At 40.5% G+C, this 57,671-nt stretch carries 56 protein-coding genes (2 of these 56 running past the window's edge); 36 read left to right on the top strand and 20 right to left on the bottom strand.

The features are described from left to right. On the bottom strand, positions 1–19 hold the 5' portion of the coding sequence (locus tag BM380_RS09845) for an efflux RND transporter periplasmic adaptor subunit (protein ID WP_008465994.1). 1,034 nt of this gene lie to the left of the window's left edge; 19 of the gene's 1,053 nt are visible here — the first part of the coding sequence; the start codon lies at positions 17–19; its stop codon lies beyond the left edge, outside the window. 247 nt (positions 20–266) lie between these two features. Here BM380_RS09845 and BM380_RS09840 point away from each other — a divergent pair, with 247 nt between their 5' ends. From BM380_RS09840 to BM380_RS09815, 6 genes are all read left to right on the top strand, one after another. Further along, entirely contained in the window at positions 267–971 is a 705-nt protein-coding gene (locus BM380_RS09840; protein WP_033104044.1) for a DUF2982 domain-containing protein, read from the top strand. A gap of 35 nt (positions 972–1,006) precedes the next feature. After that, a complete protein-coding gene (locus BM380_RS09835; protein WP_013464320.1) occupies positions 1,007–1,339 on the top strand; it encodes a hypothetical protein in 333 nt (110 codons plus the stop codon). 66 nt (positions 1,340–1,405) lie between these two features. Beyond that, entirely contained in the window at positions 1,406–3,052 is a 1,647-nt protein-coding gene (locus BM380_RS09830) for an Lcl C-terminal domain-containing protein (RefSeq protein ID WP_090494170.1), read from the top strand. Positions 3,053–3,062: 10 nt separating this feature from the next. Then, positions 3,063–3,578 carry an Lcl C-terminal domain-containing protein gene (locus BM380_RS09825; RefSeq protein WP_016899354.1) on the top strand — a complete coding sequence of 172 codons (516 nt, stop codon included), beginning with the start codon at positions 3,063–3,065 and terminating at the stop codon, positions 3,576–3,578. Positions 3,579–3,731: 153 nt separating this feature from the next. Then, positions 3,732–4,649: an ExeA family protein gene (locus BM380_RS09820; RefSeq protein ID WP_090494168.1), complete on the top strand. Its 918-nt coding sequence runs from the start codon at positions 3,732–3,734 to the stop codon at positions 4,647–4,649. Between the two features lie 11 nt (positions 4,650–4,660). Then, entirely contained in the window at positions 4,661–5,668 is a 1,008-nt protein-coding gene (locus tag BM380_RS09815) for a general secretion pathway protein GspB (RefSeq protein ID WP_090494166.1), read from the top strand. Between the two features lie 7 nt (positions 5,669–5,675). Here BM380_RS09815 and BM380_RS09810 read toward each other — a convergent pair whose 3' ends face one another. Together BM380_RS09810 and putA are read right to left on the bottom strand one after the other, a co-directional pair. Then, a complete protein-coding gene (locus tag BM380_RS09810; RefSeq protein WP_090494164.1) occupies positions 5,676–6,872 on the bottom strand; it encodes a cyclic di-GMP phosphodiesterase in 1,197 nt (398 codons plus the stop codon). Between the two features lie 110 nt (positions 6,873–6,982). Then, positions 6,983–10,786 (bottom strand): bifunctional proline dehydrogenase/L-glutamate gamma-semialdehyde dehydrogenase PutA, encoded by a 3,804-nt coding sequence (gene putA / locus BM380_RS09805; RefSeq protein ID WP_013464326.1) that lies wholly within the window; start codon positions 10,784–10,786, stop codon positions 6,983–6,985. A gap of 169 nt (positions 10,787–10,955) precedes the next feature. On the opposite strand from putA, the gene BM380_RS09800 reads away from it, so the two are divergent. Further along, positions 10,956–11,438, top strand: a complete 483-nt coding sequence (locus tag BM380_RS09800) for a winged helix-turn-helix transcriptional regulator (RefSeq protein ID WP_090494162.1) — start codon at positions 10,956–10,958, stop codon at positions 11,436–11,438. Between the two features lie 91 nt (positions 11,439–11,529). Here BM380_RS09800 and BM380_RS09795 read toward each other — a convergent pair whose 3' ends face one another. Next, positions 11,530–12,135, bottom strand: coding sequence for a TIGR04211 family SH3 domain-containing protein (locus BM380_RS09795; protein ID WP_013464329.1), 606 nt, complete (start codon positions 12,133–12,135; stop codon positions 11,530–11,532). A gap of 212 nt (positions 12,136–12,347) precedes the next feature. Between BM380_RS09795 and BM380_RS09790 the strand changes: the two genes are divergently transcribed. Both BM380_RS09790 and BM380_RS09785 read left to right on the top strand, forming a co-directional pair. Next, positions 12,348–13,868 carry a CYTH and CHAD domain-containing protein gene (locus BM380_RS09790; RefSeq protein WP_033104048.1) on the top strand — a complete coding sequence of 507 codons (1,521 nt, stop codon included), beginning with the start codon at positions 12,348–12,350 and terminating at the stop codon, positions 13,866–13,868. Further along, on the top strand, positions 13,868–14,545 hold the full coding sequence (locus BM380_RS09785; RefSeq protein WP_090494160.1) for an START domain-containing protein: 678 nt from the start codon (positions 13,868–13,870) through the stop codon (positions 14,543–14,545). Before BM380_RS09790 ends, BM380_RS09785 begins: the two co-directional genes overlap by 1 nt. Before the next feature lie 70 nt (positions 14,546–14,615). On the opposite strand, the gene BM380_RS09780 is transcribed toward BM380_RS09785, so the two are convergent. Then, positions 14,616–16,133 (bottom strand): S10 family peptidase, encoded by a 1,518-nt coding sequence (locus BM380_RS09780; protein WP_090494157.1) that lies wholly within the window; start codon positions 16,131–16,133, stop codon positions 14,616–14,618. 304 nt (positions 16,134–16,437) lie between these two features. Between BM380_RS09780 and BM380_RS09775 the strand changes: the two genes are divergently transcribed. From BM380_RS09775 to mrcB, 4 genes are all read left to right on the top strand, one after another. After that, positions 16,438–17,220 (top strand): response regulator, encoded by a 783-nt coding sequence (locus BM380_RS09775; RefSeq protein ID WP_090494155.1) that lies wholly within the window; start codon positions 16,438–16,440, stop codon positions 17,218–17,220. Positions 17,221–17,475: 255 nt separating this feature from the next. Beyond that, a complete protein-coding gene (locus tag BM380_RS09770) occupies positions 17,476–17,814 on the top strand; it encodes a P-II family nitrogen regulator (protein ID WP_010391070.1) in 339 nt (112 codons plus the stop codon). A gap of 9 nt (positions 17,815–17,823) precedes the next feature. Next, complete coding sequence (locus tag BM380_RS09765; RefSeq protein ID WP_016899363.1) at positions 17,824–19,053, top strand: ammonium transporter; 1,230 nt, start codon at positions 17,824–17,826, stop codon at positions 19,051–19,053. Positions 19,054–19,191: 138 nt separating this feature from the next. After that, entirely contained in the window at positions 19,192–21,525 is a 2,334-nt protein-coding gene (mrcB, locus tag BM380_RS09760; RefSeq protein WP_090494153.1) for a penicillin-binding protein 1B, read from the top strand. A gap of 65 nt (positions 21,526–21,590) precedes the next feature. On the opposite strand, the gene hemL is transcribed toward mrcB, so the two are convergent. From hemL to BM380_RS09740, 4 genes are all read right to left on the bottom strand, one after another. Further along, entirely contained in the window at positions 21,591–22,871 is a 1,281-nt protein-coding gene (hemL, locus tag BM380_RS09755) for a glutamate-1-semialdehyde 2,1-aminomutase (protein ID WP_090494151.1), read from the bottom strand. Positions 22,872–22,908: 37 nt separating this feature from the next. Next, positions 22,909–23,925, bottom strand: coding sequence for an aspartate carbamoyltransferase (locus BM380_RS09750; protein WP_013464336.1), 1,017 nt, complete (start codon positions 23,923–23,925; stop codon positions 22,909–22,911). A 111-nt stretch (positions 23,926–24,036) separates the two neighbouring features. Then, positions 24,037–24,471, bottom strand: a complete 435-nt coding sequence (locus BM380_RS09745) for a CopD family protein (protein ID WP_010391077.1) — start codon at positions 24,469–24,471, stop codon at positions 24,037–24,039. A gap of 16 nt (positions 24,472–24,487) precedes the next feature. After that, positions 24,488–26,170 (bottom strand): chloride channel protein, encoded by a 1,683-nt coding sequence (locus BM380_RS09740; protein WP_016899367.1) that lies wholly within the window; start codon positions 26,168–26,170, stop codon positions 24,488–24,490. Positions 26,171–26,408: 238 nt separating this feature from the next. On the opposite strand from BM380_RS09740, the gene erpA reads away from it, so the two are divergent. Continuing rightward, entirely contained in the window at positions 26,409–26,747 is a 339-nt protein-coding gene (gene erpA / locus BM380_RS09735) for an iron-sulfur cluster insertion protein ErpA (protein ID WP_002958911.1), read from the top strand. A 57-nt stretch (positions 26,748–26,804) separates the two neighbouring features. On the opposite strand, the gene BM380_RS09730 is transcribed toward erpA, so the two are convergent. Then, positions 26,805–26,993 carry a hypothetical protein gene (locus BM380_RS09730; RefSeq protein ID WP_013464338.1) on the bottom strand — a complete coding sequence of 63 codons (189 nt, stop codon included), beginning with the start codon at positions 26,991–26,993 and terminating at the stop codon, positions 26,805–26,807. A 361-nt stretch (positions 26,994–27,354) separates the two neighbouring features. Here BM380_RS09730 and BM380_RS09725 point away from each other — a divergent pair, with 361 nt between their 5' ends. Further along, entirely contained in the window at positions 27,355–27,594 is a 240-nt protein-coding gene (locus BM380_RS09725) for a helix-turn-helix domain-containing protein (protein WP_008111877.1), read from the top strand. Positions 27,595–27,662: 68 nt separating this feature from the next. Here the strand turns inward: BM380_RS09725 and BM380_RS09720 are convergent, their stop codons facing one another. The 4 genes from BM380_RS09720 to BM380_RS09705 are packed head-to-tail and all read right to left on the bottom strand — an operon-like array spanning position 27,663 to position 31,428. Beyond that, on the bottom strand, positions 27,663–29,042 hold the full coding sequence (locus BM380_RS09720) for an AmpG family muropeptide MFS transporter (protein ID WP_016899368.1): 1,380 nt from the start codon (positions 29,040–29,042) through the stop codon (positions 27,663–27,665). A 53-nt stretch (positions 29,043–29,095) separates the two neighbouring features. Further along, positions 29,096–29,716, bottom strand: coding sequence for a peptidylprolyl isomerase (locus BM380_RS09715; RefSeq protein WP_013464341.1), 621 nt, complete (start codon positions 29,714–29,716; stop codon positions 29,096–29,098). A 2-nt stretch (positions 29,717–29,718) separates the two neighbouring features. Next, positions 29,719–30,279 carry a YajG family lipoprotein gene (locus tag BM380_RS09710; RefSeq protein ID WP_013464342.1) on the bottom strand — a complete coding sequence of 187 codons (561 nt, stop codon included), beginning with the start codon at positions 30,277–30,279 and terminating at the stop codon, positions 29,719–29,721. Beyond that, complete coding sequence (locus BM380_RS09705; protein ID WP_090494149.1) at positions 30,280–31,428, bottom strand: methyltransferase; 1,149 nt, start codon at positions 31,426–31,428, stop codon at positions 30,280–30,282. Positions 31,429–31,471: 43 nt separating this feature from the next. Here BM380_RS09705 and BM380_RS09700 point away from each other — a divergent pair, with 43 nt between their 5' ends. The 17 genes from BM380_RS09700 to cyoE all read left to right on the top strand — a co-directional run bounded on the left by BM380_RS09700 (position 31,472) and on the right by cyoE (position 47,276). Next, the gene (locus BM380_RS09700; protein ID WP_013464344.1) at positions 31,472–32,071 is read left to right on the top strand and encodes an alpha-ketoglutarate-dependent dioxygenase AlkB family protein; all 600 of its coding nucleotides are present in this window, start codon (positions 31,472–31,474) and stop codon (positions 32,069–32,071) included. A 69-nt stretch (positions 32,072–32,140) separates the two neighbouring features. Further along, the gene (locus BM380_RS09695; protein WP_013464345.1) at positions 32,141–32,452 is read left to right on the top strand and encodes a BolA family protein; all 312 of its coding nucleotides are present in this window, start codon (positions 32,141–32,143) and stop codon (positions 32,450–32,452) included. Between the two features lie 109 nt (positions 32,453–32,561). Beyond that, on the top strand, positions 32,562–33,755 hold the full coding sequence (gene fabV / locus BM380_RS09690) for an enoyl-ACP reductase FabV (protein WP_064663391.1): 1,194 nt from the start codon (positions 32,562–32,564) through the stop codon (positions 33,753–33,755). A 355-nt stretch (positions 33,756–34,110) separates the two neighbouring features. Continuing rightward, the gene (locus BM380_RS09685; RefSeq protein WP_013464348.1) at positions 34,111–35,454 is read left to right on the top strand and encodes a Na(+)-translocating NADH-quinone reductase subunit A; all 1,344 of its coding nucleotides are present in this window, start codon (positions 34,111–34,113) and stop codon (positions 35,452–35,454) included. A 1-nt stretch (position 35,455) separates the two neighbouring features. Then, complete coding sequence (locus tag BM380_RS09680) at positions 35,456–36,661, top strand: NADH:ubiquinone reductase (Na(+)-transporting) subunit B (RefSeq protein ID WP_008111893.1); 1,206 nt, start codon at positions 35,456–35,458, stop codon at positions 36,659–36,661. Beyond that, positions 36,654–37,403, top strand: a complete 750-nt coding sequence (locus BM380_RS09675) for a Na(+)-translocating NADH-quinone reductase subunit C (RefSeq protein WP_024601889.1) — start codon at positions 36,654–36,656, stop codon at positions 37,401–37,403. Before BM380_RS09680 ends, BM380_RS09675 begins: the two co-directional genes overlap by 8 nt. Then, a complete protein-coding gene (locus BM380_RS09670) occupies positions 37,403–38,035 on the top strand; it encodes an NADH:ubiquinone reductase (Na(+)-transporting) subunit D (protein ID WP_006791491.1) in 633 nt (210 codons plus the stop codon). Before BM380_RS09675 ends, BM380_RS09670 begins: the two co-directional genes overlap by 1 nt. A gap of 10 nt (positions 38,036–38,045) precedes the next feature. Further along, on the top strand, positions 38,046–38,654 hold the full coding sequence (gene nqrE / locus BM380_RS09665) for an NADH:ubiquinone reductase (Na(+)-transporting) subunit E (protein ID WP_006791490.1): 609 nt from the start codon (positions 38,046–38,048) through the stop codon (positions 38,652–38,654). A gap of 17 nt (positions 38,655–38,671) precedes the next feature. Then, on the top strand, positions 38,672–39,895 hold the full coding sequence (gene nqrF, locus BM380_RS09660) for an NADH:ubiquinone reductase (Na(+)-transporting) subunit F (protein ID WP_013464349.1): 1,224 nt from the start codon (positions 38,672–38,674) through the stop codon (positions 39,893–39,895). Positions 39,896–40,035: 140 nt separating this feature from the next. Then, entirely contained in the window at positions 40,036–41,061 is a 1,026-nt protein-coding gene (locus BM380_RS09655) for an FAD:protein FMN transferase (RefSeq protein WP_036956789.1), read from the top strand. Positions 41,062–41,158: 97 nt separating this feature from the next. After that, complete coding sequence (gene nqrM / locus BM380_RS09650) at positions 41,159–41,371, top strand: (Na+)-NQR maturation NqrM (protein ID WP_010391098.1); 213 nt, start codon at positions 41,159–41,161, stop codon at positions 41,369–41,371. Between the two features lie 325 nt (positions 41,372–41,696). Further along, positions 41,697–42,125 carry a hypothetical protein gene (locus BM380_RS09645; protein WP_013464351.1) on the top strand — a complete coding sequence of 143 codons (429 nt, stop codon included), beginning with the start codon at positions 41,697–41,699 and terminating at the stop codon, positions 42,123–42,125. Positions 42,126–42,452: 327 nt separating this feature from the next. Continuing rightward, positions 42,453–43,406, top strand: a complete 954-nt coding sequence (cyoA, locus tag BM380_RS09640; RefSeq protein ID WP_024601892.1) for a ubiquinol oxidase subunit II — start codon at positions 42,453–42,455, stop codon at positions 43,404–43,406. Positions 43,407–43,408: 2 nt separating this feature from the next. Further along, the gene (gene cyoB / locus BM380_RS09635; protein ID WP_024601893.1) at positions 43,409–45,397 is read left to right on the top strand and encodes a cytochrome o ubiquinol oxidase subunit I; all 1,989 of its coding nucleotides are present in this window, start codon (positions 43,409–43,411) and stop codon (positions 45,395–45,397) included. After that, positions 45,394–46,026: a cytochrome o ubiquinol oxidase subunit III gene (gene cyoC / locus BM380_RS09630; RefSeq protein WP_090494147.1), complete on the top strand. Its 633-nt coding sequence runs from the start codon at positions 45,394–45,396 to the stop codon at positions 46,024–46,026. The genes cyoB and cyoC overlap by 4 nt, the downstream gene beginning before the upstream one ends. After that, positions 46,026–46,382, top strand: a complete 357-nt coding sequence (cyoD, locus tag BM380_RS09625) for a cytochrome o ubiquinol oxidase subunit IV (RefSeq protein ID WP_013464355.1) — start codon at positions 46,026–46,028, stop codon at positions 46,380–46,382. The genes cyoC and cyoD overlap by 1 nt, the downstream gene beginning before the upstream one ends. A gap of 9 nt (positions 46,383–46,391) precedes the next feature. Next, a complete protein-coding gene (gene cyoE / locus BM380_RS09620) occupies positions 46,392–47,276 on the top strand; it encodes a heme o synthase (protein WP_008111919.1) in 885 nt (294 codons plus the stop codon). A gap of 79 nt (positions 47,277–47,355) precedes the next feature. Here cyoE and BM380_RS09615 read toward each other — a convergent pair whose 3' ends face one another. Further along, complete coding sequence (locus BM380_RS09615) at positions 47,356–47,943, bottom strand: FMN-binding negative transcriptional regulator (protein ID WP_064663393.1); 588 nt, start codon at positions 47,941–47,943, stop codon at positions 47,356–47,358. Beyond that, positions 47,943–48,518, bottom strand: a complete 576-nt coding sequence (locus tag BM380_RS09610; protein ID WP_028835477.1) for a GNAT family N-acetyltransferase — start codon at positions 48,516–48,518, stop codon at positions 47,943–47,945. The genes BM380_RS09615 and BM380_RS09610 overlap by 1 nt, the downstream gene beginning before the upstream one ends. A gap of 105 nt (positions 48,519–48,623) precedes the next feature. Between BM380_RS09610 and BM380_RS09605 the strand changes: the two genes are divergently transcribed. Further along, positions 48,624–50,087 carry a MocR-like pyridoxine biosynthesis transcription factor PdxR gene (locus BM380_RS09605; protein WP_090494244.1) on the top strand — a complete coding sequence of 488 codons (1,464 nt, stop codon included), beginning with the start codon at positions 48,624–48,626 and terminating at the stop codon, positions 50,085–50,087. A gap of 3 nt (positions 50,088–50,090) precedes the next feature. Here BM380_RS09605 and BM380_RS09600 read toward each other — a convergent pair whose 3' ends face one another. From BM380_RS09600 to ettA, 4 genes are all read right to left on the bottom strand, one after another. After that, the gene (locus BM380_RS09600; RefSeq protein WP_090494145.1) at positions 50,091–50,768 is read right to left on the bottom strand and encodes a hypothetical protein; all 678 of its coding nucleotides are present in this window, start codon (positions 50,766–50,768) and stop codon (positions 50,091–50,093) included. A 56-nt stretch (positions 50,769–50,824) separates the two neighbouring features. Beyond that, a complete protein-coding gene (locus BM380_RS09595) occupies positions 50,825–51,733 on the bottom strand; it encodes a histone deacetylase family protein (RefSeq protein ID WP_028835474.1) in 909 nt (302 codons plus the stop codon). 57 nt (positions 51,734–51,790) lie between these two features. Then, positions 51,791–52,153, bottom strand: a complete 363-nt coding sequence (locus BM380_RS09590; protein ID WP_016899382.1) for a PilZ domain-containing protein — start codon at positions 52,151–52,153, stop codon at positions 51,791–51,793. 137 nt (positions 52,154–52,290) lie between these two features. Then, on the bottom strand, positions 52,291–53,964 hold the full coding sequence (gene ettA, locus BM380_RS09585) for an energy-dependent translational throttle protein EttA (protein ID WP_024601901.1): 1,674 nt from the start codon (positions 53,962–53,964) through the stop codon (positions 52,291–52,293). 224 nt (positions 53,965–54,188) lie between these two features. Here ettA and metA point away from each other — a divergent pair, with 224 nt between their 5' ends. The 3 genes in view from metA to metH are tightly spaced (at most 9 nt apart) and all read left to right on the top strand, a layout consistent with a single transcriptional unit that may run on beyond the window. After that, the gene (metA, locus tag BM380_RS09580) at positions 54,189–55,136 is read left to right on the top strand and encodes a homoserine O-succinyltransferase (protein ID WP_090494143.1); all 948 of its coding nucleotides are present in this window, start codon (positions 54,189–54,191) and stop codon (positions 55,134–55,136) included. After that, a complete protein-coding gene (locus tag BM380_RS09575) occupies positions 55,126–56,196 on the top strand; it encodes a homocysteine S-methyltransferase family protein (RefSeq protein WP_090494141.1) in 1,071 nt (356 codons plus the stop codon). Before metA ends, BM380_RS09575 begins: the two co-directional genes overlap by 11 nt. Positions 56,197–56,205: 9 nt before the next feature. Continuing rightward, a protein-coding gene (metH, locus tag BM380_RS09570; protein WP_090494139.1) for a methionine synthase crosses the window boundary here: on the top strand, positions 56,206–57,671 show its 5' portion. It continues 1,168 nt past the right edge of the window; 1,466 of the gene's 2,634 nt are visible here — the first part of the coding sequence; the start codon lies at positions 56,206–56,208; its stop codon lies off the right edge, out of view.

The raw sequence follows: 57,671 nt of genomic DNA, 5'->3' as shown, positions 1-57,671 counted from the left end.
CTGATTGTTTAGAGTGCATTGTTTTCATACCTGAAAATAGATTATAAGTATTGTACGAAATCAGGACAAAAAAAGGCGGTTATGTATCTCATTAATTTGTGCGTTAAGCGTAAAAATAACTGATACTTAGTCATTGCGCATATTTAACAGTAATAATGGGAGTTAATTGATGAGCTTTAAAACATCATGCAAACGCTGTTTAACGCTGAGAAAGTTAGTATTGTGGGCTATTATTATGTTTATATTTTATATGGCGTTTTTTCAGTATGGCTAATATAAATAAACAAATACTAAATTACCGAGCGCAAGGCGCTAAAAATGGAATTGAAATATTAATGGTAGGCAGCATTGGCTTGATTATTATCATGCTGTTTAATTTATTACGCCCAGGCGAAATAAGTATTATCGAAATTTTTTTAGTAAGTTTATGTATTGCTGCAATTTTAATTGGCTTTTTTAAAACACAAGAACCTTTTTATAGTATTATTTTAACTGAGCAGCAATTAATATATCAGCATAAGTATGGACAATGGCATTTACACCCAGAGAATTTGCACCATTGTGGTATACCTAAGGTTGATAATGGCATTGATTACCTTGAGCTTAATGCGATTGGTATTAAGTTAAATGATATAGATTCATTCTTGTCTGCTTTAGCTCCAAGAATTGCGGGTAAATTGTTGATAGAGCAGCGACATTTCTTTATGCAAGTTGTTCAAAAAAATTGCAAAAATGGGCATTGCCCATCAGAATGGTTAGTTGAAGATAATAAATATAGGTCAAAAAAAGGAATTGACTATAATGGGCTTATAGCAATGTTTGCTAATAGGGCTAAGCATCTTCAGCTTCTAACAGGGTATGACTTACTGTTACCAGCCAGTGTAATAGAAAGTGATATTTGGGAATTTAGCGCAAATTTAAATAAATGGAAGCGCGATCCCTCTCAGTTTATAAAGTCGCAGTGTGAATAATAATATAAGCACTCACTGCGGGATTAGGAATAACTATGAGCCAAGACAGATCTTTCATTAAAAGTGGTCGAAACACCATAATACATAAAGACAGAAAACTAGATTTAGTGATTGTTAATGGTGAGACTCACCCTAAAATTAAAGTAACAGGTAATGGTCTTGAGCCATTTAAAGAAGAACTGCCAAAAAACCGCCGAGATGCAAAAGAGCGTTACCTCGACGTTGTTTATATTACTAGTGCTGATGTATTTAGCGAAGAAAAACAATTGTTGTTTATTCAATCCTTAGATGGCCGCGAATATAAAGTAGATTACAGTAAAGTTGGCACTAAATTATTTGTTCGTATTCATCAAGATAGCTATTTATAATTTATAATGGCATTTTTTTTGCTTAATAGTTTTATTAGATAATTTTAAGACAAAAAGGTGCTGAGTATGAGAGCAATTTCGTTAATACCACTTATGTCATGCTTGCTTTTGGCTGCATGCGGAGGGGGAGGCGGTGCTGATAACAGTGATATAAAAACATCAGTATTTGCAGGTAACGATCTTCAAGTTGTAGAAAAATCAGAGTTTACTATTTCTGCAAAAGGCTCTCCTGCAGATGGTACATTTACTTGGCAGCGTGTAAGTGGCCCTATTATAGATGTGTTTCCGCTTGAAGGGGCTGAACAAACCATTACTGCACCAGATGTAAAGTCTGACAGTGAACTGGTATTAAGAGTTAGCTATCAAACCTCAGATGGCAGTTTAGTGAATGACGACTTGAGTGTTTTCATTGCCTCTAATAATCAGCTTCCTCTTGCTGTTGTTACTCAAGTTGCTCCTGCAAACTTGCCCTCAGTTTATAAGGATACTGTAACCCTAAGTGGTTTAACTTCCACAGACCCAGATGAAAATGGCGAAATTAGCAGTTATTTGTGGCAATTATTGTCAGGGCCGGATTTAACAATTGATAGCTATACCAATCCAACGCTTAGTTTTTCTCATCCATTATTAGAAAATAACACCAACTTAAAATGGCAGCTCACCGTAACGGATGATGAAGGCGGAGTATCTGCATCACAATTTGATATGATCCTTAATAAAACAGCTCAAGTGATTATTGCCGATGCAGGCGCTGATCTAACAGTAGAAGAGTTTGATAAGGTTATTTTAGATGCCACTGCAAGCGAAGCGGCAACTCAATCTTATCAATGTATGTGGCAACAACTTACCGGTAATGCAGAAACCCTGATTGAACCGAAGTCATGTACTGCCAGCTTTTTTGCCTCTGATATTGATTTAAATGCAACGCTTAGCTTTGAAGTACAAGTTATGGACTTAAAAGGGCGCACCGACACAGATACCGTATTTATTGATGTAACACCCAAAGCGCTTGGGTTAATAAATGATACAGGGGTAGGAGAGTGTTATAACAATACTCAGCGAATTAATTGTAATAATGATGAATTTCCAGCTCAAGATGCTGATCTTGGGCGCGATAGTTTTGCCAATCGTTTAGGTAAAGTGGGTAAAGGGAATCTGGCTTTTGATTACACCAAACTTAATGAGTTTGCCGATGAGCTTCTCGATGATGCGCAAAACTTTAGCTGTATTCGTGATAATACTACCGGCCTTGTTTGGGAAGTAAAAAGCCCTTATTCCGGGGTGTTACCAAATACCACTTTACGTGATGGGCAAAACCGTTACATTTGGCAAGGAACTGTCAATAGCGGCGATGTAGCGGGTAGTGATAATACCACGTGCCCGAGCAATACTGATTGCGGATTACAAACCTATATTGATGAAGTTAATGCGCTTGATTTTTGTGGTGGTAGTAACTGGCGTTTACCCACTTATACTGAACTTTTAGGTTTAATTGATTACGGTAAACAAGGGCAAAACGTATTGATAGATACTGCATTTTTTCCTAATACACCATCGACTAACACCGAAGGGCATTTACGCTATTGGACCTCACAGACCGCGGTTGATGGTGCTAGTTTATCTCAGGCTTACACTATCGATATGATGGATGGCAACGACTTAGCCTATCCAAAAGATAATGCCGCTTATGTGCGCTTAGTTAGAAATCGTTAAGGTGATTATTATGAAATTAATTAAAGTCTCTATGTTATTAGCCTTGGGATTATGCCAGTCACTTGCAGCGCAGCAGTGTTATGAAGAGGTAGCGACTAGCGATGATACCGACCGATTTGTGATTAATATTGATGGCACTGTGTCAGATACTAAAACAGGGCTAATGTGGCAGCGCTGTAACTATGGTCAAGTTTATAATAGCGAAACAACTAGCTGCGATGGCGATACTCAACCATTAAATTGGCAAGCTTCACTTAAAGGCGCACTTAATGACACCACGGCAAATTATAACGACTGGCAAGTGCCGAGTATTAAAGAGTTAGCTAGTATAGTAGATCACCGTTGTACCGATCCAAGTATTAATGCGGGTATTTTTTTAGCAACGCAGTCGCAAAATTATTGGTCTAATACCTCGGGTATTAGCAATATAAATTCGGCATGGGTTTATCAATTTTCCAGTGGTTTAAATAGCTTACATGCTAAAACAAGTAACGTATATTTACGCCTAGTACGCTATGAGAAGTAGTTAATTAATATATTAGCGAATCTAAAAATGCTCTTTTATTTACGGTTAGCCTTTTTATTTACACTATTTTAATAATAAAGCCTGGTTGTAGTTGTCACCCAGGCTATTTTTTTGCCATTATAGGCCGTGAATTAACGACCAAGGACTATAAAGGTGTATTTAAGCTATTTTGGTTTACAAGAAAAGCCATTCTCAATTTCGCCTAATCCCCACTACTTATTTTTAAGTGAACGCCATAAAGAAGCATTAGCGCACCTTACCTATGGACTAGGTGAAGACGGTGGCTTTGTGCTGTTAACAGGTGAAGTGGGTACAGGTAAAACCACCATAACACGTAGTATGTTAGAGCGACTGCCTGAAAATACCCAAGTAGCCATGATCCATAACCCTGCGTTATCAGAACTTGAACTGTTAGCCAGTATTTGCGATGAATTACAAATAACTTACGACGCCAAAAATGCCACGCTGAAGAGTCTAACGGATGTGATTAAAAAGCACCTTGAGTTTAATAATAAAGCGGGGGGGCATACTATTTTAATTATTGATGAAGCACAGTTGCTTGCCCCCGATGTGCTTGAACAACTTCGCTTATTAACCAATATCGAAACGGATCATAAAAAGTTATTACAAATAGTATTAGTAGGGCAGCCTGAGTTACAGGTACTTCTAAAGCGAAATGAGTTAAGACAGCTGGCACAGCGTATTACAGCCAGGTATCACTTGTTAGCGCTAACACCAGGGCAAACCATTGCTTATATTCAACATCGGCTACATATTGCAGGTTGTGACAAGAAAATATTTTCAATGGAAGCGATGCAAATGGTGCATCAGCTAACTGGCGGTGTGCCACGATTAATGAATCTGGTGTGTGAACGCGCATTAGTAGGGGCATTTTCCAAACAACAAGAAATTGTTGGCAGTGATATTGTTAAGCAAGCAGCGAGTGAATCTTTACCTATCGACTTTATTGCCACAAATAATAAGGTGAGTAAAACAGGTTCGATTTTGCCCTATAGCGCTGCTGCGTTAATGCTTTTTGGTGCAGGAATTGGCCTGTCATTTATTCTTTAGTTAGGTGATTCATGTCTTATTTATTAGATGCGTTAAAGCAGTCAAAGCACGATACCATGAGCGCAGAGCAATATGACTTGCAAGCGCAACAATTAAAACAACAACATCAGTTGATGGCCTATCGTCGAATTAGTTTTTTACTCGCCGGAAGTTTATTGGCGACGGGTATATTGACCAGTGGCTTTTTTGTCGGTAAGTGGCTGCAACAAGAAAATGTAGCCGTAAAAAATGAGGTTGTTCAAAATGACCTTAGTCAAAAAGACTCAGCAGTAGTAGAAAAACCAACAAGCCCAAAGGAAGTACAAAAAACGGTTGCTCAAGCAGTAACAACCCCTCAAGCGCCCCTTGTTACAACTGCGCCTAACAATTCTGTGCCACTGGCAGGGCAATTGGTTTATGTACAAACCCCAACGGGTGTACAGCAAATGTTGCTTACGCCACAAGGACAATATTTACCTATGAGCGTTAATCAAGCGTCTCAAGGGCAAACGCAAAATTTCTCGGCGCAGAATAACGTTTCATCTAGTTTTCAATCACCGAGCAGCCAACCGCAAAGTGTACCAACTCAGCCAACGAAAAGAACACTCAGTGCCGATGAGTTGAGTAAATACAAAGTGTTAGGTAAACCACTTAATCAAAATGTGTCTGCTCAGCCAGAATCAACCGCTGAACTAGATACGGTTCCCGACACGCTTAAAAATGCGTTTGCGCAAGCCGTTAATGACACAGAAACAACAGCCGACTACGAAGTAACTCAAGGCTCTCGTCATTCATCACGGGTACAACCCGTTGAGCTACTGCCTGATGGCCTACAAAGTATGTTGCCAAGCATTAAATATCAGGCACATATTTATTCGTCGACAGCAGATAAGCGCTGGATAAAACTCAATGGCAGAGAGCTATATGAAGGGGAGTCTATTGGTGCATTGAGGGTGCTAGAAATAGCACCGGATCAGAGCGTACTTGATTTTGATGGCTATGAGTTTAGCTTAAAAGCCCTGCAAGATTGGCCACAATAGTGGCCAATTAACTAAAGATAGAGTGCTTATAAAAGCCCTCTAAATCTATATTATATTCTTTGGGTTTCACTGCTGATTCAAGCGTGTCTTGTGTTCTTTTGCTTGATAAGTCAATATCTTGAACTTCAGTGTAACGCCCATGTTTGGCATTAAAAAACGTTTTTACGACTGGTTTTAATGGTGTTGCAGGGTTACTTTGGGTCACCAGCCCCACTTTTTGGCTGGAAAGTTTTACCAGCGTGCCCACAGGGTGAATACCAATACATTGAATAAATTTATTAAGTAGCACGCCATCAAAGCTATCTGGGCAACCTTGTTTTAATATTTTAAACGCCTTAATTGGCTCCATACCCGCTTTATAAACGCGTTCAGCGGTTAATGCATCATATACATCAACAATAGAGGCCATACGAACATATTGGCTTATTTCATCGCCTTTCTTACCAAAGGGGTAGCCTTTACCATCTAAGCGCTCATGGTGCATACCTGCGATATCAACAGCAATCCCCGTTAATCCTGCGTCTTCTAGTATTTCTTTGCTAAAGCGCGCATGATTTTGCATCACTTTAAATTCTTCGTCACTGTAGCGACCTGGTTTGTTGAGAATCGCGTCAGGTATTTTTATTTTTCCCATATCATGCAATAGGGCACCTGTTGCAAGTTCTTCAATGATTGGTTTTTCAATATTGAGATGTTTTGCAAAAATACTCATTAAAATAGATACATTTATCGAGTGCTCTAATAAATAGGCATCTTTTTGGCGCATTTGCGTAATGCACGCCAGCGCATCTTGATTTCTAAAGACGGAGTCAATAAACCCGCTAGCCAGCTCCCTAAAAGGAGCAACATCAATAGTGCGGCCAGATTCTATATCGCCAAATGCTTTGGTTTGTAAGTTTTTTGCTTCATCATAAAGCTTTTTAGCTTTACTCATTTCTTGCTCAGCGCTGTGGGTTATTAACCATGGATCGCGCTTTTTGATTTCGTGCTTAGTAGCAGGCGTTGGTTGTGTTTCAGATTCTTCAGAGGTGAGCATTTTATCAGGATCGATTTCAACCTCTAAAATGCCAGATTTTATTAATTTATCAATTCCACTTTGAGTTTTAACCCAGCCTTGGTTTTTTATTCTAATATTGCCAGTTTGCTTAACAACTTTTTGTACAAACATACCAGGTTTTAGCTGTGTAGTCGGAATGGTTTTCAAAGTGAACTCTAATTAACAAATATGATTAGAGAAAGTAACAAATAAATTCACATTTAGAAATAAAAAAAGGCATCAAATTGATGCCTTTTTAATTAAATGATGACTATTTTCTATTCATCATCTTCAACAAGCGTCATCAACGAGGTGTTACCGCCTGATGCCGTTGTATCGATACTGATTGTTTTTTCAGTAATTAAGCGCTTAATTAGCGTGTCGTAATACTCTGAGCTGATCACTGGCAGTATTGCGCCTTTACGTTGTGCAAGCTGTTGGCTGAAGTAGCCTAAGCGAGAAGAACGTGCAGCAACTACCGCACCCGCTAGGTGAGGGTGTGCCAATATAGCTTGTAACTGGTTTGGTTTAGCTACTTGGAAAACACCTTCAGCAACGCCGGTTGCAATAAACTTATCTCTAAAGGCAACCGCTTCGTCGTAAAATATTTCAGATGCAACAGTAATTACCGTATTACCAGCCGCTAGTGCGGTAATAATAGACAGTGCCCAAAAGTTAAATGAGGTGCTTTTATCTGCGTAACAAACCACACAACCCCGAGCTTCAAGGTGAAGTGTATTCGACTCACCTGTTGGCCCTGGCAATGTTGTATATTTACGCATGTGCTTTTCTAAGCGGTTTAACTGAGCGCGAGCATCGGCAAGTGTTAACGCTAAATCGTCCGCGAGGTCGTCAATAATTTCAACCGTCGCTACTTTCGCTAATAACTGACGTACCGCAGAAACACGATCATTCAGTGGCGTTGCACGCCAGATTTTTTCATCGCGCATAGAGTTAACCATCAGCTTTTCTACTTGCTCATTTGCGCCACTGTAGTGGTGTAAATCAAGCTCATCTGGCGTTAGGTTAGTCATTTGTACGTTATCTGGTGAAGCTTTTTCTTTTATTAGGCGTTGTAGGTAGTTTGGTCCACCGGCTTTAGGGCCAGTACCAGAGAGTCCACGGCCACCAAACGGTTGCACGCCAACAATGGCACCAATCATATTACGGTTGATGTATACGTTACCTGCACGCGACATTTTCGCTAAATGTTCACAACGTTCTTCAATGCGAGAATGAATACCCATTGTTAAGCCGTAACCCGTGTTGTTGATTTGGTCGACAACACTATCAAGCTCACTCGATTTAAAGCGGATAACATGCACACACGGGCCAAATACTTCACGTTTTAATACCGATAAGTCTTTAATTTCGTATAAACGTGGTGCAAAGAAAAATGCGCCATTTTCGCTGTTATCAGGAATTTTACACTCATAGTGAAGTGTTGCATTACCCTTGAGGTATTCAACATGGTCGTTGAGTGTTTTAAGCGCTTTTTCATCTATTACTGGGCCTACGTCTGTAGAGAGTAATGATGGGTCGCCAATATGCAACTCAGCAAGTGCGCCTTTAAGCATATCGATAATGCCATCAGCTACGTCTTCTTGAATAAAGAGTACGCGTAATGCTGAACAACGTTGACCTGCACTTTGGAAACCAGAACTGATAACATCATCAACAACTTGCTCAGGAAGCGCTGTTGAGTCAACAATCATACAGTTTTGGCCGCCAGTCTCTGCAATTAAAGGCACCTGAATATCGTTACGTGCTGCTAATGTTTGCGAGATAAGCGTGCCCGTTTCAGTTGAACCTGTAAACATAACAGCTTGAATACGCTCATCAGGAACAATGGTTTTACCTACTTCGCTACCGCGAGCAATGACAGGTTGTACAACGTGCTCAGGTAAACCAACTGATAGCATTAATTCAATGGCACGAAGTGCGATTAAGCTGGTTTGCTCTGCTGGTTTTGCAATAACCGTGTTACCGGTAACAATGGCCGCTGCAACTTGACCCAAGAAAATAGCGAGCGGGAAGTTCCATGGGCTAATACATAAAATAACACCACGGGCTTCAAAGCGCTCATCTTGCGCAAGCTCTTCTGCACGGGCTGCGTAGTAACGACAAAAATCAACGGCTTCACGTACTTCATCAATACCATCTTGTGCTACTTTACCTGCTTCTTTAATACAGATAGCAACAAGCTCATCGTGATGGCGCTCTAAAATATCAGCAACGCGACGTAATAAATTGGCGCGCTCTTTTACCGGTGTTTGTGACCATGATTCAAATGCGGTTTCAGCGTTGGCTAGCAACACTTTCATTTCATCGCTATTTTGTAATTTTATATGGCCAATAATTTCTTTATGGTTTGCAGGGTTTTTAACTGCCAGCGCGCCCTCTGGTACTTGGCTTTCATCAATTAAGTGCTCTTCAAACCAAGTGTCTAAATTTTCTTTAAACGGGGTGATCACGTTAATATCAGTTAAGTCCATACCTTTTGAATTGGCACGTTCTTCACCGTATAAATCAATTGGCATTTTTATCTGTGTGTTGTATTTATTACGTAAACCTTGCAGTGTTTCAACAGGATCTGGCAATAATGCTTCAACCGGTTGTGTGGTATCTACAATGGCATTTACAAATGACGAGTTAGCGCCGTTTTCTAGTAAACGACGCACAAGGTAAGCAAGTAGGTCTTCGTGTTGGCCGACCGGTGCGTATACGCGGCACTGAATTTTTTCTTCATCAACGATTTGGTCAAATAAAGATTCACCCATACCGTGAAGACGTTGGAATTCAAAACCTTGGTTATCACCTTTGGCCACTTCTAAAATAGTCGCTGCGGTGTAGGCGTTGTGTGTTGCAAATTGCGGGTAAAGTACATCACGTGCTTCAAGCATTTTAATCGCACACGCTTTATATGATACATCCGTGGTTGCTTTACGGGTAAACACCGGGAAGTAATCTAAACCATCTTGTTGTGTGGTTTTGATTTCTGTATCCCAGTATGCGCCTTTTACTAAACGCACCATCATTTTACGACCCACACGAGTTGCTAGGTCGGTTAGCCATTCAATAACAAAAATAGCGCGTTTTTGATAAGCCTGAACCGCTAAACCAAAACCTTGCCAATCGCCTAAATCGTCATCGCTAAATACTGCCTCAATAACATCAAGAGAAATATCTAAACGGTCAGCTTCTTCAGCATCAACAGTAAAGCCGATATCGTATTTTTTAGCGGCAAGGGCTAGTTCTTTTAGTTTTGGAACGATTTCTTCCATTACACGCTCTCTATGAGTGAACTCATATCGAGGGTGAATAGCCGATAACTTTACAGAAATACCTGGGCTTTTTATTGGACCACGGCCATTTGCGGCTTTACCGATAGCATGAATCGCATTCATGTAGCTATCAAAGTAACGCTTGGCGTCTTTCATTGTGCGAGCACCTTCGCCTAGCATATCGTAAGAATATACATAGCCTTTTTGCTCTTTTTCAGCAGCACGCTCAATCGCTTCGTTAATGGTACGACCCATTACGAACTGTTTGCCCATTATCTTCATAGCAAAGTTAACAGACTTACGTATAACTGGCTCGCCTAAACGACCAATGGTTTTTTTGAGTATGCCAAACTGTTGCTCTTTAGTCTTATCGTTATAGTTAACCATTTTACCGGTTACTAATAATCCCCAAGACGAGGCATTAACGAATAAAGAGTCACTACTACCTAAGTGAGAGCTCCAATCGCCGTTTGCTAATTTATCACGTATTAATGTTTCTTGAGTTGCTTTATCAGGAACACGAAGCAGCGCTTCGGCTAAACACATTAATACCACACCCTCTTCACTCGATAGTGAAAATTCATTTAATAGCGCATCAACACCGCTTTGACCGTCTTGGTCTTTACGAATGTTTAAAACTATTTGGCGAGCTCTTTCCCATGCACGGCTTCGTGCTTTAACACCGACTTCTGCAAGTGGTAAAATGTGATCAATAACCGCATTTTCATCTATACGGTAGAAGTCACGGATCTTTTGTCTGATCGGACAAGTCGTTGTTAAATCGCCATTGAATAACATAAGCAACCCTCAGGAGTGTTAAGACTTAGGGTAATTGTTAATTACCGCTAAATGTTGTTGGTGTAAAGCGTGCATTCTAATTAAAATCCAGCAGAATATGCTGGTTAATTTTGCCGTTTTACGATAATTTACAGGGCATATTATTAACTTATCCATATAAAATACTGATATGACTAATCCGAATAGATTACGCCTGCTTGATCGTATCGATATATCAATTTTAGACGTTTTGCAGCGCAATGGTAGAATTTCAAATGTTAACCTCGCAAAACAAGTGAATTTAAGTCCTAGTCCTTGTTTAGATAGAGTTAAACGTCTGGAGCAAGAAGGCTACATTGAGGGATATTTTGCAAAGTTAAGCGAGGAAAAGCTCAATCAAAGCTTATTGGCGCATGTGCAGGTATCGTTAGTCACCTCAAATACAGCGGTATTTAAAGTGTTTCGCGAACACATTCTTAAAATTAAGCAGGTTGTTGAATGTGACATGGTAGCGGGTGGTTACGACTATTTATTAAAAATTCGTGTCTCTAATATGGACGAATACAGAGAAGTATTAGGTGATTTGGTCGATATTCCGGGAGTGGGTACACACCACACTTACATGGTAATAGAAAAAATAAAACAAGATCCTGGACTGCGTTTAGATATGTAACCTTTGAGTACATTATTGCAGGTATAAAAAATTGTAGGCATAAAAAAAGCATCTTTTTGATGCTTTTTTATGCCTGCAATATAGGTGGCGCTTACGCCCAACCTTCATAGCGTTTTCTGCGCGATAACACAATAGTTAAAATAATTCCTAAGAACAAACCTAAAAATGCAATAGCACCACCATAAGTGAGTAGCTGACGCTTTTCTTTAGCACTGGTTGCTTGCTTTAATTGTTGTTCTTGAGCAAGCGAGTCTTGTAATTGACTTATTTGTGCTAACAGCTGAGCATTTTGTTCGGTTAGCTGTGAGTTTTGTTCTTGTAGTTCAGGTAATTCTACTTGCGCTTGGCGTAATTTATTTTGCATAGCGCTAATTTCGCTGTTAAGCGCTTGATACTGCTGCTTTAAACCAGCTGATTCGCTGATGAATTTAGCCTCTACCCAGCCTTCACGGTCTTTATCATCTTTAACTTTTATAAAACCGTTTTGTTCATCAGATAATAAAGTCAGTTGCGTGCCTGCATCTATAGAACCGAGTAAGCGATAGTCTTTACTGGCGCCTGAACGCATAAAAGTATACAAGTTATCGATTATATAAGCTGTTTTAGCATTAGTAGGCGGCGTTGATTGAGCTTCCTCTGCTTGGCTCATAAACGGGGCGGCTGTTAAAAGCAGCCATAGTAAACAGTGTTTTAGCATTTATCTACCTTGTTAATCTAGCAGTGTCCGTTGTGAACGTGATTTTTATTTCGCATAAGTATATAGATAGTATGGATTTAATAGTTTAATAGCAAGATAGATATTGTAACCAAAGCATTTTGCTTGCGTGTTTATGACTAAAAAATTTGCAATATAGGTCTGCTTTGTTTATTTTGAGCACTTATTAATTTTAAGGGTAATCCGCAAGCCTAATGGATACTGAGATAGAACTGAAGTTTTTGGTATCAGATGACGTCATTCCACTGATCCCCTCGTTAATTACTCAATTTGCAAAAACAGTCACAAACAAGCCTTCTAAAAGTTTGCAAAATGCTTATTTTGATACGCCAAGCAGAGAGCTGAGAGCACTCGATATTGGTTTTAGAACGCGTTGTACAGACGAGCGCTGTGAGCAAACAATTAAGCTTGCAGGAGACGTGGTGGGGGGATTACATCAACGTCCAGAATATAACCTTCCCATAGAAACACACCGACCTAATTTAATGGCGTTTGATTCATCAATTTGGCCACACGGCATGCAAATTGATGTTATATCACAAAACCTCTACCCTATATTTAGTACTAATTTTATCCGCCGTACGTGGTTAATTGAAACGCAAAATGGTGCCAAAATTGAAGTGGTATTAGATAAAGGTGAAGTGGCCGCCTCGGGTAAAGTGGAGATTATTAGCGAGCTTGAAATAGAGCTCGTCGAAGGTAGCCGGGATGAGCTATTTGCTTTAGCAGATAAATTAATAAGCCAAAACAGTGTGCGCTTGGGGCTTTATTCAAAAGCAGCAAGAGGCTACCGCCTAGCGGATAACACACCGTTACAACCGAGTAAATCTATCGGTTTTGTTAAACTTACTAAGCAAGCCACTCAAGAGCAAGCACTTATTGAAGCCATGGGCTTTGGTATTCGCTTTGTGCAAAAACATGAGCAATGCTATTTTGATAAGCCAAGTTTAAAAACATTAAAACGTGTGACCGACGGTATTAGTTTAATTCGTCATAACTTTTGGTTATTTGATGATATTGTCAGTAAAGACAGCACCGAGCACCTCAGAACGGAGTTAAAGTGGTTATTGAGTGAATTAGCATGGGTTGAAAATGCCATTCAGTTAAAAACTTACACTTCTAAGCGCCATGCTTTTTATAAAAAAATAAACAGTGCGCCCGCCTTAGCTCAAGTTATTAACGATTTAAAAGAGTTACAACCGAGTATTGATGATATTTTTGCGCTTTTTCATAGTGCGCGTTACAACCGTTTATTGCTGAGCTTAACAACGTGGCTGATAAATAAGCAGTGGCGTAAAGACTGGAGCCAAGCAGAGCTACAAAACGCTGAGCAGCCCGTTATTGATATTGCTCATCGTTTATTTGATAAAGATTGGAAAAATTTACACCGCTTATTGCCTAAAGAGCAAAGTTTAGCGGGCAATGATTATTTAAATTTTCGTACTCAGTTAGAAAATAGCTTACTCAGTGGTAACTGTTTAGGTGCACTGTTTAATAAAGATGAACGATTAGAATTTAGGCTTCCTTGGCTCGATATTTCTCATGGCATGTATGAGCTAAGCACGCTTGATTATTTAAAACAGCTGTGTGGCGGGCAAGAAGATGCTCAATTAGCAAAAATACAACTATGGTTGGAACAAAAGTCTGACTTTTTAGTCAGTGCCATGGAGCAAAGTCGACACGCTTCATTTGATACAGAACCGTATTGGCTTTGATGGCTAAGCACTTTTGCACGCTTAACTTGTTGCAAAAGTGCATTATTCTATCGCTTTTGTGTTTTGTTACAAATGTGTATTCACAGCCCTCTTGGCAGCTTTACGAGAGTAAACAGGGGGTGAGTGTTTATTTTCAGCGTTTGAGCGATGATACCTTGAAAATGAAAGCTGAAACGGTGGTTAAGAATACCACAGCAGAAGATTTAATCGCCTTACTCAGTGATACCGATGCTGCTCCCCGCTGGATAGAAAATATTGCTAAAGTAAAATTACTGAGATATTTAAGCCCCTCAGAAAACCTTGTTTACAGCTTTATTGACTCCCCTTGGCCCGTTGCAAATAGAGATTTAGTCACGTATTCGTGCTATACAAAACGCAGCGCGTTGCAAACTCAACTTAGTATTCATGCCCGTCCTGATTTTTTACCTCAAACTAAAGGGGTAGTAAGAATAAGCACATTAGATGCGACGTGGTTACTGACTCAGCAAGCGAATAACTTGCATATTGACTATCAGGTTTATGCGTTACCAGGCGGAAATATACCCAATTGGCTAAATAACCGAGTCGCTCTAAAAAGCACCTTTAACACGCTAATAAATCTAGCTGAAATACTCACGACAAAGCAGTACACAGCAAAGCCAACCGTCATTCGCACCGGTAATTGCACGCATAGCTAATGACCTCAGTTATATATAAAAAAAAGTGACCTGAGTGGTCACTTTTTTAATTGTTATAAGCGCATAATCATTAGTATTTAGCGGATTCACCGTCTTTAGGTATAGACTGTTTTATAAACTCGCGTAAATCGTTGTTAGAGCTTTCTAAATCTGCATGACGTAGGTACATCATGTGGCCACTGCGGTAGCCTTTAAAGCTTAATCTATTTTGCATTTTACCACTTGGATCTAGTTGCCACATTGTGTATTTAGCATCAAAGTAGTTTGTTGCACCATCAAAATAGCCAGCTTGAACCATCACATTTAAATACGGATTTTGAGCCATAGCTAAACGCAAGTTTTCACCAGTATTGTTTCCGCTTCTATCCCATGGGTGAACGTTACCAAATAAGTTATATTTGATGTCGGTTTTGTAATTAAGCTCTTCACGCAGGTAGTAGTTAATTGCAGGGGTAAAAGAGTGCAGCCACGATGTAAGCTCTGCCCAGTAATCTGGTGATTCACCGGCATCGCGCTTATCAATCCCTAAATAACGAGAATCCAGTCGACCAACCATTTGTCCGCGTTCACGTAATAGCTCTTTCCAAAAAAATTGTGTCGGGATGTCTAAGTTATTTTGGCTAACAAATGTTTCAGATAGACCTGCATATTTGGCCATTTTTTTAATAATACGACGTTTTTCATCTGGGGCAATAAATCCGCCTTTTGCAAGCGCGGGAATGAGCTCATTAACGGTAAACTGTTCCACTTCAGGTAATAGCTCGTCTAAGTCTTTAGCTTGTAAATCAGCGTTTAATGCCTTGTGGTACCACGCTGTAGCTGCAAAGTAAGGTAAGCGGTTAGCGGCTTTTACAGGACCGTCGCGCTTAATACCAATATCGGTAGGTGAAACGAGTACAACACCGTTAATGTACATCCATTGACTATTTTGTAGCTCATGCGCTAAGCCTGATACACGAGTGGTACCATAGCTTTCACCAATTAAAAATTTAGGAGAGCGCCAGCGTTCATTGCGAGATACAAAAGTATTAAGCCACTCTGCTAGATATTTTATATCGGCATTCACACCAAAAAATAACTCTTTTTGTTTATCCTTTGGTAGAAGGTTACCATCTTTATCTTCAACGACACGCGAATAACCCGTGTTTACAGGGTTTACGTAAACGATGTCGGCTACGTCTAAAACCGAATAAGGGTTATCTTTAACACCGTAAGGTTGAATAGGGTAGCCTTCGTCGTCAATTTTTAAAACGCGTGGGCCGGTGTATGCTAAATGCATCCAAACTGACGCTGAGCCTGGGCCACCATTAAATGAAATAAGTAATGGGCGCTTTGTTCTATCATCGACCTTATCGCGCGTGTAGTAAGTGTATTGAAGGGTTGCGATGGCGTCTCCCTTGTCATCCCATACCGGTTGTGTGCCAGTTGCTACTGTGTAAGAAAATCGTTCATTATTTATTTTTGCTTTGTGCTGGGTAACCACTTTACTGTCAATATCAATGCGACGTTGATTATCGGCAAACGAGGCGCTACTTAGGGTGAGCGCAATAGCGGCAATGGGTAAAAATAGACTTCGACTAAATTTCATAAGTGACCCTTTTTATTTTATGTACTGCAGTTATAGCGATATTTGAGTAAAAAACAAAAGTAATGAGACTAGCTGCCGATAATAATCGTTGAGTTTATGTAATTAAGATTAATCTGATCACAGCAAACAGGCGAAATATGCTTGATGTGTATACCGCACTGTAAGTTTAAGGCGATTTAAAAATTTAATTATTAATTAAGTTTCTTAAATCATTGGTCGCTTATTTGTTTCTATATGGATGATTGAAAGTGATTTCTTTTTAGGTTTATAACCTTAAAGAGTGGGCGCAAATAAAAGGGAGTTTATGCAACGCGTTTTAATTGTTGAAGATAACATTAGAGTACAGCAGATATTTAAGCACATTGCTGCTCAATATCTTGATGTTTTGGTTGATTTTGCCTCGTCACTTACTCAATGCAAACAACTCCTGAGCCAAACAAGTTACTCACTCGCCTTAGTTGATTTGCCACTTAGTGGACAAACCGATATGGATGTTGCTCGCTATATTTTATCGCAAGGTATCCCTACGCTATTAATGACAACGCAATTAGAAGAGCCCACGCGCTTAAAAATGCTGGAATTAGGGATTATTGATTACATTATTAAAGATAACCGTGACTCTTACCTTTATGCCATTAAATTTGTAGCACAGTTACTGCGTAACCAAGGGCGAAAAGCGCTAGTTGTTGATAATTCTTTATTGAGCAGTAGCTTGGTTAAGCAAATGCTCGAAAAACAGTTATTTGATGTTATTACTGCTGATAATAGCGCTCAAGCATTGCATATACTTAACCATAATAGGGCAATTAAGTTAGTCATTACTAATCATAATTTAACTGATATGAATGGGTTTGAATTAATTAGAGCAATTCGAAATGTTAAAAGTCGTGAGCAATTAGCCATTATTGGTCTGGCCGATGTATATAGTTATGGTGTTGCCACGCAGTTTATTAAATCGGGTGCAAATGACTTTTTAACTAAGCCCTTTACTCATGAAGAGTTTCATTTTCGAGTGGTAAAAACTATGGAATCGCTATGGCTGGGTGAAGCTATAAGAGCTGATTTATCCCTCGACGCGACTGAGTAAGTCATTATGCTTAAAAAATTAATTAGTACTTAGAACGTTGTGCAGCGGGTCACTAGAGATGACGTCTTGCTTTTAACCACCTCGCACCAATGCAGTATTTTGCATAAAAAAAGCGCACCTAAATGGTGCGCTTTTTTGTTTTATATATTATTTATTTTTTTAAGTTTATGTTTTTATTATTAATTTAAAAATGGCACAAAGGTTGGATTGTATAGAGGAAATACAATAACAAGCTAGCGTCCTAAGGGGGCCTTTGTGAAAATGATCAGTGCAATAATAAAGCCATTCAAACTAGATGATGTGCGTGAAGCACTCGCTGATTTAGGCATCGAAGGAATGACAGTGGTTGACGTTAAGGGATTTGGACGTCAAAGAGGGCATACTGAGTTATACCGTGGTGCTGAATATCAGGTTGACTTTATACCTAAAATTAAACTTGAAATTGCTACTCGTAGTGAAAATTGCCAACGCGTTGTAGAAACCATTACCAAAGTCGCTGGAACGGGCAAAATTGGTGACGGCAAAATTTTTGTTTACGACCTAGACCAAATCGTCCGTATTCGTACTGGCGAGCTTGATGATGATGCAATTTAAGGGGGCAACATGGAAAATACAATTATAGAGCTGAAGTTTTCGCTCGATACGTTTTACTTTTTAATGTCTGGCATCTTAGTCATGTGGATGGCAGCCGGTTTTGCAATGTTAGAAGCGGGTTTAGTGCGCTCTAAAAATACCACAGAAATTCTAACTAAAAATATCGCGCTTTATTCTATCGCGTGTACTATGTTTTTGTTGATAGGCTACAACATTATGTACGTAGATAATGTTGAAGGCGGCGTTATTCCTTCGTTTGGTGGGCTAATAGGTAGCCAAGCGGCAGATGCTAATCATTCACTAGAATCTGACTTTTTCTTCCAAGTAGTGTTTGTTGCAACGGCCATGTCTATTGTATCTGGCGCCGTAGCAGAGCGTATGAAATTATGGGCTTTCTTAGTGTTTACAGTAGTACTTACAGGATTAATTTACCCAATTGAAGGTTACTGGACATGGGGTGGCGGCTTCTTATCTGAATTAGGCTTTGTTGATTTTGCAGGCTCTGCCATTGTACATGCAACGGGTGCGGCTGCAGCGCTTGCGGGTGTAATACTACTGGGTGCACGTAAAGGTAAATATGGTAAAAATGGTGAAATTTACCCAATTCCAGGTTCAAACTTGCCACTTGCTACATTGGGTACGTTTATTTTATGGATGGGTTGGTTTGGCTTTAACGGCGGATCACAGTTATTAATTTCAGATAAAGAAAACGCAACAGCGGTAGGTCAAATATTACTTAATACCAATGCTGCTGCAGCTATGGGGGCAATTTCAGCCTTGTTCTTATGTAAACTTTTATGGGGCAAAGCCGATTTAACCATGGTACTTAATGGTGCACTTGCAGGCTTAGTGGTTATTACTGCAGACCCATTATCACCATCACCACTAATGGCGTGTTTATTTGGCTTACTAGGTGGCTCATTAGTGATACTTAGTATTGTCGCACTGGACAAAGCGAAGATAGATGATCCCGTGGGTGCTATTTCTGTTCATGGTGTGTGTGGCATCCTAGGTATCGTGCTAGTACCTGTTACTAATGCTGAGGCCAGCATTGTTAATCAGTTGATTGGCCTACTATGTATTATTGGTTTTGTGTTTATTGCTTCATTCATTGTATGGGCAATCCTCAAGCAAACCATGGGTATTCGTGTTACCGAAGAAGAAGAGTTAAACGGTATGGATCAACACGATTGTGGTATTGATGCTTATCCAGAGTTTGTATCAGTTAGAAGTAATTAATTAAAAGTATTGTGTGTTCAATCAAAGCCCTACTCTGTTAGGGCTTTTTTGATTTCAGGGGAGGTTAATTTTTCAGGTGCTAGAGTAATGTGATAAGCTCCTCGCGTTAAATTAACCTTCGGAATATATTACACTTAAATGGCTGAAAAAAAGAAAACATCGACCAGTAAACCCTCGACTAAGCGCGCTACTAAGTCATCTAAATCATCGGCGCGAAAAAGTGCGACTAAAAAAACTTCAAGCACCACAAAACGGCCACTTTTTAAAACGTTGTTTTCTATTTTTTGGAAACTGAGTCTGGCGACGTTTATCGCCATTGCACTTTATTTTATTTACCTTGATGCAAAAATAACTCGCCAGTTTGAAGGTAATAAATGGCAACTTCCGGCACAAGTATATGCCCGCTCAATGACTTTTTTTCCAGGCCAGTTTTTATCAGAGCAAGAAGTTTTATGGGAGCTTAAGCGCTTAAACTACACGGCGGTTAATCGCTTAAGCCGGACTGGGCAGTATATTAAAACAGCCAATAGTATTAAGATTTTTCGTCGTGACTTTGAATTTTATGATGGTTTAGAGAGCGCTCATGTTATTGAGTTGCGTTTCTCTGGAGAGAAGGTAGCCAGTATTAAAGATAAGTTTGGCCGTCGCTTAAACACTGCCAGATTAGAGCCTGTACAAATAGCCCGTATTGGTAATGACTCAAAACAAGATAGAGAGTTTGTACCATTAGATAAATTTCCTGACATGCTTAAAAATACCTTATTAGTAGTTGAAGACCGCGATTTTTATGATCATCACGGTGTATCGGTATTTTCAATTTTACGCGCTTTGTATACCAATATTCGCGCAGGGCGCACCGTGCAAGGGGGGAGTACATTAACCCAGCAGCTGGCTAAAAATATTTACCTTACCCGTGAGCGTTCGTTAGTCCGTAAAATTAATGAAGCCTTTATTGCGCTTATTCTTGATTACCGTTACTCAAAAGATCAGATTCTCGAAGCCTATTTAAACGAAGTGTACTTAGGTCAGTCATACAACCAAGGGGTACATGGAATGGGGCTGGCCGCCGAGTTTTACTTTGCCAAACCTGTTGATGAACTCGAGTACGACCAAATTGCCTTGCTGGTGGCTATGGTTAAAGGCCCATCTTATTACAATCCTAGACGTTACAAAGAACGTGCGATGGAGCGTCGTGACCTAGTGCTGCGTTTAATGGTCGATAACAAACTTATTTCTACTAAAGAGTATAGAGCCTCGTTAAAGCGCGCAATTGATATTGCACCAATGAAAGCCAGCTTGCAAAAGTCTTATCCAGGTTACTTAGAGTTGGTTAATCGCGAGCTTAAACAGCTACTACCCGATCAAGACGTATTGGATGCGGGTGTGCGTGTATTTACCTACTTTGATTTACAAAAACAAACCGCGATGGAAGAGTCGATTCAGGCCAGTTTACCTTATTTAGAAAGACGTCCAAATACCAAAGAGTTAGAAGCGGCGATGATCTCCGTTAATGTTGAAAAAGCCGGTGTATCAGCGTTAGTCGCTGGACGTGATGTACGCTACTCAGGATTTAACCGCGTGCTCGATACCAAACGAAATATTGGCTCATTAGTTAAACCTGCAGTATATTTAAGTGCACTGCAGCTTCCTCATTATAACTTAGCGACGTTACTTGATGACTCGCCTGTTCAAGTCAGCAACGAGGAGGGTAACGTATGGCAGCCAGAAAACTTTGATCATCAATACCGTGGTGCTATGCCTCTTTATAAAGCATTTAGCCACAGTATTAATATACCGGCAGTTAACTTAGGGCTTGATGTAGGCGTCGATAAAGTGGCTAACACGCTCAGAGGGTTAGGAGCTAAAGGTTATATTAATGAATACCCATCGTTGTTATTAGGGGCTATTGAAATGTCGAGCTTTGAAGTTGCACAGCTTTATACTACGATTGCAGCAGACGGTGAATACAGAGAGCTGACGTCTATTTCTGCGTTAACCGACTCTGTTGGTAAAGTACTTTATAAGCACAAAGTAATTAACGAGCAACGCTTTGATAAAGATGCTATGTACATGACCAAATATGCTATGAAGCGAGTAACTAAAGATGGCACCGCTAAGCGCTTAAACTTACATTTTCCGTCAATCCAGTTGGCAGGTAAAACAGGCACCAGTAATGAATTACGCGACAGCTGGTTTGCTGGATTTGATCAAAATACAGTAACGGTTGCATGGATAGGCCGTGACGATAATAAAAGCACCGGCTTAACCGGCAGTGTTGGCGCGCTTGAAACCTATATTCGTTATTTAAAACCGCTAAACCCGCAAGCAATTGCCGATACCCGTCCGCCTTCAATTAGGTGGGCATTTGTAAACGAGCAAACTGGGAAGCAAGCACCACCGGGCTGTGGCAAAGTGATTCAACTGCCACTTAGAGCCAGTGAGTTTAAACCAAGACCAGAATGTATTCGTTAAATAGTAAAAACAAAAAAAGCCCGAAAGGGCTTTTTTTATGGGTAAGCGTTTTTAAAAACTAAACGTTATAGCTTAGCAAAAGCGCGCTCTGCTGCTTCAATCGTTGCTTGAACTTCTTGCTCTGTGTGTGCAGCACACACAAAACCAGCTTCAAACGCTGAAGGCGCTAAATAAACCCCTTCTTCAAGCATTAAGTGGAAGAACTTTTTAAAGCGCTCTAAATCACATTCAGTGGCTTGTTTGTAAGTAGTTACTTTTTCTGCATCGGTGAAGAAAAAGCCATACATACCGCCAGCGTAGTTAGTCGTTAAGGCAATACCTGCTTTTTTAGCTGCGGCTTCAAAGCCTTCACAAATCGCTTTACTAATGGCTTCTAACTTATCATGCACGCCAGGAGCGCTTAGTAGTTCGAGTGATTTTAAGCCTGCTGCCATCGCAATAGGGTTACCTGAAAGTGTACCCGCTTGATAAACAGGGCCTACAGGAGCTATGTAATCCATGATTTCTGTTTTACCACCAAACGCGCCTACTGGCATGCCACCACCAATTACTTTACCTAAACAGGTTAAGTCTGGTTTGATGTTGTAATACGCTTGAGCGCCACCAAGGGCGACACGAAAACCTGTCATTACTTCATCAAAAATAAGCACGGATTGGTATTGATCACATACTTCACGCAGTCCTTCTAAAAAGCCGGGTACTGGTGGAATACAGTTCATGTTACCGGCAACTGGTTCAACAATAATACACGCGATTTCATCGGCGTACTTGACAAAAATCGCTTTCACTTCTTCAATATTGTTAAACGAAACGGTGAGTGTGTGCTTAGCTAAATCTTCAGGAATACCTGGAGAGTTAGGTACACCCATAGTTAATGCGCCAGAGCCGGCTTTTACTAATAATGAGTCTGCATGGCCGTGGTAACACCCTTCAAATTTTAAGATTTTGTCACGACCAGTAAAACCACGGGCTAAACGAATTGCACTCATTGTTGCTTCAGTACCAGAGCTCACCATGCGTACTTTTTCGATTGATGGTACTAGCTCTTTTACTTTTTCAGCCATTAAAATTTCAGCTTCAGTAGGCGCTCCGTAGCTTAAACCATTTTCTACCGCGTCATGCACTGCTTGTTTAATTTCAGGGTGATTGTGGCCCATAATCATTGGACCCCAAGAGCCTACATAATCGATGTAACGGTTGCCATCAGCATCAAATGTAAACGCGCCCTGTGCTTTAGTAATAAACAGCGGAGTACCACCTACACCATTAAATGCACGCACTGGCGAATTTACTCCACCAGGAATAGAGTCTTGAGCTCGTTTAAATAAGTCTTGGCTAATTGTCATGAAAAATCCTATTGTTTTATCACTTTAAAATTAAAGCTTAGCTGTCGCGTTTGCGGCTAAACCAAGGAACGCTTACTTCATACTGCTCGACTTTGTTTTCTACGCCGAGGGTTAAAGCAAACAGTGCCATACGAATGAGTACACCATTTTGTACTTGGCGGAATATCGCTAGATTGTCGTTAGCATTTAAGTCGTTATCAAGTTCGTTTGCCTCTAGGCGACTATCGCGAGGAAGCGGGTGCATTAATACTGAATTAGGTTTGCAATGAGTATTATAAATAGACTGGCTAATTCTAAATCCACCACGATACTTATTAGCTTCTTCTTGTGATGGAAAACGCTCTTCTTGGATTCGTGTTTGATAAACGATATCGGCTGCTAAGTTACCTTCCATTTTATCTACCAGTTCAATTTTATGACCGGCATTTTCAACCGCAGATAAAATTGAGTCAGGCATTTGCAAGCCATTAGGGGCAACCATCGAAAACTTAATGTCTTTGTAATGACACAGTAACTTAGAGAGTGAGTGAACAGTACGGCCATATTTTAAATCACCGACTAGCGCAATATGCATACCATCGATATTTTGATCGAAGCGGTTAAGTTCACGCTCAATAGTTAGTAAATCAAGCAGTGCTTGGGTAGGGTGCTCATTGGGTCCATCACCACCGTTTATTACTGGTACGCTGCAACCTGTTGCAAATTCAGCTACCGAGCCTGAGTCAGGATGGCGCATAGCAACTGCATCAGCATAAGCTGAAATAACACGTGCGGTATCATAAAGTGATTCGCCCTTAGCAAGCGCAGAGCTTTGCATGCCGGTGGTTTCACGAACTAGTCCACCGAGTAAGTTAAACGCAGTGCCAAAACTAACACGAGTACGTGTACTGGGTTCAAAAAATAGATTTGCTAAAATAGCGCCTTCAAGCACGTTGGTCCGCTTTTGTTTTTTAGCGTATGGCTCCATTTTTTTTGCCACAGCAAATATGCGTTCAATACAGTCTCGGTCGAGTTGATTAACAGAGAGTATATTTTCACCTTGGAAACTGAACATGGGGTTATTCCTAGTTATTCAAAAAGGCGCGATAATCCACAAAGGAGCACGCAATCGCGCGTATTATACAAACTTAGTATGCGACTTGGCAGCGTAATTTATAAGCCTTTGCTAAAAGCTTGGCTTAATAATCGCCAAAGCGACAATAACGAGTAGCGCTAAAACAGGTAGCTCGTTGAAAATGCGATAAAACCGATCGCTTTTGGTATTTCTATCGTGTTTAAAATCAGCTAACAATTTGAAACAGTAGCCATGATAAATATATAAAATAATCACCAGCACGAGTTTGTAATGCAGCCACATGCTGTAACGAAACCATTCTCGGCCGTATTCAACAATAGTCAATACGCCAAATACTGCGGTAAGCACCGCAAAGGGTGTAACAAAATAAAGTAGCCGACGTTCCATTACTTTTAGCATTGAGTTACACGATTTTTCTTCACTCATAGCGTGATAAACAAAAAGTCGAGGTAGGTAAAAAATACCGGCAAACCAAGCAATCATAAAAAATACGTGCAAGGTTTTGTAGATTAATAATGCGCTCATATTGTTCTCATTATTGTTAAAGTAAACTGTTACGTATGGTTAAAATATGGTGGATTTGATCCCACCTTAGTAATCCCATAATTTGTTGATTATCTAATAAGTTATATACATAAAGTGCACCACTGCGTTTATCATTCAAAATTTCAAATGCATCTGCAAGGGTGGCTTGGCTGCTAATACCTTGTAAGCTAATGTATTTTATATTGACCGCCTGATCAGACATTAAACTTAAGTCATATTCAGCTAGGCGATAACCATTTTCTTCATCAAATACAATTAATGGTGTTTGACTGTCCATGGCATCTAGACTGTTTTTTATTTGCTCTTTATCGTCGGAGTAGAGCAGTTTAAAGTCTTCATCCATGTCATCCATCACTCCTACTTTCTGTAAGGCTTCAGTGGCGGGAGAGACATGATAGGGAAGCCCTTGAAAGTCTAATTGCTGTAAAAATATGGAGCGGTTACCAAATACCTGTAAAGCTGTAACGTAGGCGGTAGTAATGACGATCATCGCAGGCACAATAATTTCCGGTGACGAGGTCAGCTCCATTACGGTGGTCAGTGCCGCTAAGGGGGAGTGTAGTGTGGCCGCTAATAATCCTGCCATGCCCAGCACCCCGTAAGTGCCGGCTATATCGGTGCCGGGGCTAATAAATTGAGCAAAAAATGCCATTAAAGTACCGGTTAAAACGCCCAGCCCAATAACCGGACCTATCAACCCACCAGGAATACCTAAGCCAATAGCAAATAAGGTGGCTAATAACTTAGCAATTAAAATAGTGGTGAGTAGTTGAATATTTTCAGGTGACTCAACCGCAATAGTGATAGCGCTCATACCCGAGCCCATTGCTTGTGGAACTGCATAGGCAATTAAGCTGGCAATACACCCTGCAATCATTAAACGTGGAAACATACTAAGTGGTTTAAAGGTTTTAATAATTAACATTAAATTCTGATTAAAAGCATAAGCCACCGCGCCTAATCCCATGCCGCATAAAATTAAATAGGGGTAGTGCCACCCACTTAAAGGGGCAATGGTTATTAGCGCAAGTTCTGAGCCTTCACCAAATACAAACTGTGTTGCTAATGCGCCGGTAACGGCTGCAAGCATAATCGGCACAAAAATATGCACTTTGTATTCTCTGAGCACCACTTCCATTACAAAAATAACCGCAGCCAGGGGGGTGTTGAACGATGCAGCAATGCCCGCGGCAACACCACAACCACTGAGGGTACGCATAGCGTTGTGGGGTAAGTGTAGTTTATTTGCTAATATGCTTGCCCCCGCTGCTCCCATATGAACTGAGGGGCCTTCGCGGCCAACAGAAAAACCGCTGATAAGTGCCAGCGCGCCGCCTACAAACTGGTTAACCGTATTATAAAGTGGCATTTGCCCGTAATGACGTTTTATTCTGTGTATTACAAAAGGGATACCCAAGCGGTAATGTTTAAAGCCGGTAAAAGCCGCAAATGTGGCTATCAGAAGTGCAGCAATCAAAGGCATTAATACCCGTTCTAGGGTAGGGAGAGTAGTAAAGTCGTCAGGGGTTTCTAAAAATAAGCTTTGAAAAAATAAAATGGTTAGGCGAAACAGTATAATGAAAAATGCAGCAATTAATCCGGCACTTACGCCCAATAAGCATAATTGTACGGATGTTTTTGGTTTTGCTAATCGACGTCTCAGTCGCTCAAGCCACATGCTTTATTTCCCCGTAGCATTTTTAGGCGTCAAGTTTATCAAAATAGTCTAGGGAAGTCCTTGAGATTTTTAACAACCGATTAATTTAAATTAAATTTATAGTATATTGATTCACAGAACAGATTAAACGCGCATTGTTTTAATTAAAGCTTATAAACGCGAGCTTACTATACTTGATTAAAACACTCAGGTATTAGATAATCTGGTGCATTAGTATAAAGGTATTGAGGGTTATAAAATGTCTGAAGAATTACCCATTAAGTTTAGCGACGCAGCCGCTGTGCGTGTTAAACAGTTAATCGACGAAGAAGAAAACCCAGATCTAAAACTGCGTGTTTATGTCACAGGCGGTGGTTGTTCAGGTTTTCAATACGGTTTTACTTTTGATGAAAAAGCGAATCCTGGCGATTTAGAAATTGTTAAAAACGGGGTTACCTTAGTCATTGACCCAATGAGTATCCAGTATTTAGTTGACGGTGAAGTAGACTACACCGAAGGGTTAGAAGGGGCACGCTTTTTTGTCTCTAACCCTAATGCCACAACAACGTGTGGCTGTGGCGCTAGTTTTAGCGTGTAAAGATACCGTTATTTGAAAAAAAACCGCTTAATTAGCGGTTTTTTTATGTGTTTAAAATCATAACTCAGTTGGTCTGTATTCTGTTATTTGCATTATTAACACAAAAAAACCAAGTACGAATGCAGAGAAAGCTAAAATATAGATAAAGCCTTTTTTACCCTGTTTGATTGGAATTGCATAATGGCGTAAAAAAAAGTACCAGCCCAAGCATAAAATAATAGGCAGTAAAAAAAGTAGTCTAAACATGATTTAGCCTTTTTAAACAAATAATAAGTTAATAATAAACGGCTTATATTTAAATGAAACAAAAAAGTTATAAAATATTTAACCTTATTCAGAGTTAGTAAATATTTGTTGTTAAACTTTAATCGCATAATTACTAATTAATCATTCAGATCAACGATGAATGGTATATAATGTATCCAAGAGTGAAACGGGCAAGGTTTCATTTTTCACAATAATAAAGTGTTAATACATATTTGAGCGTTTTTATTGGTTGAATTGTAAGCGTTTACACTGCGCTTTTGTGAGTGGTTGTAGGTTTACAGTGTTGGCGATTTTAAGCGCTTAGCTATATGTATATTTAAACAACGAGTAGGAGTTGTATATGATGGGTAAAACCGTATCTTCGGAAGAAAATGCAAAATTAACAAAGTGGCTTAAAACTAAGCGCCATGAAAAAGGCTACACCATGCGCAGCTTAGCGCAAATCTTGGGTACGCCACATTCTTTTATTGGCAAAATTGAAAATCAGGAACGTCGTTTAGATGTAATTGAGTTTGTTCGCTACTGCAATGCATTAGAAGTCGACCCGTATGAAGCATTAAGTTTAATTAAAGCTGACTAACGCTTTCTTTTTGGCTGTAATCGTAAAGTTAAATTAGCGTCTACAGCCAATACTAGTGCAGGGATGCATTAGGTATTTTTATGATAATTTTGCTCTAGTGAATATAGTTTGTGCCTAATTAGAAATAAAAACACTAATGAGGGTAAAACCATAAGCGCAGTTAATACAAAGAACAATGACCAATTCCCCATTAGCCAATCATCAATAACCACGCCACTGTAACTCGATAATAACGTACGCCCTAAATTACCCAATGATGCCAATAGCGCATAATGGGTGGCACTAAATGCTCTATCACACAGCATAGATATAAAAGCAACCATTGCCACTAAAGACCAAGCTTGGGTAAAGCCATCAACTACAATTGCCATTGCATATAAGTGCTCTTGTGGACCAGCTAAGGCAATCCAAGAAAACATTAAGTTAGATGCTGCCATGGCTACGCCACTAATAAATAAGCCTTTCACAATGCCATATTTATGGTTAAAAATACTGCCCAAAAAGGCAAATACAATGGTGATTAACCCCGTGCCGAGTTTTGAGTAATTTGCTATTTGCGTATTACTAAAGCCAACTTCTTTATAAAATACAATCGACATCCGCGCTAAAAATGCTTCACCAATCTTAAATAAGAAAATAAACGCCAGCAGCGCCAACGCGGTTTTAACGCCATTTTTAGCAAAAAAGGTTTTAAACGGATCAACCACGGTAACGCCTAGCCATGCGAGCGTTTTTGTCAGTGGTGTTTGTTTAGTTGCGGCGAGTTTTTCAAGATAAACACGTTCTAGTTCGGCATGTACGGCTTCGCGATTTGATTGTGGCTCTTTAGCCCAAAATACACAGCTAATTAATAACAGCATAATCGCGGATAAAAAATAATACACCTGTGGCCAGTCAATATTTGGCATATCAGCCATGTAAAAAGGCACAGCTCCTAATAAAGCATAGCCAGTCCACCAACCTGAGGTGGCCATTGCAGCAGCCGCGGTGGCTTTGTGAGATTCATTTTCACTAAGGGTGTCTATTCGAAAGGCGTCAATTGCAATATCTTGCGTGGCAGAGGCTATAGCGATTAACAAGCAAAGTGCGGCGGCAACCGCTAGGTTTGCTTTCAAATCAAGTCCTGCAAGTAGCAATGTGCCAAGCAAAATAAAGCTTTGGCAAAACAGTATCCAACTACGGCGCTGACCAAGCCAATTATATAAAAAGGGCAGTTTAGTGCGGTCGATTAAAGGTGACCATAAAAAGTTGATGCTGTAGGCACCAAACACAATGCCAAATAGGCCAATCATGCTGCGGCTCAAACCTTCATCTTTAAGCCATGCCGACATTACTGAGCCAATTAATACCCACGGAAAGCCACTGCTCATTCCAAATATAAAAACATTAATCAAACGTTTATCTTTAAAATAAGAAAAGTATTCGCTAACAGAAAGTGTGCTATTCATAGGGGCTCATTGGCTTATACAAAGAGCAGCTAAGGCTGCTCTTATTAAAAAAGTTATAAAGGAACTTGCTCAAGCACCTTAATATTTAATATAACGACCGGTTTTTCGGGTACAAAGTTGTAGCCAATTTTGTCATTAAATCCGGTTTTTACAGCCATGATTTTATCGAGTGTTTCATAGCCTTCCATCACACTGCCAAACACTGCAAATCCCCAATCACGGCCAGGGTTTAAATGATCGTTATCATCCATATTAAAAAAGAACTGACGCGTTCCTGAGTGTGGTTCACGGTCTTGATAAGCCATCGCAATGCTATACATATCGTTTGTTAAGCCGTTACCGCTTTCATTAAAAATAGGGTCGTTTTCATGTAGGCCATCGTAATCTTTATCATAACCACCGCCTTGAATTACAAAGTCACGATCATTTTCTACGTCGCGCTCTACACGATGAAACACACTGCCTTGATAGCTTTTATCCGACACGTACGTTAAAAAATTATTGACCGTAATAGGAGCTCTTGAGCGGTCTAATTCAACCACAATGCTGCCCAACGATGTCACAATTTCTACCCGAGGAAAAATGTTATCTTTTTGCACAAAACGACCCTCTTGAGCCGCTAAGCTACTAACGCTAAATAGTAAGCTTACGCAGATTAAAAAAAGTTGCTTCATTGTTAACCTTCTAAAAATGCAATTAATTCTGGGTCAGATACAATGCGGGTAATTAACTGTTCAGTCAACTTATTGAGCTGACCTTCAACTTTTGCCCTATCGTGACCAAGCGGGCCAGATAAATTAGCATTACCGCTGTAGCGTTTACTAAAATTACTGGTCGGGCGAATCACCCGCACTTCAAATTCAATCTTGGCTTCACTGGTATGGCTCATTAGCGTTTCTGTAACTACCGCTTGCAGCGTGTGAATATCTAACTCAAAACGCAATTGCGCTAAATTAGAAATGCTGGCGCCATTGCGACTCAGCGCACTGTCTAGCGCACTTTTAACCGATTCAGTAATACCCGTACTGGCAATGGTTTTGGTTTTGCTCGATTCAATCAGCTTTAAGGTTGCACTGTCACCACGTAAATCAATCACGCTGGTGTTTAAGCTGCTGTTTATTGAGCTTATTTGACCACTTTTATACACAGGGTTGAGAATAAGCTGATTAGGCTGATTGGCACATCCGGAAAAAACCACTAATGTACAACAGCTCAATAATGCTTTTAAGAGTTTCATTTATAACGTCCCACTATTTTTAGTTGCGCTAAGTACCACAAACTTTTTATTAGAGCCTAATAAAGTACAGTTACCAAACATACGGTTTAGTTTGTCATGGTAATCTAGATGGCGGTTACCAATAATACGCAGCTCGCCACCTTCTTTTAATGTGTCTTTTGCTTGCTTGAACATTTGCCATGCTATGTGGTCGGTAACCGCTTGTGCTTGGTGAAATGGCGGATTACACAATACAATATCAGCGCTTTCACGTTCAAAGTCAGTTAAACAATCATTCTCTATAAAGGTACATTGTTCAAACTTGTCTTCCATGTTGAGCTCAATGTTGAGTCGAGCTGATTCAACCGCCATATATGACTCATCAACAAAGCTAATATGGGCATTAGGACAGCGCGCTAATGTCATTAAACCAACTACGCCATTACCACAGCCTAAATCAATAATATTTTTGGCTTTATTTGTTTGTGGCAAATAATTAAAAAAGAATCGCGCACCAATATCAAGTGAATCACGTGAAAACACATTGGCATGATTGCTTATTGTAAAATCAGTGCCTTCGAGCGGCCAGCTCACTGGGAAATCTACACCTTTATAACCGCCAGCGGCTTGGCTAATAATTAAACGTGATTTTTTTACTGCGAGACTTGTTTTCGTCTCACCAATAAAATCTTCAAATGCTTTAATCGTAGAGTTATGCACGTCTTTAGTTTTTGCAGCACCAATAACAGGTGTACCAGGTGCTAGCACTTCGCTTAATTCAGATAACTGATACTGTAAAAAAGCCAACGTGCGTGGTACTTTTACCAACACTAGGTCTACTTGCTCAGGTAGAGCCGATAAACTATCAAGCTGGCTAAACGCAGTTGTTGCGATTTTGTTTTGCGCTAAGTTATAAGCCGCCGCCTGATGGCTAATATATGAGTCGTTTACTGAACAAACTGTTAATTGTTGCTTGCTAAAGTAACAGCTAAGTGCACCAAAGCTGTCGTTTAAGATCAGCAATGAGCGACAATCAGGGTAGTGTTCATTAACATAGTCAATGAGGTATTCGTCTGCTGAATCCCACGCTTGTAAGCTGCGGTTTTTTTGATCCAAAGGAAAGCGTTCAAGAGTAAAGGTGTTATCGCCGAGCGTAGCTTGCGTAGTCATAATAGTTTAATGATCGGTAATCAAATGATAGGTAAATTCTAACATGCAACCGCCAAACGCCAACCCCCAACTGTTACCAAATGGCTTTTCTTATCAAAGTAGGGTGCTTAGTGCGCAAAAAAGCCTCGATTTATTTTATTATTTGCAGCAAAACTTAAATTGGCAACAACCAAATATCACGGTGTTTGGCAAAACTGGGCCAATACCAAGGCTGCAATGTTTTATCAGCGAAGAGAATCTTGAGTACGGCTATTCTGGGCATAAACTCGATTTAGAGCCTTGGCCAGACGTATTACTTGCTATGCGAACACGATTAGAAAATCACCTACAGCAACCGTTTAATTCAATTTTGGTTAATTATTATCGAGATGGCCACGATAGTATGGGCTGGCATAGCGATGATGAGGCGCAGCTAGGGCCTGAGCCTACCATAGCCTGTGTATCGCTTGGCGCAGAGCGATTATTTAAACTTAAACACAAAGTAAGTAACAGCATTACTAACATTAAATTACAAAGTGGTAGCTGTTTAATAATGAGCGGCCAAAGCCAACAAAATTACCAACATGCATTGCCCAAACAAACAACGCTTAAACACCCTCGAATAAGTTTAACGTTTCGCTATATTAATAATAGTTTCAGTTAAATAGCATTAGCCATGGTATAGCCGCAGTTGTTATAGTAAGGACATAACTGAATTTTGAGGATGGTTTTTATGTCAATGCAAGAACAAATACGTAACAAGCTAGCCGATGCGATTGCGTGCAAGCATTTAAATGTGATCAACGAAAGCCATATGCACAGTGCAGGCACTGAATCACACTTTAAAGTGATTGTAGTCAGTGAGGAATTTGCTGGTAAGCGATTATTGCAGCGTCATCGTGAAATTAACGAAATTTTAAAAGATGAGCTGGCAAATCATATTCATGCGCTTGCGATGCACACTTACACCCCTGAAGAATTTACCGAGCACGACGGCGAAGCGCCGCAGTCACCTAATTGCATGGGCGGCTCAAAAATTGGATAACAGGTAATAGTGGATTGGTTTGAGCAGTGAGTAACTGATCAGATCAGTTTTTTTTGTTTTAGCCTTTAAACTAGCGCTAATTTTTATTGTAAAAGATATAGGATGATCAATGGTCATTAAGCCTAAAATTCGCGGATTTATCTGCACCAATGCACACCCAGTAGGCTGTGCAGAGCATGTACAAGAACAAATTAATTATGTTAAGCAGCAAGGGGCATTAAAAAATGCACCTAAAAATGTATTAGTTATTGGTGCGTCTACAGGTTATGGCCTAGCGTCTCGCATTACCGCTGCATTTGGCGGTGGCGCTAAAACATTAGGTGTTTTCTTTGAAAAAGAAGGCACTGAGCGTAAAACAGGTTCTGCGGGTTGGTATAATACGGCGGCGTTTCAAGCAGCCGCTGAAGCTGAAGGTTTATGGTCAAAAAATATTAATGGTGATGCGTTTTCTAACGAAATTAAACAAAAAACAATCGACACCATTAAAGCTGAATTAGGTAAAGTTGACTGTATTATCTACAGCTTAGCGTCACCTCGTCGAACTGATCCAAATACCGGCGAAGTGTTTTCTTCAACGCTTAAGCCAATTGGTAATGCGGTAACCACTAAAAACTTAAATACATCAAAGCGTGAAATTGATGAAGTAACCGTTGAAGCGGCGAACCAAGACGATATCGACAACACTATTAAAGTAATGGGTGGCGAAGATTGGGAAATGTGGATTGATGCACTTAAAGACGCTGATGTACTCGCAGATAACTTTAAAACCACGGCTTACACTTATATTGGTAAAGAACTAACGTGGCCAATTTACGGTCATGCAACAATTGGTAAAGCCAAAGAAGATTTAGACCGTGCCACTGCTGCTATTAAAGCTGCTACCCAAGATTTAAATGGTGAAGCCTACGTTTCATCGCTTAATGCGGTTGTTACTCAAGCAAGCTCTGCAATTCCAATTATGCCACTTTATATTTCTGCCTTATTTAAAGTGATGAAGGCTGATGGCACTTACGAGGGCACCATTGAGCAAATTCATGCGCTATTTAGTGAGAACTTATACGGTGATTCACCTCGCTTTGACGAGGGCGGGCATTTATTCCAAAACTATAAAGAACTGGAAGATGACGTTCAATCTCGCGTTCAAGCCATATGGGATAGTGTAGATACAAACTCAATTGATGAGTTAACCGATTATATTGGTTACCATAATGAATTTTTACGCTTGTTTGGTTTTGGTATTGACGCGGTTGATTATGAACAAGATGTAAATCCTGTTGCACCTATTGCCAATATGATTGACTAACTTGTCGCTGATAGCGCATTTTTGAAAAAGTCGCCTTGTGCGGCTTTTTTGTTTTTTAGCTTTGATTTGAAAAAATATTTGCTAATTGTTGGCTAATTTACCACTTTGGTCTAGCTTGTATTTTATTAATTGTTAATTACAAAACTAAATAAACGTTTCTCTCGTATAATTTTCATAAATACACTCGCATAGTCAGCCACAATAATGTTAAAATCAAAGCAATATGTGAGGAGTTTTACTGCGCTGCTTGTTTGGTATTTATAGCGAGTCATTTTATATAGCTTGCAATAATACAAATAGCGGCGTGGTTAGTACGATTTTTCAGTTTCTTTCCGTTAATGTAGTGCAAGTGCGTATGATCAATATAAAAAAAGGTCTGGATTTACCCTTAGAGGGCGCACCTCAGCAAGTTATTCATGATGGTTCTACCGTCAAACGTGTAGCTGTGCTAGGTGAAGAGTTTATCGGTATGCGTCCAACCATGCATGTTCGTGTGGATGACCAAGTCAAAAAAGGCCAGGTACTTTTTGAAGATAAAAAGAACCCAGGCGTATTATTTACTGCACCAGCTTCTGGTACAGTAAAAGAAATTAATCGCGGTGCTAAACGTGTTCTGCAATCTGTTGTTATTGAAGTAAACGGCAGTGAGCAAATCACCTTTGGTTCTTTCTCGGAAACTGAGCTTAACAGCTTAGACCGTGAAAAAGCTAAAGAAGTACTAGTTCAATCGGGTCAATGGGTAGCACTTCGTGCTCGTCCATTTAGTAAAGTAGCGGCATTGGATGCAAATCCGAGCTCTATTTTTGTGACAGCTATCGATACCAATCCACTTGCTGCAGATCCTGCAGTAATTATTGCTGAAAATGCGAAAGCGTTTGAAGCAGGTTTGGCTGTTGTGTCACGTTTAACCGATGGCAAAGTATTTGTTTGTAAGCAAGCAGGTAGTCAAGTTCCTAGTTCACCTATTGCTCAAGTAGAAGTACATGAGTTTGGTGGCGTGCATCCGGCTGGCCTTGTTGGCACTCATATCCATCACCTTGACCCAGTATCTGCTAGTAAGCAAGTTTGGCACATTGGTTACCAAGACGTTATTGCGTATGGTCACCTTTTCCTTACTGGTGAAATTTACACAGACCGTGTGATTTCGCTTGCAGGTCCGCGTGTTAAGAATCCTCGTTTAGTGAAAACACAATTAGGTGCTTCACTTGATGACTTAGTTGCAGGTGAATTAGAAGACGGTGATAACCGTGTTATTTCTGGTTCTGTACTTGCAGGTGCTACGTCGTCTGGCGTTCATGCATTTTTAGGTCGTTACCATGTTCAAGTATCTGTATTACTTGAAGGTCGCGAAAAAGAATTTTTTGGCTGGATTGCACCAGGTAGTGATAAATTCTCTGTAACGCGTACATTCTTGTCTCACCTTACACCGAGTCGTTTATTTAAAATGACAACGTCTACGGGCGGTTCAAAACGTGCCATGGTTCCACTTGGAAGCTATGAGCGTGTTATGCCACTTGATATTTTGCCAACGCTTTTATTACGTGACTTATTGTCTCGTGATTTAGACAGTGCAATTTCATTAGGTGCGCTTGAATTAGATGAAGAAGATTTAGCGTTATGCACCTTCGTTTGTCCTGGCAAATACGAGTACGGCGCAGCCCTACGCGATTGCTTAACTACGATCGAGAAGGAAGGCTAAAATGGGCTTAAAAACTTTCTTAGAAGATATCGAACCGCATTTTGAACCAGGTGGTAAGCATGAGAAATGGTACGCGCTGTATGAAGCCGCTGCGACTATTTTTTACACGCCAGGTTACGTAAACAAAGGTTCAACTCACGTTCGTGATAACATCGACCTAAAACGCATGATGATTTTAGTGTGGATGGCGACGTTTCCTGCCATGTTCTTTGGTATGTTCAACATTGGTCATCAAGCGGCAATCGCGCTTGGTAATGGTTTTGAACTAGCTAACATTTGGCAAGTAGGTTTATTCCAGTTATTAGGCGGTGAGTTAACCGTTGATGCTGGTTGGGGCGCAAAAATGTTCTACGGAGCATGTTTCTTCCTACCTATTTATGCAACAACCTTTATTGTCGGTGGTTTTTGGGAAGTATTGTTTGCTTCTGTGCGTAAGCATGAAGTAAATGAAGGTTTCTTCGTAACCTCTGTATTATTTGCATTAATCCTGCCTGCAACGATTCCTTTATGGCAAGTTGCGCTAGGTATTACTTTTGGTGTAGTTATCGCAAAAGAAATATTTGGTGGTACAGGTCGTAACTTCTTAAACCCTGCGCTTGCTGGTCGTGCGTTTTTATTCTTCGCATACCCTGCACAAATTTCAGGTGACACAGTATGGACTGCCGTAGATTCATTCTCTGGCGCGACTATGCTTGGTCAAGCGTTTGCTGGTACGTTAAATTACGCGACTGATATTGAGCTTTGGTGGAATGCGTTTTACGGATTCATTCAAGGTTCTATGGGTGAAACGTCTACACTAGCTGTACTTATTGGTGGTTTATTCCTAATTTACGTGCGCATCGCGTCTTGGCGTATCGTGCTAGGTGTATTCCTAGGTATGGTAGTAACCTCATCAATACTAAATACTATTGGTTCTGAAACCAATGCTATGTTTGCTATGCCTTGGTACTGGCATATGGTATTAGGTGGTTTTGCATTCGGTATGTTCTTTATGGCAACTGACCCTGTATCTGCTGCATTTACTGATAAAGGTAAATTAGCATACGGTGCGCTTATTGGCTTTATGGTTATCATGATCCGTGTTGTTAACCCTGCATACCCAGAGGGCATCATGCTAGCAATCTTATTTGCTAACTTGTTTGCACCTTTATTCGATCACTTTGTAGTGCAAGCTAATATCAAGCGGAGGTTGGCACGTAATGTCTAGTAATAACGAATCAATTGGCAAAACGCTAGCTGTTGTTGTCTCATTATGTTTAGTGTGTGCAGTTATTGTATCGCTAACATCTGTACAACTACGCCCTCTGCAAAAAGCAAATAAAGCAAAAGATATTCAAAGCAATATCTTAGCTGCTGCTGGTATTGGCAAAGTTGATAACGTTGCAGAAACGTTTGAAGCTAAAATCGAAACCCGCTTTGTTGATATGCAAAGTGGTGAGTTTGCTGAGCCGGTAGAAGATTTCGACTTTGAAAAAAGTAAATATGATGCTGATTTAAGCAAGTCTCTTAAAGAAAATGGTATTAAGGACATCGCCGGTATTCAACGTATTACCAAGCGTGCGCCTGTTTACATCTCTAAAAAAGACGATGGCTCTACTGATGCAATCATCCTTCCTATTCAGGGTTATGGTTTATGGGGTTTAATGTATGGTTTTATCTCGCTTGAAAGCGATGGCGAAACTATTAAAGACATTATTTTCTACAAACATAACGAAACACCTGGTTTAGGTGGTGAAATTCAAAACCCACAGTGGACTGCAACGTGGGAAGGTAAAGAGTTACCAATCCAAATCGTTAAAGGGACTGCAGCCGGTGATGAGCACAAGATCGACGGTCTTTCAGGTGCTACATTAACGTCTAATGGTGTTGACCATGCAGTTGATTTTTGGACTGGCGAAAATGGCTTTGGCCCTTTCCTTGCGAAAGTACGTAAAGGAGCATTGAACTAATGGCTGATACTAAAGAAATGAAGGCGGTCCTATTTGGTCCAGTTTTCGCTAACAACCCAATCGCATTACAAGTACTTGGTATTTGTTCTGCGCTAGCGGTAACGTCTAGCTTAAAAAATGCATTAATCATGTCAATCGCATTGACCTTGGTAACTGCATTCTCTAGCCTTTTTATCTCGACTATTCGTAACCATATCCCATCATCAGTACGTATCATCGTACAGATGACGATTATTGCATCATTAGTAATCGTGGTTGACCAAGTACTACAAGCTTTCTCTTACGCTACGGCAAAAGAGTTATCTGTATTCGTTGGTCTAATCATTACTAACTGTATCGTAATGGGTCGTGCTGAAGCTTATGCAATGAAGTCGCCGCCATTAATGTCTTTCCTTGATGGTATTGGTAATGGCTTAGGTTACTCTGTAGTGCTTCTTACTGTTGGCTTTATTCGTGAGTTATTCGGTAAAGGTTCACTGTTCGGTGTTGATATTATTCCATTAGTACAAAATGGTGGTTGGTACCAACCTATGGGTCTATTGATCTTACCACCGAGTGCATTCTTCATCATTGGTTTATTCATTTGGGTACTTCGTACTTATAAGAAAGACCAAGTAGAAGCTAAAGCGTAAGGGGCGATAAGTGGAACATTATATTAGTTTATTTGTAAAAGCCGTTTTTATTGAAAACTTAGCGTTAGCATTCTTCCTAGGTATGTGTACTTTCTTAGCCGTGTCTAAAAAAGTAACTACATCAATTGGCCTAGGGGTAGCGGTTATTGTTGTATTAGGTATTTCAGTACCGGTTAATAACTTGGTTTACCATGCGGTATTAGCACCAGGTTCACTTGAGTGGCTTGGTTACCCAGAAGCGGATCTTAGCTTTTTACGTTTCTTAACTTTCATTGGTGTTATTGCTGCACTGGTGCAAATTCTTGAAATGGCATTAGATAAGTTCTTCCCACCGCTGTACAACGCATTAGGTATTTTCCTACCACTAATCACAGTTAACTGTGCAATTTTTGGTGCGGTAGCCTTCATGGTTGAGCGTAACTATAACTTCGGCGAGTCTGTTGTTTATGGTATTGGCGCTGGTGTGGGTTGGGCGCTTGCAATTACATTACTTGCAGGTATCCGTGAGAAAATGAAGTATTCAGACGTACCAGATGGTTTACGTGGTCTAGGTATTACCTTTATCACTGTTGGCTTGATGGGTCTTGGCTTTATGTCATTCTCTGGTATTTCACTGTAATAATAGCGAGGTCAATCATGGATATTTTCTTAGGCGTTGGTGTTTTTATCGCTATCGTTGTAATACTAGTTTTAATCATCATTGGTGCTAAATCTAAGCTAGTTGCAAGCGGTGACATCATCATCGGAATTAATGGCGATCCAGACAAAGCCATTAAAACATCAGCAGGTAGTAAGCTATTAGGTGCACTATCTGAGTCAGGTATTTTCGTATCTTCTGCATGTGGTGGCGGTGGCTCTTGTGGTCAGTGTCGCGTTCACATTAAAGAAGGTGGCGGTGATATTCTGCCAACTGAACTTGACCACATCTCTAAAGGTGAAGCACGTGAAGGTTGTCGTTTAGCGTGTCAGGTTAATGTTAAAAATGACATGGAAATTGAACTTGAAGAGTCAATTTTCGGTGTTAAAAAATGGGATTGTGAAGTTATCTCTAACGATAACAAAGCAACGTTCATCAAAGAACTTAAGCTACAAATTCCAGATGGCGAGTCAGTGCCGTTCCGTGCGGGTGGTTACATCCAAATCGAAGCGCCAGCTCACCATGTTAAATACGCTGATTTCGATATTCCTGAAGAGTATCGTGGCGATTGGAACCATTTTGGTTTCTTCGACCTGGAGTCAAAAGTAGACGAAGAAACAATTCGTGCTTACTCAATGGCTAACTATCCAGAAGAAGAAGGCATTATTATGCTTAACGTGCGTATCGCTACGCCGCCGCCAAGAAACCTAAGCCTACCATGTGGTAAAATGTCATCGTACATTTGGTCACTGAAAGAAGGTGATAAAGTAACTATTTCTGGTCCATTTGGTGAGTTCTTCGCTAAAGACACAGACGCTGAAATGGTATTCGTAGGTGGTGGTGCAGGTATGGCACCAATGCGTTCACATATCTTTGACCAACTTAAGCGTTTAAACTCTAAGCGTAAAATTAGTTTCTGGTATGGTGCGCGTTCTAAGCGTGAAATGTTTTATGTTGAAGATTTTGACGGCCTAGCTGAGCAAAACGATAACTTCGTTTGGCATACAGCGCTTTCAGATCCGCAACCAGAAGATAACTGGGAAGGCTACACTGGCTTTATCCACAACGTGTTATTTGAGAACTATCTTAAAGACCACGAAGCGCCTGAAGATTGTGAGTTCTACATGTGTGGTCCTCCAATGATGAATGCGGCAGTTATCTCTATGCTTAAAGATTTAGGTGTAGAAGAAGAAAACATCTTATTAGATGATTTCGGTGGCTAATACCCAAACTAAATAAATTTAGTTAAAATACCAGCCTCATAGCACTAAGTGTTATGAGGCTTTTTTATATCAACTGACTGAGTTTGGCTTTACCGCTGATTTTAGTTGATACTCTATTTAACCTTTATAAGTAGGCTATTATGAATCGATTAAGCACAGTTAAAGGCGTGGTAGCCTTATTTTTAATCATATCCACGTTACTTATCACCGGTTGTGGCAATTCACAACACAACGAAGAAGCTTACCTTGAAGGTAAAACGATGGGGACAACTTACCACATCAAGTTTTACGCTGATCAAGTAGACCCTCAAGCAGTACAAGCAGAAATAGATGCGGTTTTAGTTGATATTAACCAGTCTATGTCGACCTATATTGAAGAGTCAGAAATAAACACCTTTAACCGTTTAGGTGCTAATCAAGTAATGCCAATTAGTGATGACTTTAGAGCGGTTATTGCAGAATCTATACGAATTGGTGATTCAACTAAAACACTCGATGTGACTATGGGGCCGCTAATCGATTTATGGGGATTTGGTCCTGATAAAAAACCAACAAAGCGCCCAACGGATGAAGCACTGGCAAATATGGTCAGTAACATTGGTATAGATAAGCTGGTCCTTAATGAGCAAGGGTTAGCTAAAACAGTTGCTGATTTAGAGCTGTCGTTTTCGGCTACCGCAAAAGGCTATGGTATTGATAAAGTTGCTGAGCTATTACAAAGTAAAGGCATTACAGATTACATGGTTGAAATTGGTGGAGAACTGCGTATTGCTGGTACAAAACCAGACAATCAAGCATGGCGAATAGCAATCGAACAACCTGATGCAAATCCGGGCGAGCGCAAAGTACACCGCGTATTAACACCGGGTAATAATGGTATTGCCACCTCTGGCGATTATAGAATTTTTTATACTATGGATGGTGAAACCTATACGCACCTTATTGATCCGATGACAGGTATGCCAATTAAGCACGATTTAGTCTCTGTTACTGTTTTACACCCAAGTGCAATGACGGCGGACGGTTTAGCGACTGCTTTAACGGTAATGGGTATGGAAAAGGCACAACGCTATGCGCAGCAGCATGATTTACCTGTGTATTTAATTGCGAAATCGGCACAGGGGTTAGTCACCTATTCAAGCCCTGCGTTTAAGCCTTATTTATAGTCTTTAGGTTTATATCCTTATCATGAGGGTATATAATGCAATAAGCTCAGATATGATGTTTGGGCTCATTTTATTGCTGAACAATAGGGGCTAAGCAATGTCACTTTTTTTTCTAACCTTTGGCTTACTTATTTTAATTGTCGCTGCAATGGCGATAGGCATGATAGTACAAAGAAAATCGATGGCGAGTAGCTGCGGAGGCCTAGGCTCTGTAGGTATTGATAAAGCATGTGATTGCGATGATCCATGTGATAAACGCAAAAAGCGTCTAGCCAAAGAGCAAGTATGGAAAGAAAACCAAATTCTTTAAATAGGGTATCCCTGTTTAAACAAAAAAACCTCTCGTAGCTCACTACGGGAGGTTTTTTATTTATATCGGCATAAATAAATCACCAGCCGATAAAATAATCGTGTTTTTATCTTGAACAGAAAATTCTCTTTGTTATACTCATGCCCGAACTTTCAGTAAGTTTTGAAAGTTCTATTGATGCGGATCAAAACTAGCTTGGCAAAATAGTGCTAATGCGTTGAGACTGTATTTCATGTCACTGTATAAGGCTTTACGGCTGCAACCTTTTTTGTTGCCACGGTGTACACCGAATTTTGTTATTAGTCATTTTAATAGGTTAATGTTTTTGAACTCACTTTCTTTGTTTCATACCAGCGCTTTGCTTACTTTAGGTAAGTCAGTGTTGCATGAGCGCTTTAAAAAAGCGAAAAAGGGCGTGAGTGTGGCTGTAACATTATTAGTTTTTAATGTCGTTATGTTGCTTAGTGGCGCTATTGAGGATGCCTTTAGGCTTGAAGCATTGGTCAGTGATGGCTTTTTTATAGAGCCATTATTACTGACAATTGCCGAATTTTTAGCTCATCCCATCTTATCGTGTCAGTTACTTATTGGCCTTTGTTGGCTATTGTTCCACATGTTTCCAGCGCGTCGTGCTGGAATAATCCTCCGTAAAGCAGCCTTTGCTTTTAGCGAGGCTAAAGTTCAGCAACCAGTGCAAGCTGCGCATGGTTGTCGTGCTCCACCTAGCTTTACAGGTTGTCTGTTTACCCATTAATTTTATGGGTATAGGTTACACCTGTGGTATCTAATTATTTATTCTTGCTGTAAATAACGATTACTTTCATTGTAGCTTAGTGTTTTTTACACACTCTCAGCCAACCACACCTCACCCAAGTTAATTTTTATTGCGTTATATTAATGTGTTTAAAAAGCTGGGTTGGTTCTGCTAGGTGTTTATTATTAAGCCAGTGGTCAATACTTCATGCTTGCATTCGCTCTGCATTATTGTAATTCAATCTTAATTAACTTGGGTTTTTATCAAATATCGTTGCTAAATATTTTTGGCAGCTAATAAAAACTCTTTAGGTTTTAGGATAGTCCCTTGTTAATTCGTAACCTTTTTAATATTGCTTTAGCTAGTATGGCGCTGATTTTATCAGGCTGTAATGGCGGGGTACTCGACCCAAAAGGGCAGATAGGTATTGATGAGAAAAATCTGATCATCATCGCCACTGTGCTTATGTTGTTAGTTGTGATCCCCGTTATTGTGATGACTTTATATTTTGCTTGGAAATACAGAGACACACAAAACCATGAAATTTACGCACCAAAATGGGCTCACTCTAATAAGATTGAGGCTGTTGTATGGGCGGTTCCTATTGTTATTGTTGTTATTTTAGGTGTGATCACCTGGCAGTCAACTCAAGAGCTTGACCCCTATAAACCGATAGAAGGTAAAGGTGAACATCTTACTGTTGAAGTGGTGTCACTTAATTGGAAATGGTTATTTATTTACCCTGAACAAGGTATTGCCACGGTAAACGAATTGGTATTTCCTGCTAATGTTCCGGTTGAATACAAAATCACGTCAGAAAGTACCATGAACTCGTTTTTTATTCCTCAGTTAGGTAGTCAAATCTACTCAATGGCGGGTATGGAAACTAAGCTGCATTTAATTGCTAATGAGCCAGGCACGTTTAAAGGCTTTTCGGCTAATTACAGTGGTGCGGGTTTTACTGGTATGAAATTTAATGCCATCGCAACGCCAACAAAAGCTGACTTCAACCAGTGGGTTGAACAGGTAAAAACTAACGCTAATAACCTTACTCATGCCAATTATGTTGAGCTTGCAAAAGCAAGTGAGAACAACCCAGTCGCTTACTATGGCAAGGTTGATGACGGTTTATTTCATACCATAGTGATGAAATACATGCAGGCGCATGGCGATATGAATAAAAAACATCATGCCATGGGTAAACATCAGCAGATGAGTAATGAGCATCAAGCAATGGGTAATCATTCAATGCCATCATCACACAGCCAGGGCGAGGAATAATCATGTCGTTTTTAGGTAAATTATCTATAGATGCAATTCCGTTTCATGAACCTATTATCATGGTTACTATGGCGGTGATTGCTGTTGTCGGGCTTATTATAGCTGGGCTAATAACAAAATATAAAAAATGGGGTGTGCTTTGGCGTGACTGGATCACCTCGGTTGATCATAAACGCTTAGGCGTTATGTACATTTTATTAGCACTAATCATGCTGTTTCGTGGTTTTTCTGATGCCATTATGATGCGTGCGCAGTTAGCGCTTGCTACCAGTGGCGCGCCAGGCTATCTGCCGCCAGAGCATTACGACCAAATATTCACCGCTCATGGCGTTATTATGATCATCTTTATGGCGATGCCATTTATGATTGGTTTAATGAATATTGTTGTACCACTGCAAATTGGTGCCCGTGATGTGGCTTTTCCATTTTTAAATAATTTAAGTTTTTGGTTTACTGCCAGTGGCGCCATTTTAATAAATTTATCACTTATATTTGGTGAATTTGCTAAAACAGGCTGGGTTGCTTACCCACCGTTGTCGGAGTTGACCTTTAGCCCTGGGGTGGGGGTCGATTATTATATTTGGGCCTTGCAAATATCGGGGCTCGGTACGCTATTAACCGCTGTTAACTTTCTAGTGACAGTATTTAAAATGCGTGCCCCTGGTATGACTCTGATGAAAATGCCAATTTTCACATGGGCATGTACGTGGGCAAATATCTTAATTGCGGCATCATTTCCAATTTTAACCGCAGTGCTCGCCATGCTAACGCTAGACCGTTATTTAGATTTCCACTTTTTTACTAATGAAGCAGGCGGTAACGCCATGATGTATATCAACCTGTTTTGGGCATGGGGTCACCCAGAGGTATACATTTTAGTATTACCTGCTTTTGGTATCTTCTCTGAAATAGTGTCGACCTTCACTGGTAAACGTTTATTTGGTTATAAATCGATGGTATATGCCAGCGGTGCCATTTCTATTCTTGGCTTTATTGTATGGTTACACCACTTCTTTACTATGGGTTCAAGTGCCAATGTAAATGCCTTCTTTGGGGTAATGACCATGGTCATAGCTGTGCCTACTGGGGTTAAGTTATTTAGTTGGTTGTTTACTATTTACCGTGGTCGCTTGCGGATTACAGTGCCCGTATTGTGGACGCTTGGTTTTATGGTTACCTTCAGTATTGGTGGTATGACGGGGGTATTACTAGCAATCCCTGGTGCCGATTATGTATTGCATAACAGCTTATTCTTAATTGCTCACTTTCATAACACCATTATTGGTGGCGCAGTCTTTGGCTACTTAGCTGGTTTTGTTTTTTGGTTCCCCAAAGCAATGGGCTTTAAGCTTGATGAACGTTGGGGTAAAGCATCATTTTGGTGTTGGTTAATCGGTTTCTTTGTAGCCTTTATGCCATTGTACGTACTTGGCTTTTTAGGCATGACACGTCGCTTAAATCACTCAAATAATCCTGATTGGAATATCTGGCTTTATATTGCTGCAGTGGGCGCCGTGATTATTATGTTCGGTATTATTTGCCAAGTTATTCAGCTTTATGTGAGCTTTAAAAACCGCGAAGCGCTTGATGATACCACCGGCGATCCTTGGAACGGTCACACCCTTGAATGGTCAACGTCATCACCACCACAATATTATAACTTTGCTGAAATCCCGCATGTTGATGATATTGATACATGGACTGATATGAAAGAAAAAGGCCTAGCTTATCAAGGTAAATCTAGCTATAGCCCAATTCATATGCCAAAAAATACCGCATCGGGTGTGCTTATTGCTGCGAGTTTAACGGCGTTTTGTTTTGCCATGATCTGGCATATTTGGTGGCTAGCAGGGCTTGGTTTTATTGGCGCGATTGCGCTGTTTATTAACCGTGCTTACACCAGCGATGTAGATTACTACGTGCAAAACGATGAAATATTACAAATAGAAGGCGCGCATATTGCCAGTAATACGAAGGAGGTAAGCGCATGAGTACGTTATCTGCAACTCAAGGCTATGTAAATTTAGAGCCTCATAGCGTAAGTCATACGCATGAGCATCACGATACCTCTGGCGATACAATCTTTGGCTTTTGGCTTTATTTAATGACCGATTGCCTTTTATTTGCTTCATTTTTTGCAACCTACGCAGTGCTTTATATGAACACCGCAGGTGGTGTATCGGGCAAAGATATTTTTGAGCTTGATTTTGTTGCCGTAGAAACTGCGGCGCTACTTATTAGTAGTATCACTTTTGGTTTTGCCATGATTGCCGCTCAAGGGCAAAAAAAGGCGCTGACGCTTGGTTGGCTCGCGGTCACTTTTTGTTTAGGCGCGGTGTTTATTGGCATGGAAATTTATGAGTTCCATCATTTAATTGTTCATGGCAATGGCCCACAGCAAAGTGCTTTTTTAACATCGTTTTTCTCATTAGTGGGTTTGCATGGTTTACATGTAACTGCAGGCCTTATCTGGATGAGCATAATGATGATAGAAGTGATCAAGCGCGGTTTAGGTAAACAAACCGTCACGCGCCTAAGTTGCTTAAGCTTATTTTGGCACTTTTTAGATATTGTGTGGATTTGTGTATTTACTGTTGTTTATTTAATGGGAGCAATGTAATGAGCCATAGCGAAACGCATGCTTTAGCGCAAATGCAAAGCCAACATCATGATCAGTCACACGGCAGTGTAAAAACCTATCTTATTGGTTTTGTCTTGTCAGTGATTTTAACGGCCATTCCATTTTGGATGGTGATGGAGGGCGATTTTTCAAAAGTCACCACGCTTTGGAGTATCGTTACTTTTGCAATCGTGCAAATTTGGGTGCATTTAAAATACTTTTTACACCTTAATTTCACCACCGATGAAGGCAAAGCGAATACCTTTACCTTCTTGTTTAGCGCGTTGATCATCGTCATGGTGGTTGGACTGTCTGTTTGGATCATTTATGAATCAAACGCAATGATGATGTATTAGAGGTTTCAGATGTTTCGTCGTTATTTAGCTGTTACTAAGCCAGGTATTATTATGGGGAATTTGATCAGCGTTGCCGGTGGTTTTTTACTTGCCGCCCGCGGTGATATAGACCCATGGTTAATGTTGGTTACCTTGGTTGGTTTATCGCTTGTTGTTGCATCGGGATGTGCCATAAACAATGTTATTGATAGAGACATTGATGTTGCTATGGCACGTACTCGCTCACGTGTAACTGTAACGGGCGAAATGTCTGCAAAAGCCGCTTTAAGCCATGGCGTGTTATTAGGGCTAATTGGCTTTGGCTTATTAATCGCCTTTACCACGCAAGCGGCGGTATTTTTTGCCGCCTTTGGCTATGTCATTTATGTAGGGGTGTACAGCCTCTACATGAAACGCAACTCTGTTTACGGTACCTTTATTGGTAGTCTGTCGGGCGCAGTTCCACCTGTTGTTGGCTATTGCGCCGTTACGGGTGTGTTCGATATGGGTGCATTAATACTGTTGGTGATGTTTAGTTTGTGGCAAATGCCGCACTCATATGCGATTGCTATTTTTCGCTTTAAGGATTACCAAGCCGCTAATATTCCAGTATTGCCCGTGGCGCAAGGTGTTAACAAAGCTAAGCGCCATATTGTGCTTTATATTGCAGTATATGCTTTAGTCGTGATGCTATTGCCAATTAGTGGTTATACCGGTGCTGCCTTTATGGCAGTTGCCTGTATCACCAGTTTTTGGTGGTTACTCATGGCACTTAGAGGGTATCGCTACAACATAGACACCACCCGTTGGGCACGCCAAGTGTTTGCGTTTTCAATTATTAATATTACCGCTTTGAGTATTGCCATGGCGGTAGATTATCAAACAATTGCGCCACAGTTAGTGGCGCTAAACTGATCTTATCTGATCAATGAACCGAGTTAATTCCCAAAGTTAACCAAAGGCTCTGAGCATTGCGAGGAGCCTTTTTTCGTCCCTAAAACAAGGCTGCTATTGAGTGCTTATTGGCATCTACCAGACTTTGTTTTATTTTATCTCTTATAGTGGCTGATTTATTTTGACTGAGTTTGAAGTTACCTTGCCAGTGAATTGGCGTAAGCTCTATAAAACTCAGGTGCTGGTACATTGTATTGCGATGCTGCTCAGGCACTTCATCAATTTTCCACTCAGGCTCAAATGTTTTCTCAAAATGACTAGTGAGGGTTCGCATTACGAGATCCTTTTTTAGCTCATCTTTAATAATATGTACTTTTGCAGTCACTAACACCGATGCGTAAAGCCAGCTAGGCAATGTTTGATTATCCGCATAGGAGGGTGATAAATAGCAATTGTCACTATTAAAGAGTAAATTCACCTGTTTATTATCAAGCTTTGATAGTGGATTATACTTTGCTACATGTGCAATAAACATATTTTCTAAAGAGTTGAATAACATAGGTACATGACAAATGTTATTTAATTGACTATTTGAGCAGGGCATAAAAATTGTTGCTAATGGAAAGTTATTAATAAGCGCATGCAATTGCTCGGTATTTTTTTGCATAAAGTGCTCGGGTGGGTACATTATAATAGCTCCTCAAGTCGTAACTTTATAGCTGGCCATTGTTCGTCAATAATGCTGAATTTTGCGGTGTTGCGATATGAACCATCTTCTAGGCGTCGGTCTTTTTGGGCGATTCCTTCAAACTTAGCGCCTAAACGGGCAATTGCATTGCGTGATTGTTGATTGTGCTCATGGGTATTAAAGCTAATCCGTACTAAATTAAGCTGATTAAATGCATATCTCAGAAGTAAATATTTTGCATGCGTATTTACGTATGTCCGCTGTGCAGTGAAGCTAATAAAGGTATGGCCAATTTCAGCGCTTAAATTGTCACTGTCTAACCTAAATAAACGGGTTGTGCCAACAACTTGCTGTGAATGTTTATCAATAATGGCAAATACCACTTGCTCGTTTTGATTAAACTGCGCGCTATTTGTAAACCATTGCTCCAACTTAACTTGAGTTTGTGCGTAATTACTTAATACCCACTGCCAAATTTGTGGATGTTTACCTGCTTGATATAGACCCTCGAGATGTTTGAGTTTAAGTGGCTCTAAGGCAACCTTGTTGGTTTGATGAATTTGCGTTGTGAACATTATAAGCCCCATATTTTGCTATTTATTCATAACAAATGTACGCTTTACTGGTTTATTAAAAACAACCAGAATTTAATTTTTACCTATACCAGTTTAGAAGGTGTTATGCAGCCACTTAATATAAAGCTCACTAGCCAGAGTAGAGCTAAATACCTGCAAATTGCAGATGCACTTAGGGAGTCGATTATAAAAGGGGATATTCTCGCTGGTAGCAAACTCAGCTCTGCACGCGATATGGCACAAGCATACGGATTAAACCGCCATACGATAATGAATGCTCTACAACTTCTTGTCGCAGAAGGGTGGTTGGAATCCTATGAACGATCAGGCTACAGCGTTACCAATACATTGCCTATTCAAAACAGTATAAACACAGTTCAGTCTCAAGAATTGACTCCTAAGCCGTATCGATTTGCTACCACGCTTACGGCACCAGAACCTACAATGGATTTAAATCACTATGCTTATAACTTTGCTGGAGGCTTACCCGATTTAACACGTTTCCCCTATAAAGAATTTAAACGCTCCGTAAGTCATGTGTTTAATCATTTAGATACCAGCCAATTTCACTATGGTAATGTGGCTGGGGAGCCTAATTTAAAATCGCAAATTAGTCATTATTTACACAAAGCACGAAACCTAAAAACAGCCGACATCCTTATGTGTAATGGCTCTCAAGAAGCGCTTTTTTTAGTATCAAAAGCCTTTATTAATAAAGGCGATTATGTTGCAACCGAAACCTTAGGTTACCCGCCTGCTCGCAAAGCATTTTCAGCGTGTGGTGCACAGTTAGTTGATATAAAACAAGATGAATACGGTTTGTGCGTTGATGACTTAAAAGCCCAGCTCAAACGTGTAGCCATCAAGTTACTGTATTTAACGCCGCTGCATCAATACCCAACAACAGTGACGCTGTCACCAACCAGACGAATGCAAATTTATCAGTTATGTTATGAGTATGGGGTAATGATTATAGAGGATGATTATGATCACGAGTTCCATTATCGTTGTCAGCCTTTACAGCCTATGGCGGCTGACGATCCTGCCGGAATTATTATTTATTTGTCTACGTTTTCTAAAATTATGTTTTCCGCTGCGAGAATAGGTTACATCTGCGCAGATCCTAAAGTAATTGCACAGTTAACAGCATGGAAGCAGTTAATGAACCATAAAAATGATGTAGTTATGCAGTTAGCTGTTGCCCATTTTATGCAAGAAGGTGCGTTTGAGCGCCATTTAAAACGTATGACCAAACATTATAAACAGCGTTATCAAGCAATGGATAAAACATTAACGTTATTGCAATCACGAGGTTTGCCAATTGAGTATAAAAAACCTGATGGTGGTATGGCTATGTGGGTTAATTTAAATGAACCGGTGGACCAATTAAAGCAAGTACTGCAAAGTAAAGGTGTGTATATACAGGTTGAGCCTGAATTTTACTTTAAAGACTCAGAACGTAGCTTAATACCTAAGCAACATAGTTATGTACGTTTAGGATTCGCTGGGCAATCAACTTTGGCGATGCAAACTGGACTTGAATTGATTGCTGAACACGTTTTCAAATAAAGCTTATTTACTCAAGCTTTCAGCATCATAAAACATCGGTTTCAATGTGCCACAATTTATAAACTTATAATTGAGCTCACCAGCAGAGGGCACTTCAGTTGAGGTGCGAAACTTTTGTAAACAGGCACCACTTAAATCAACAAACATAATATGATGATAGCTTGGTGGCTGAGTTATTTGGTGAATATAAATACGCTCATTATTTTTTAACGTAACCATATCGTACTGCTGCCATTTTGAGGCTGGGCTTAAATCAGTTAGTTCACGAGTAAATAACTGTTCGCTAAGCTCTATTAATTTATCACTGTAAACTAAGCTACCTCCTTGTCTATAATCTCCAAGGTACACATCTGCGGTAATCGCGACTTCTTCGCCTCGCATTAAGCGTTGAATGTTAAACGGTTTGGGTTTTACTGTAACTAACTCAGCGTCACGGACTAAATCTAAAAATGGAATATCAGATACATCTACCTTGTACATAACATGCATATCATAAGGAAGCTCAAAGCTTGGAATGTTAATGGCGTATACACTTGAACCCTTATTAACTAATACCATGGCATGCTCTGCTTCATACTTGGGGTTTAATGGCGGAAGTTCTGGTGGCTCTTCAGTGTCTGCGTGGGCGCTTATTGGCACAATAAAACTAAAAAACAACAATATAAAAGTGAATAACCGCATAATAACCTCAATCTACTTATAAGCTTAAAGTGTAGCTTAGTTTATGTATTTTTTATTTAAAAACTGGCTGCTTGCTCAATAACAATGCCATGGCGCTTTGCTAGTCGCTGATGATCTCTGTCATAACCTCCGCCAATCACAGTGGCCACCGGGGTGTTATTTGCAAGACAACGCTTAAGCACTAAGTGGTCGCGCTTTTCTATTCCTTGCCAACTAATATCCAGTTTACCTAAGCCATCCTCTTGCCAAATATCAACGCCAGCATCATACAAAACCAGATCTGGGTTAAGCTCGTTTAATAAAAATTGCAGGGTATCGTCAACAATACCTAAGTATTCAGCGTCTTGCATATTATTGGCTAAACCAATATCTAAATCGCTAGGAGACTTTCTAAATGGGAAGTTTTTCTCACAGTGTATTGAACAGGTAAACGCATAAGGTTGATGAGCCAGCATGGCTGCCGTGCCATCACCTTGGTGAACATCTAAATCAAAAATCAGTACGTTAGTCACTTCACGGTTTTGAATTAACGTCTGTGCGGTAAAAGCTAAATCGTTCACCATACAAAAACCCGAGCCAAAATCACTGTGGGCATGGTGAGTGCCACCCGCTAAATGGCACGCAAGCCCATTTTTAAGTGCTAAGCGCGCAGTTTGCAGTGTCCCTAATGGGGCGGTAAATGTGCGGTTCATTAGTGCTTGTGACCAAGGTAGGCCTATACGGCGCATGGCTTTTTCATCTAGGCGGTTATGCCATAAATCGTGAATGTAGTTTTCACAATGTACTATTTCTAACTCTTCAACACGACCATGTGGTGGCTCTAGGATATTGCTGCCAGCAAGCCCAAGGGTTTTAACATGCTGGTGTAGCTGTGCAAATTTACTCATTACAAAGCGGTGTTTGGGATCAAAACTAAACGAGTAATTAGGATGATAAACTAAAGGTAGATTGGGATTTAAACTCATATCTGCGTCGTTTAATTATTTTTGGTTATGGTAATCAACTTCACGCAGTGCGTCTATTTATGTTTGGTAAATAAGCGTTTCAAGCTCGCGGTGTAATAGTGTTTCATCAGCAAGGTTTAGTTCAACCAAGCGCTTTAAATGCGTAATGCTGTCTATATCAATGTTATGACATTTAAGACCAATATGATTTTCTTCTATATGACGAATAACCACCGGCATTTTTATTTCAATATCGCTTTGTGGCAAGGTAAAACGTAATATTGCTTCGTCATTTTTGTTGCATGTAAAGGCATCGCTTTTAGTGATCAGTGCACCATGTAAAGAAATATCTAATAGGGTACATGCATACTGGGAGCTAGCCGTTTCCAATTGCGCTGCTGTAGAGAACATAATACGAGAAAATTGCCGACGGTTTTGCATAATAATCTTATAAAGTTGTTATTTATAATAAGCATAGCTGGTAATGCTCAACACGCCAATTTGCTCAAAGATAAAAATAGCTCGCATAAAAAAGCCCCGCATAAAATGCAGGGCTTTTAACTTACTCACTGTGGCTGTTAGCCAATTTTTTTGTACTTAATACGCTTAGGCTGTGCAGCTTCTGCGCCAAGGGTCTTTTTAAGCCACTCTTCGTACTCAGTGTAGTTACCATCAAAGAAGTTAATTTGGCCTTCGTCACGGTAATCTAAAATGTGTGTAGCAATACGGTCAAGGAACCAACGGTCATGCGAGATACACATGACACAACCAGGGAATTCTAAAATAGCATTCTCAAGGGCACGTAATGTTTCAACGTCCAAGTCATTGGTTGGCTCATCCAGTAGTACTACGTTGCCGCCTGCTTTTAACAGCTTAGCTAGGTGTAAACGGTTGCGCTCACCACCTGAAAGGTCTTTAACAAACTTTTGTTGATCGTTACCTTTAAAGTTAAAACGGCTAACATAAGCACGGCTTGGGAACTCAAAGTTACCAATTTTTAGTACATCTTGGCCATCAGAGATTTCTTGGAATACCGTTTTGCTTTCGTCCATGTTGCCACGGAACTGATCAACAGTTGCCAGTTCTACTGTTTCACCAATGCTGATATTACCGCTATCTGGCTGCTCTTCACCGCTTAGCATTTTGAATAGCGTTGATTTACCTGCACCATTGGCACCAATAATACCCACAATAGCGCCTTTAGGCATGCTAAAGCTTAAATCATCAATTAAAACACGGTCGCCAAAGCTTTTACGTAAGTTGTTTACTTCTAATACTTGGTCACCTAAACGTGGGCCAGGTGGAATAAACAATTCGTTGGTTTCGTTACGTTTTTGGTAATCAGACTGTTGTAGCTCGCTAAACTGTGCCATACGTGCTTTTGACTTAGCTTGACGACCTTTAGGGTTTGAACGCACCCACTCAAGTTCTTGTGCAATTGATTTTTGACGTGCTTTTTCAGATTTTTGCTCTTGCTGTAAGCGGGCATCTTTTTGCTCAAGCCAAGACGAGTAGTTACCTTCCCACGGAATACCTTCACCACGGTCAAGCTCTAAAATCCAGCCAGCAACATTATCAAGGAAGTAACGGTCATGCGTTACTGCCACAACGGTGCCTTCGTAGTCATGTAAGAAGCGCTCTAACCAGGCAACCGACTCAGCATCTAAGTGGTTAGTTGGCTCATCGAGAATAAGCATGTCTGGCTTTTCAAGTAACAAACGACAAATAGCAACACGACGACGCTCACCACCCGATAGGTGCTCAATTTTAGCATCCCACTCAGGTAAACGCAGTGCATCGGCAGCACGCTCTAATACGTTATCGATATTATGACCATCATGCGCTTGAATAATCGCTTCTAATTCACCTTGCTCTTTTGCCAGTGCGTCAAAGTCAGCGCCTTCCATTGCGTATTCGTTATACACTTCGTCAAGGCGGTTAAGGGCATGTTTTACTTCACCCACAGCTTCTTCAACAATTTCACGAACTGTTTTGCTTTCGTCCAAAACAGGCTCTTGCGGCAAGTAACCAATTTTAGTGCCTGGTTGAGGGCGAGCTTCACCTTCAAAATCTTCATCAACACCTGCCATAATGCGTAGTAATGATGATTTACCAGAACCATTTAGACCTAGCACACCAATTTTTGCACCAGGGAAAAAATGCAACGAAATATCTTTTAAGATAGTGCGTTTTGGTGGCACAACCTTAGATACTCGACTCATCGAGAATATAAACTTATCAGGTAAAACCATGGAAGAAGCCTTCAATAATAATAAAAATTTCAATGCTGTATTGTAGTGGCTCACAGGTGAAACAGTCAACGAATGGGGCTCTTTTAAAGTACATATTCAATTTGTACAAACCGCGTGAATAAATTTCATTTAGACATCTATACATCTAGAGGTTGATATTTTTGACATTCTGTTCATAATGAGAGCGTATTAATTCTCGGTTTTTATGAGCAGGAGCTTTAAGAATGCCAATTACAGTAGAAGACGAATTGCCAGCTATTGCACGTTTACGTCATGAAAACGTGTTTGTAATGCCAAAAACGCGTGCAAAAACGCAAGAAATACGCCCTATGCGTTTGGCTATTCTTAATCTTATGCCTAATAAAGTAGAAACCGAAGTACAGTTTATTCGCTTGTTGGCTAATTCTCCGCTGCAAGTAAATGTAGAGCTACTGCGCCTTGACACGCATCGTAGCAGTAGTAACTCAGAGCAACACTTAGATACCTTTTATCGTTACTTTTCAGAAGTGAAAAACAATAATTACGATGCACTATTAATTACCGGTGCGCCGCTCGCGCATTTAGAGTATGAAGAAGTGGCGTATTGGGATGAGCTCAAAGTGATTATTGATTGGGCCGAGCAGCATGTAACCTCTACCTTGTTTTCGTGCTGGGCTGCCCACGCGGCTTTATATCACCGTTATAATTTAAAGCGCGATTTAAAAGACAACAAACTCTGCGGGGTGTTTACCCATCAATGCTACTTTGCCCATGGTGCACTTACCCGCGGCTTTGACGATACCTTTTTAGTGCCGCACTCACGTTATGGCCACATAGATATAGATAAAATAAACGCTTGTGAAGAGCTGGTGGTATTAGCGGGCTCTGAACGAGTCGGGGCGTATTTACTTAAAAATAAATCGGGCAGCCAAGTGTTTATTACCGGCCACCCAGAATACGATGCCGACAGTTTAAAAGCCGAATATGAGCGCGATTTACAAAAAAGTCCCGATGCGCCAAAGCCCGAAAACTATTTTCCTGATGACGATGCCAGTAAACAACCGTCTAAAACATGGCAAAGCCACGCGTTTTTACTGTTTTCAAACTGGTTAAATTATTACGTTTACCAAACCACACCCTATGATATTAACTTAGTTAGCCAAGACGTAAGGACTAACAACTATGCCGAATAATCCTCAAAACAATAAGCATCAAGAGCTGAGCGCTGCGCTCAAACAGCGCATTTTAATTTTAGATGGTGCAATGGGAACCATGATCCAAGCGCATAAGCTTGAAGAGCAAGACTACCGTGGTGAACGTTTTAAAGATTGGCACGTGCTTATTAAAGGCAACAACGATTTATTAAGCCTAACCAAGCCTGAAATTATTACTGATATACACCGCAGCTTTTTAGCCGCCGGAGCCGATATTATCGAAACTAACACCTTTAACTCGACCACCATTTCGATGGAAGATTACGACATGGCGAGTATAAGCCGTGAAGTTAATTTAGAGTCAGCTAAGTTAGCCCGCGCTGTATGTGACGAATTTAGCGCTAAAACCCCAGAAAAACCGCGCTATGTAGCAGGTGTTTTAGGGCCAACGTCTAAAACGTGTTCGTTATCGCCGGATGTAAACGACCCCGGCTATCGTAATATCACCTTTGATAAGTTAGTGACTGCTTATGTTGAGTCGACCCTTGCGCTTATGGAGGGCGGTGTAGATATAATTTTAATCGAAACCATATTCGACACGCTTAATGCAAAAGCGGCATCGTTCGCGGTAGAAGAAGCGTTTGAACAAGCAGGGCGCACATTGCCAGTGATGATTTCAGGCACTATTACCGATGCCTCAGGCCGTACGCTTTCAGGGCAAACAACCGAAGCATTTTATAACTCTATTCGCCATATTAAGCCGCTTTCAATTGGCTTAAATTGCGCCCTTGGGCCAGATTTACTGCGCCAATACGTTGAAGAGCTATCACGTTTGTGCGAAACCTTTGTCTCTGTTCATCCTAACGCGGGCTTACCCAATGAGTTTGGAGAATACGACTTAGAAGCAGACGACATGGCAAAAGAGATCATAGATTGGGGTAAATCGGGCTTTATTAATATTGTTGGCGGTTGCTGCGGCACTACGCCTGCGCACATTCGTGCCTTTGCCAAAGGGCTTGAAGGCACAGCACCACGAAAATTACCTGAGCTTGAAGTGCGTATGCGTTTATCAGGCCTAGAAGCCTGTAACTTAAATTAGGAGCCGCCAATGACCCAACAAATTGCAGTATTTACCAATGTCGGCGAGCGTACTAACGTAACTGGCTCGGCCATGTTTAAACGTTTGATCATGGAAGAAGACTACGAAACAGCCCTTAATGTAGCTCGCGAACAAGTAGAAAATGGCGCCCAAGTTATTGATATCAACATGGACGAAGCCATGCTGGACTCAAAAGCGGCCATGGTGAAGTTTTTAAACTTAATTGCCTCAGAGCCTGATATTTCTAAAGTACCTATTATGGTCGACTCCTCTAAATGGGAAGTAATAGAGGCAGGCTTAAAGTGTATTCAAGGCAAGGCCATTGTTAACTCCATTTCACTCAAAGAGGGTGAAGAGCCGTTTATTCGCCAAGCTAAAATTATAAAACGCTTTGGTGCCGCCGCTGTTGTAATGGCATTTGATACTGACGGCCAAGCCGATACTGCAGACCGTAAGTTTGAAATTTGTGAGCGCAGCTACCGTATTTTGGTTGATGAAATTGGCTTCCCGCCAGAAGATATTATATTCGACCCCAACATATTTGCCGTTGCTACCGGCATAGAAGAGCACGACAACTACGCCGTAGAATTTATTGAAGGCACCCGCCGTATTAAGCAAAACTTACCGCACTGTAAAGTGTCGGGTGGGGTATCAAACGTATCGTTCTCGTTTAGAGGTAATAACCCAGTACGTGAAGCGATTCACTCGGTGTTTTTATACCATGCTATAAAAGCGGGTATGGATATGGGCATAGTAAACGCAGGGCAACTTGCGGTTTACGACGACATCCCCGAAGAACTTCGTAAAGCCGTAGAAGATGTAATTCTTAACACCGACCCCGGTGCGGGCGAGCGCCTTGTTGAACTTGCGCCTAAATATTCAGGCATGGCACAAGCTGAGCGGGTAGAAGATTTAGAATGGCGCACTTGGTCGGTTGAAAAGCGCCTAGAGCATGCTCTAGTAAAAGGCATAACCACCTTTATAGATGAAGACACCGAAGAGTGCCGTGCTGGCGCCGATAAACCTATTCACGTCATTGAAGGGCCACTCATGGATGGCATGAACGTGGTTGGGGATTTATTTGGTGCCGGTAAAATGTTTTTACCCCAAGTGGTTAAATCGGCTCGTGTGATGAAGCGAGCCGTGGCCTACCTTGACCCATTCATTGAAGCCGAAAAAGAGGAAGGCGCCACCAACGGTAAAATTGTTATGGCTACCGTAAAAGGTGACGTGCATGACATAGGTAAAAACATTGTTGGCGTAGTACTACAATGTAATAACTACGAAGTAATCGACCTTGGCGTAATGGTGCCAGCAGATAAAATACTGCAAACCGCGATTGACGAAAAAGCCGATATTATAGGCCTTTCGGGCTTAATTACCCCATCGCTTGATGAAATGGTACATGTTGCCAAAGAAATGAAACGTCGTGGCTTTGAGCTACCGCTCATGATTGGTGGGGCAACCACCTCAAA

The sequence above is a fragment of the Pseudoalteromonas sp. DSM 26666 genome (assembly GCF_900116475.1).
GTDB lineage: Bacteria > Pseudomonadota > Gammaproteobacteria > Enterobacterales > Alteromonadaceae > Pseudoalteromonas > Pseudoalteromonas tetraodonis.
This window is presented reverse-complemented; position numbering and strand designations above follow the sequence as displayed.

What these genes read in the sequence shown, in the direction of transcription:
- BM380_RS09840 (WP_033104044.1), top strand. Translation starts at nt 267, where the DNA reads ATGGCTAATATAAATAAACAAATACTAAATTACCGAGCGCAAGGCGCT.
- BM380_RS09835 (WP_013464320.1), top strand. Translation starts at nt 1,007, where the DNA reads ATGAGCCAAGACAGATCTTTCATTAAAAGTGGTCGAAACACCATAATA.
- BM380_RS09830 (WP_090494170.1), top strand. Translation starts at nt 1,406, where the DNA reads ATGAGAGCAATTTCGTTAATACCACTTATGTCATGCTTGCTTTTGGCT.
- BM380_RS09825 (WP_016899354.1), top strand. Translation starts at nt 3,063, where the DNA reads ATGAAATTAATTAAAGTCTCTATGTTATTAGCCTTGGGATTATGCCAG.
- BM380_RS09815 (WP_090494166.1), top strand. Translation starts at nt 4,661, where the DNA reads ATGTCTTATTTATTAGATGCGTTAAAGCAGTCAAAGCACGATACCATG.
- putA (WP_013464326.1), bottom strand. Translation starts at nt 10,786, where the DNA reads ATGTTATTCAATGGCGATTTAACAACGACTTGTCCGATCAGACAAAAG.
- BM380_RS09800 (WP_090494162.1), top strand. Translation starts at nt 10,956, where the DNA reads ATGACTAATCCGAATAGATTACGCCTGCTTGATCGTATCGATATATCA.
- BM380_RS09795 (WP_013464329.1), bottom strand. Translation starts at nt 12,135, where the DNA reads ATGCTAAAACACTGTTTACTATGGCTGCTTTTAACAGCCGCCCCGTTT.
- BM380_RS09790 (WP_033104048.1), top strand. Translation starts at nt 12,348, where the DNA reads ATGGATACTGAGATAGAACTGAAGTTTTTGGTATCAGATGACGTCATT.
- BM380_RS09785 (WP_090494160.1), top strand. Translation starts at nt 13,868, where the DNA reads ATGGCTAAGCACTTTTGCACGCTTAACTTGTTGCAAAAGTGCATTATT.
- BM380_RS09780 (WP_090494157.1), bottom strand. Translation starts at nt 16,133, where the DNA reads ATGAAATTTAGTCGAAGTCTATTTTTACCCATTGCCGCTATTGCGCTC.
- BM380_RS09775 (WP_090494155.1), top strand. Translation starts at nt 16,438, where the DNA reads ATGCAACGCGTTTTAATTGTTGAAGATAACATTAGAGTACAGCAGATA.
- BM380_RS09765 (WP_016899363.1), top strand. Translation starts at nt 17,824, where the DNA reads ATGGAAAATACAATTATAGAGCTGAAGTTTTCGCTCGATACGTTTTAC.
- mrcB (WP_090494153.1), top strand. Translation starts at nt 19,192, where the DNA reads ATGGCTGAAAAAAAGAAAACATCGACCAGTAAACCCTCGACTAAGCGC.
- hemL (WP_090494151.1), bottom strand. Translation starts at nt 22,871, where the DNA reads ATGACAATTAGCCAAGACTTATTTAAACGAGCTCAAGACTCTATTCCT.
- BM380_RS09750 (WP_013464336.1), bottom strand. Translation starts at nt 23,925, where the DNA reads ATGTTCAGTTTCCAAGGTGAAAATATACTCTCTGTTAATCAACTCGAC.
- BM380_RS09745 (WP_010391077.1), bottom strand. Translation starts at nt 24,471, where the DNA reads ATGAGCGCATTATTAATCTACAAAACCTTGCACGTATTTTTTATGATT.
- BM380_RS09740 (WP_016899367.1), bottom strand. Translation starts at nt 26,170, where the DNA reads ATGTGGCTTGAGCGACTGAGACGTCGATTAGCAAAACCAAAAACATCC.
- erpA (WP_002958911.1), top strand. Translation starts at nt 26,409, where the DNA reads ATGTCTGAAGAATTACCCATTAAGTTTAGCGACGCAGCCGCTGTGCGT.
- BM380_RS09730 (WP_013464338.1), bottom strand. Translation starts at nt 26,993, where the DNA reads ATGTTTAGACTACTTTTTTTACTGCCTATTATTTTATGCTTGGGCTGG.
- BM380_RS09725 (WP_008111877.1), top strand. Translation starts at nt 27,355, where the DNA reads ATGATGGGTAAAACCGTATCTTCGGAAGAAAATGCAAAATTAACAAAG.
- BM380_RS09720 (WP_016899368.1), bottom strand. Translation starts at nt 29,042, where the DNA reads ATGAATAGCACACTTTCTGTTAGCGAATACTTTTCTTATTTTAAAGAT.
- BM380_RS09715 (WP_013464341.1), bottom strand. Translation starts at nt 29,716, where the DNA reads ATGAAGCAACTTTTTTTAATCTGCGTAAGCTTACTATTTAGCGTTAGT.
- BM380_RS09710 (WP_013464342.1), bottom strand. Translation starts at nt 30,279, where the DNA reads ATGAAACTCTTAAAAGCATTATTGAGCTGTTGTACATTAGTGGTTTTT.
- BM380_RS09705 (WP_090494149.1), bottom strand. Translation starts at nt 31,428, where the DNA reads ATGACTACGCAAGCTACGCTCGGCGATAACACCTTTACTCTTGAACGC.
- BM380_RS09700 (WP_013464344.1), top strand. Translation starts at nt 31,472, where the DNA reads ATGCAACCGCCAAACGCCAACCCCCAACTGTTACCAAATGGCTTTTCT.
- BM380_RS09695 (WP_013464345.1), top strand. Translation starts at nt 32,141, where the DNA reads ATGTCAATGCAAGAACAAATACGTAACAAGCTAGCCGATGCGATTGCG.
- fabV (WP_064663391.1), top strand. Translation starts at nt 32,562, where the DNA reads ATGGTCATTAAGCCTAAAATTCGCGGATTTATCTGCACCAATGCACAC.
- BM380_RS09685 (WP_013464348.1), top strand. Translation starts at nt 34,111, where the DNA reads ATGATCAATATAAAAAAAGGTCTGGATTTACCCTTAGAGGGCGCACCT.
- BM380_RS09680 (WP_008111893.1), top strand. Translation starts at nt 35,456, where the DNA reads ATGGGCTTAAAAACTTTCTTAGAAGATATCGAACCGCATTTTGAACCA.
- BM380_RS09675 (WP_024601889.1), top strand. Translation starts at nt 36,654, where the DNA reads ATGTCTAGTAATAACGAATCAATTGGCAAAACGCTAGCTGTTGTTGTC.
- BM380_RS09670 (WP_006791491.1), top strand. Translation starts at nt 37,403, where the DNA reads ATGGCTGATACTAAAGAAATGAAGGCGGTCCTATTTGGTCCAGTTTTC.
- nqrF (WP_013464349.1), top strand. Translation starts at nt 38,672, where the DNA reads ATGGATATTTTCTTAGGCGTTGGTGTTTTTATCGCTATCGTTGTAATA.
- BM380_RS09655 (WP_036956789.1), top strand. Translation starts at nt 40,036, where the DNA reads ATGAATCGATTAAGCACAGTTAAAGGCGTGGTAGCCTTATTTTTAATC.
- nqrM (WP_010391098.1), top strand. Translation starts at nt 41,159, where the DNA reads ATGTCACTTTTTTTTCTAACCTTTGGCTTACTTATTTTAATTGTCGCT.
- cyoB (WP_024601893.1), top strand. Translation starts at nt 43,409, where the DNA reads ATGTCGTTTTTAGGTAAATTATCTATAGATGCAATTCCGTTTCATGAA.
- cyoC (WP_090494147.1), top strand. Translation starts at nt 45,394, where the DNA reads ATGAGTACGTTATCTGCAACTCAAGGCTATGTAAATTTAGAGCCTCAT.
- cyoD (WP_013464355.1), top strand. Translation starts at nt 46,026, where the DNA reads ATGAGCCATAGCGAAACGCATGCTTTAGCGCAAATGCAAAGCCAACAT.
- cyoE (WP_008111919.1), top strand. Translation starts at nt 46,392, where the DNA reads ATGTTTCGTCGTTATTTAGCTGTTACTAAGCCAGGTATTATTATGGGG.
- BM380_RS09615 (WP_064663393.1), bottom strand. Translation starts at nt 47,943, where the DNA reads ATGTACCCACCCGAGCACTTTATGCAAAAAAATACCGAGCAATTGCAT.
- BM380_RS09610 (WP_028835477.1), bottom strand. Translation starts at nt 48,518, where the DNA reads ATGTTCACAACGCAAATTCATCAAACCAACAAGGTTGCCTTAGAGCCA.
- BM380_RS09605 (WP_090494244.1), top strand. Translation starts at nt 48,624, where the DNA reads ATGCAGCCACTTAATATAAAGCTCACTAGCCAGAGTAGAGCTAAATAC.
- BM380_RS09600 (WP_090494145.1), bottom strand. Translation starts at nt 50,768, where the DNA reads ATGCGGTTATTCACTTTTATATTGTTGTTTTTTAGTTTTATTGTGCCA.
- BM380_RS09595 (WP_028835474.1), bottom strand. Translation starts at nt 51,733, where the DNA reads ATGAGTTTAAATCCCAATCTACCTTTAGTTTATCATCCTAATTACTCG.
- BM380_RS09590 (WP_016899382.1), bottom strand. Translation starts at nt 52,153, where the DNA reads ATGCAAAACCGTCGGCAATTTTCTCGTATTATGTTCTCTACAGCAGCG.
- ettA (WP_024601901.1), bottom strand. Translation starts at nt 53,964, where the DNA reads ATGGTTTTACCTGATAAGTTTATATTCTCGATGAGTCGAGTATCTAAG.
- metA (WP_090494143.1), top strand. Translation starts at nt 54,189, where the DNA reads ATGCCAATTACAGTAGAAGACGAATTGCCAGCTATTGCACGTTTACGT.
- BM380_RS09575 (WP_090494141.1), top strand. Translation starts at nt 55,126, where the DNA reads ATGCCGAATAATCCTCAAAACAATAAGCATCAAGAGCTGAGCGCTGCG.